Raw genomic sequence first — 56352 nt, 5'->3', positions numbered from 1 at the left:
GGCGACCTGCAGCTCAGAGCCTGTGCCGATGATCACGATCTCGGGGTTGGAGTCACCGAAGAGCACGTAACCACCGCGCTTGACGCCCTCCGCGGAGGTGCCTTCCAGCGTCGGCAGGTTCTGCCGGCTCAGCGCGAACCCGACCGGGCCGAGCTGCTCGATGACGGCCTTCCACGCGTACGCGGTCTCGTTGGCGTCACCGGGGCGGACCACGGTGAAGTCCGGGATCGCGCGCAGGGCGGCGAGGTGCTCGATCGGCTGGTGCGTCGGACCGTCCTCGCCCAGGCCGATGGAGTCGTGCGTCCACACGTACGTGACGGCGGCCTGCATGATCGCCGCGAGGCGCACGGCGGGACGCATGTAGTCGGAGAACACGAGGAACGTGCCACCGAACGGGCGGGTCGGGCCGTGCAGCGCGATGCCGTTGAGGATCATGCCCATCGCGTTCTCGCGGACACCGAAGTGCAGCACGCGGCCGTACGGGTCGGCGCTCCACATGCCCGTGGAGATCGACTCCGGGCCGAACGACTTGGCGCCCTTGATCGTCGTCAGGTTCGACTCGGCCAGGTCGGCCGAACCGCCCCACAGCTCGGGCAGGTGCTTGGCCAGCGCGTTGATGACCTCACCGGAGGCCTTGCGGGTCGGCACGCCCTTGGCGTCCACCGGGTAGACCGGCAGGTCGGCGTCCCAGCCCTCGGGCAGCTCGCGGGCGATCAGGCGGTCCAGCAGAGCCTTGTTCTCGGGGTTGGCCGAAGCCCACGCGTCGAACGCCTTCTGCCACTCGGCCTTGGCGTGCTCGCCGCGCTTCACGACCTCGCGGGCGTGCGCCAGCACCTCGTCGGCGACCTCGAAGGTCTGCTCGGGGTCGAAGCCGAGGATCTGCTTGGTGGCCTTGACCTCGTCGACGCCCAGCGCGGCACCGTGCGCGGCGCCGGTGTTCTGCTTGTTCGGCGCCGGGTAGCCGATGATCGTGCGCAGCAGGATGAACGACGGCCTGTCGGTGACGGCCTTGGCCTTCTCGACGGCCTCGAGGATGCCCTTGACGTTCTCGCCGGACTCCACGACCTGGACGTGCCAGCCGTAGGCCTCGTAGCGCTTCGCGGTGTCCTCGGACAGCGCGATCGTCGTGTCGTCCTCGATGGAGATCTTGTTGTCGTCGTAGAAGACGACCAGGTTGCCCAGCTGCTGGGTACCCGCGAGCGACGACGCCTCGGAGGTGACGCCCTCCTCGATGTCACCGTCGGAGGCGATCACGTAGACGTGGTGGTCGAACGGGCTCTCGCCCGGCGCGGCCGACGGGTCGAACAGGCCGCGCTCGCGGCGGGCGGCCATGGCCATGCCCACGGCGGCGGCGAGGCCCGAGCCCAGCGGACCGGTGGTGATCTCGACACCCCTGGTGTGGCCGTGCTCCGGGTGACCCGGCGTCTTCGAGCCCCACTTGCGCAGGTGCTTGAGGTCGTCGAGCTCCAGGCCGTACCCCGACAGGAACAGCTGGACGTACAGCGTCAGGCTCGAGTGCCCGGCGGAGAGCACGAACCGGTCGCGGCCGATCCAGTCCGCGTCCGCGGGGTCGTGCCGCATGACGCGCTGGAACAACGTGTACGCGAGCGGTGCGAGACTCATCGCCGTGCCGGGATGGCCGTTGCCGACGTTCTGCACGGCGTCCGCCGCGAGCACGCGCGCGGTGTCCACGGCGCGCTTGTCGAGGTCGGTCCAGTCGTCAGGCAGATCGGCCTTGGTGAGCCGGGCGATGTCGTCGGTGACGGTCACGGACTTACAGCTCCAAACTTGTCGCTAGGGCGGGTGCCCAGCTCGTTCGGAATCGATCCCGAAGAGCCTCACCCGCGTCTCTCCCACGTCCTCCGGCCAGCCTAGTCCTGAGAGATTCAGATGTTGCTCTGAAAGGTCCCAGGCACGTGTGTGCCGAGGCACACCAGCACCCGAACGGGCTGTGAATTCTTTACGCGGTTACCATCAGTCGCTGGATTTCACACCTGTCTCAACACGAGGAGCGTTCCCGCGATGAGTGCCGTCCTCGAGGCCCCCAGGTCGCCTCGCCAGGTTGTTGGCGCTTACGTGGCGCTCACCAAACCGCGGGTCATCGAGCTCCTGCTGATCACCACGATCCCCGCGATGCTCCTCGCCCAGCACGGCCTGCCGCCCCTGTGGCTCATCGCCTGCACCCTCACCGGCGGCACCCTCGCCGCGGGGTCGGCAAATGCCCTCAACTGCTTCGTCGACGCCGACATCGACTCGGTCATGAAGCGGACGGCGGCCCGCCCCCTCGCGCACAACGCCATTCCGCCGCGCAACGCCCTGATCTTCGGCATCGTGCTCGGAATCGTCTCGTTCGCGTTCCTGTGGATCTTCGTGAACCTGATGTCGGCCGCGTTCGCGGTGGCGACCATTCTCTTCTACATCTTCGTCTACACGCTGGTGCTCAAGCGCCGCACCTCCCAGAACATCATCTGGGGCGGCATGGCGGGCTGCATGCCGGTGATCATCGGCTGGTCGGCGGTGACGGGCACCGTCGAGTGGCCGGCGCTGGTCATGTTCGGCGTCATCTTCTTCTGGACCCCGCCGCACACCTGGGCGCTCGCGATGAAGTTCAAGGAGGACTACGCCCGAGCAGGTGTGCCCATGCTGCCCGTGGTGGCGACAGCTCAGCAGGTGACGCGGCAGATCGTGATCTACAGCTGGATCACCGTCGTCTGCACGCTCGCCCTCGCTCCCGTCACCTCCTGGATCTACGTGGCGATCGCGGCGCTGTCCGGCGTGTGGTTCGCCGTCTTCGCCCACAAGCTGCACAACGTTGTGCGCCGTGGCGGATCCACGAACACCATGAAGTTCTTCCACATGTCGAACCTCTACCTGATGCTGGTGTTCTGCGGTCTCGCCGTGGACGCCGTGGTCGGGTTGCCGGTGCTTGGCTGGCCGTTCTAGCTGCACTTCCAGTCGTACGGCTGTGGCGCCCGTTGAGTTCACCGTCACCGGTGGTGAAGGTTCACCACTGGACTTCGTCGCGGCACTGACACCCGCGTCCTCCCTGGTCGTGATCACCGATCCGGGCGGGTGGGCGCAGGTCAGCCAGGGGCTGGCCGTCGGAGCGACCACCTCGACAGTCGTCGAGACCGAGGTGCGGGTGCTGCGGTTCGCGGTGCTCGACCTCCGGCACTTCCCGTCGGCCTCGTCGCTGCCCTCGCTCGCGGACGTGCCGGGCGACGTGGTGGCGCTGCACGACACGCGCTCCTGGGACTCCGCTCCGGTGGTCGCGTCGTTGCGCGGACTCGGCCGGCCGGTCGTGCTCTTCACCGCCGTGCACACGTGGGTGTCCGGTGTGGACGCTTCGTCCGTGTTGATCGGGTGGAGCGCGCCGCACGTCGTGCTCGCGGTGCCGCGCGGATGCGGCGAGGGGCGTCTCGAGGACGTCCTCTGGCAGTTCCGGGAGCTGGAGCGGCGGGGTGCGATGACCTACACCTCCCTGCCCGCGCCGCCGGTGGTCGCGGACCGCGCCGTCACCGTGATGGTCGCGCTGCCCGGAGCGACCGAGGGCATCGCGGGAGCGTTGCGGCCAGGCGCGGACTACGAGGTGTGGGCGCGCGTCGGGGCGCACGACACCGTTCTGCCGGGGGACCTGGGGCTGCGGGCCGTGCTGAGCATGCCGGGGCGTCCGGTGCGGTCCGAGTCGTTCGTGCTGCCCGCCGAGGGGCCCAGTTCGTGGGTGAGCTTCGAGGTCACCACGCCGTACGCCTCCGTGCCGTGGACCGGTGAACTGGTCATCTACCACGGGGTCGTGCCGGTGCACGTTCAACAGGTCGTGCTGCCGGTCGGGGCGGGCGAGTCCCGGACGGTGCCGCGGCTGAAGCTCACCCGCACGTTCGCCGATCTCGCGCCTTCCTCGTCGCGGGCGGCGTCTGTGCTCGTGCTCGGTGACCGGGCTCTGGTGTCGGCGGGCGGGGTGCCGTCGTGGGTCAGCCTGGGCGGCTGCTCGCTGCCGCTGCCGGCGTTGTCCGGGCTGGATCCCTGGTACGGCAAGGACTTCCCGGCCTACTGCGCGGATCTCGCGTTTCTCGCCCGGCAGGGATCGGCGGTGTACGCGCGGCTGTTCGGTGATCTCGGGCTCGCCGACGCCATTCGGCAGGCGGCGCGGGTGACCGGTCGTCCGGCCGGGCTGATGATCGCGTCCCCGGACGCCGGGTCGGTGCCGTGGCCGATGATCTACGACCTGCCGTTCGCGGACGGGCCGCACCGGTTGTGCGCGTCGGTCGGGCAGTTCGGTCCGTTCGGTGCCGGGGGAGAGGTGCCCGCGCACTGCCCGGTGGCCGATCACAGCGGGAACGTGTTGTGCCCCTTCGGTTTCTGGGGACTGTCCAGCGTGCTGGAGCATCCGGTCGGGCCGCTGGTGGCGCGTGTCTCGCCGCGCCCGTGGCCGTTCGAGGTGTCGATGGCGGTCGACGCGGGGATGGATCGGGGCTTGACCGAGCGGCACGTCACGGAGCTGATGTCGCAGATCTCGCCGGAGTCCGTGTCGTCGGCCTACGTCACCCCTGCCGAACTGGGGCGCGTGCTGGCCGGTGAGTCGATGGACGTCGTGCACCTGCATTTCCGCGAGGGGTTCCTCGATGCCGAGGAGATCGCACGGTGGGACCGCGAGGGTGTGTGGCCGCGTCCGCACTGGCCCGTGCGCAAGCCGTTGGTCGTGGGGACGTCGCCGATGGGGAGCCTGGTGCCCTCGTTCGTCGAGCACGGCGCGTCGGGTGTCATCAGTCCCGAGGTCGCCGTGCCGCAGGACATGGCCGGCTGGGTGACGGGAATGGTGCTGTCACGGCTGGCATCCGGCTTGAGCGCCGGGGAGGCGTTGCGGCAGGTTCGCTGGGAGATGCTCAGTCGTGGCAACGTGATGGGCCTCGCGTACGCGCTGTACGGAAGTGCGGATCTCCGGGTTCGCTGAACCGGCGGCGTCGGCTGGTCGTTTACCTGGGCATGCTGAACTCGCAGGCCCAGATCCGTCAGGCCGTCGCGGAACTGGTCGAGGCCTTCGGTGACCGGCTGCCGGACGAGGTGATCTTCGAGGTGGTCGCGGCCACGCACGCCGAACTACGCCGCACCGCGACCGTGCACGCTCATCTCGCCGTGCTCACCGCACGACGCGCGGCCCGTGAACTCGCGTTCACCGCCATCGGAGTCACGATGCCTCAGCAGCAGACCGCGGGCCTCACGCCTGCTCGCTGACACGCAGGTAGACGGTCTCGGCGCGGCTCACGGCCGTGCGCGCAAGACGTGACAACTCACTGAGGTGCGCGAACGCGGCGTGGAAGTCCATGTCGACAAGAGGCGCCCACGACAGTGCGACGTCGTGCATGCGTGCCGGATCGGCTTTGACGAGCTGCGCCACGAGCGCATCAGGAAGCGCGACAACGTCGTCATCGGGCAGAGGCGCCCACACCTCGTTGAACACCTCATGCCACACGACAACGGCTTCGCGCGGGTCGTAGCCGCCGGCCGCGACCGACTCCGTGCCGTTTTCGACGAAGAACGTGCTCAGGACGCCACCTTGGTCAGCAGGTCCTCGACGCACGGGTCGTCGAGGGACTCAACGATGCACTTCCACAACAGGAGGTTCGTCTCGGCCCACTTCGTGTAGGTCGCGGCGGCCTCCGAGTCGTAAAAGTAGTAGCCCTCGTCGGCTTTGCCCACCTGCTCGCCCACGATCTTGTGCGCGAGCTCGCGCAACGTGATGCCGTTCTCCTGGAGGTACTTGTGCGCCAGGACGACCGGCGTGACCGGCAGTGCCTTGAACAGCGTGTCCGCGTCGGACAGCGCCTGCGCCTCCAGCGAGATGTCCCGGGAGCGGGTGCGCATCTCGGCCTCGACGACGATCCGCTCGATCCACTCGATGTCGCCCAGGGAGACGCCGGCGACGAACAGGACCTTGCGGCGCAACGCCTCGCCGTCCGTGGGCAGCGAGTTGCGGCGGACCATGTAGTTGAGGTCGTGCACCAGCGCGGCGACCTCGACGATGTCCGCCGCGGCGCCGTTGCGTCCGGCGAAGTGCACGGACTTGTCCCGGACGAAGCTCACGTGGTGCCAGCCGTGGAACTGCAGCTTCGCGGCCAGGTCCTCGCACAGCCGCCTCACGCGCTGCTCCACGTCCGCGATGACAGACCTCGGAATCAATGTGCGCGTACGCATCATCAGCCCTCCTGACAGGTGGGCTGATGGTAAGCGGGTCGCGGCGGCCTGGGTCAGGCTTCAGAGGTGGTTCGTCAGATCCTCCAGTCGGTCCTCCACCGGCACGTGCCGGTGGCTGATTCCGGTGTCCGGGTCGTAGCTGAGGCTCCACGGGTTCACGGCACGTGACTTGACCAGGAACGTCATGGTCCCGTCCGCCGCTCGCGGGATGCGGTGGAACTCGTGCGCGAGCATCGTGCCGGTGGTGCCCTCGGCGCACTGGGTGCGGTTCGTGAGCTCCGTGCCCACGACCGTGCGGCCACCGACGCCGAGCCGGGCGTCAAAACGTTCGTGCAGGTAGGCGCCGCTCAGGATGGTGGTGCAGAAGTGGTAGCGGTGGTTGTGCACCGAGTCGGCGTAGCCGGTCCGCCAGTCGCTCAGCGGTTTGTACTCGTGCAGCCAGAACGTGAACGGTTCGTCCGCTTCGTCGCGCAGGCACCACGCGTAATGCGTCGTCGTTTCGCGTGAATGCGCGATCACCCAGGTCGCCTCCTGGGGTGTGAGGCCGTCGATGTGCGCGCGAACCTCTTTGCGCAACCCGGGACGGGCCGCCCATTCGCGAAACCACGTGCCGACATCGGCCCAGTGGTCCACGACGGGGAATTCGGCGCGCTGCACCCGAGTGGCGAGCTCCTCGAGCGCGGACACCCCGGTGAACTCGGCTAGCAAGATCGATCAGCTCCTCAACTGAGCGGATGCGGAGAATTCGCGACGGAATGCGTGGAACTTGCCTTCGAGTTCCGTGAAACCGTCGGTGGTGAGCGTCTCGCCGGTGATCTTCTCGAACAGCGCCAGGAAGTCGTTCCTGGAAGTCGCTGGCGTGATGGCGAAGTGGTAGCCGGCCCTGGAATTGCTGATGCGCAGGAACTCCGCGCGTTCCATCGCGTAAAGGAACGAACTCTCGGTGAACCTGAGCGTGCGCGGATACGGCCTGAGCACTCCCGCGGTGTTGCTGTAGAGCGTGAGCCACGCCGAGTCGTCGAACAACTCGAGCCGATCGAGCGGCGGATCCGAAACGATGGTGACATCGATCCTGGAACACCGGCTGCGGGCCGCGTAGAGCCCGACGAGCCCGATGCCGATCTGCTCCTTGAGCCGTTTCTGGATCTCGTCGTAGTTCCCGTCCGCGCCTTCGTTGCGCAACAGGTACCGCGCGCGCCCGCTGATGGCGTTGTCGTCACGCGGGTCGGCCAGCACGGCCCTGAGCTCGCACTCCGTCTGGCTGAGCAGCACCCTGCCCGCAGCGTACCGGCCCGCGAACCCGCGGAAGCAGTACAGCCGCGTCCGCTCCAGGTCCTGCATCATGAGCTGGTTGAACACCGGGTCCGGCGTGGCCGTCGGCTCGAACACGTGACTGGGGAAGAACTCGCGATCGAGCGCCCGATACTCCTGGGTGAGTTCCCGGAGTGCCTTGCGGCTCTCCTCGATCACCGGAGCGAGAAGCGCCTTCTGCGCCGCTTTCGAGGTGATCAACGTCTGCGTGAAGCTCACGACCGCCGAAATGAGAGTGCCGGTACCCAGCGCTGTCAGCAGGTTTCTCGCTGTCCCGGAATCCATTTGACTGGAAATGGCCAGCGACGCACCCGACGTCACGACGAGTATGAGGAGGAGCAACCCGGTCCGAGTCCAGAACAACTCCTGGATCAGGTTGCTGCGGATGCCTCCGGCCTCCGCGGACACGAGTCTCCACCTCCCGGATCACCAGATTGGCCGCTACCCGAACGGACGAATGCGGTCGGTGTCCGATCAAGTGCGAGGAGTTACTGTACGCGTCGGTCAAAAGATAAGGAAGCTGCTATTCGTGCGACATTCAGGACCGGAATAACCGCCCTTGAGCCCAGTGGCCGACCCGTATCCGTGCACTTCGGTGACACCCTGTCGCGACTCACCCCTCGCGTGTCGGATGAGGGTGACCCACCCACCCGAACGCACCCACGGCGAGTGTTTTAGCCCTCCCGGCCGTTGCTGTTGCTGCTCCGGCAGGCAGAGTCCCGGGGCGGCCTTCGGGACGAGGTCGCGCGGCCTGCTACACGCCGCTCACACCCGTCCGAATACGCTCACCCACCATGCGTAACGTCCTGCTCATCGCTTCCCTGGCGCTCGTGGCGGCCACCGGCCTCGCCGGCTGCGGCAGCTCGGCCCAGCCCTCGGCCGGCGCGCCCACGACCCCCTGCAAGGCCGACGACTTCAAGGTCACCGGCGACTTCGGTTCGGCGCCCAAGGTCGAGATCCCCGCCTGCAAGCCCACCGACGAACTCGTCATCAAGGACCTGGTGCAGGGCACCGGCGCCGAGGTGAAGGCGGGCACGACGGCCTCGGTCAACTACCAGCTCACGACGTTCTCCGACAAGAAGATCCTCGACAGCTCCTTCGAGCGCGGCGAGCCGTTCGACGTCGAGAACGTCGGCCAGGCGCCGGTCATCGACGGCTGGAACGAGGGCATCGTCGGGCTCAAGGAGAAGGGCCGCCGGCTGCTGATCGTGCCGCCCGCCAAGGGCTACGGCCAGGGCGGTCAGGGCATCAAGGCGAACGAGACGCTCGTCTTCGTCATCGACGGCGTGAAGGTCACCCCCGCCGCCTGACACGCGCAGCGAAACGGCCCCCCGGAACATCCGAGGGGCCGTTTTCGTCAGGTCACGGCAGGAGCAGCAGCTTGCCGGTCGTCTTGCGCGACTGCAGGTCGGTGTGCGCCTGCGCCGCCTCCTCCAGCTTGTACCGGCCGCCGATCCGGACGTTCAGCTCACCGGACGCGATCGCCCCGAACAGGTCCGCGGCCCGCCAGTCGAGTTCCGCGCGGTCGAGCAGGTAGGCCCCGGTCGACGGACGCGTCAGGTACACGGACCCGGCCGCGTTGAGCCGCTGCGGGTCCACCGGCGGCACCGGCCCGGACGACGCCCCGAACAGCGCCAGCATCCCGCGCGGCTTCAGCGACGCCAGCGACTGGTCGAACGTGTCGGCGCCGACCCCGTCGTAGACGACGTCGACCTTCTCGATCTGCGAGGCGAAGTCGCCGTACCGCAGCACCTGGTCGGCCCCGGCCTCGCGTGCCAGCGCCTCCTTCTCGTCGGTCGACACCGTCGCGACGACGGTGGCGCCCTTCGACTTCGCCCACTGCGTCAGCAGCAGCCCGACGCCACCGGCCGCCGCGTGCACCAGCACCCGGTCGCCTTCCTTCACCACGTACGTCGAGTGGATCAGGTAGTGCGCGGTGATGCCCTGCAGCAGAGCGCCCGCGGCCAGTTCGACGTCCAGCCCGTCCGGCACCCGGACCGCGGACGCCGCGGGCACCACGACCTCCTCGGCGTAGCTGCCCAGCACGCCCATCCACGCGACCTTGTCGCCGGCGGCGAAGTCCGGGGAGTTCGAGACGACGACCTCGCCGGCGCCCTCCAGTCCCAGGGCGGTGGGCAACGGCACCGAGTACTGGCCGCTGCGCTGGTACGTGTCGATGTAGTTGACGCCCGCCGCGGCCACCTTCACCAGCAGCTCGCCATCACCGGCAACGGGCGAGGGCACGTCGGCGTACTCCAGCACCTCCGGGCCACCGGCCGAACGCACCACCACTGCCTTGGGCATCTGTCCTCCTTGATCGACTCACCCTGCTCAACCCGGGCCGTGACCCCGATGTTCCCCCTCCCAGCTGGTGGGAGCAAAAGGAGCGCGACCCTGGTAAGACCGATCCATGCGAAAAACAACCCTGCTGCTGATCGCATGTCTGCTCCTCATGGGAGCGCTTCCATCCCATGCCGCCTCCGCCAAGAAGGGCGTGAACGCGGCCGACGACCCCGGTCCGGCCGGCGCCGCCATGACCGCGCTGGACGCCCGCTGGTACTACACCTGGGCCTCGGACCGGCGAGGGATCCAGAGCAACGCCGAGTTCGTCCCGATGATCTGGGGCGCCGCCGGCGTGACCGACGCCGAGCTGACCAAGGCGAAGGCCAACGGCCGGCAACTGCTGGGGTTCAACGAACCTGACATGGCGGGCCAGGCGAACACGACCGTCGAACGCGCCCTGGACCTGTGGCCACGCCTGCAGAACACCGGACTGAGGCTCGGCGCACCCGGCGTCGCGTTCGGCGGTGACGTCGCGGGCGGCTGGCTCGACCGGTTCATGGCGGGGGCCAAGGCGCGCAACCTGCGCGTCGACTTCATCCCGCTGCACTGGTACGGCCAGGACTTCTCCTCCGCGGCCACCGGACATCTGGAGTCGTACCTGCGCAACGTCCACAACCGCTACAAGAAGCCGATCTGGCTCACGGAGTACGCGCTGATCGACTGGCGCTCCGGCCGCGCGGTCTACCCGAGTCAGCAACAGCAGACCGCGTTCATCACCGCGTCGACCAGGATGCTCGACGGACTGTCCTTCGTGGAGCGTTACTCGTGGTTCACCCTGTCCACGAAGACAAGTCCGACCGGACTCTCCACCGGTACGGCGCTGACGGCGGCCGGCCAGGCCTACCGCCCCGCCTAGCGGCGCACGTGCCGGTGTCCCTCGGCGGGGAACGCCGGCGGTGCGGCCGGGAGCAGGTCCTGCAGGACGTAGCCGCACTTGACCGCCACCCGGCAGGACGGGTGGTTGCCGCCCGCGTGCACCAGTTCCAGCCGGGTGAGCGCGACCACGTCCTGGGCGTCCAACGCCCAGTGCGACAAGGTGTCCACCGCGCGGGCGGCGATTCCCAGCCCCCGAGCGCGGGCGGCGGTCCAGTAGCCGACCTCGGCTGTGCCGGCCGAGGTCGGCTTCACCACCACGTGGCCCAGTGGGGAACGGTCGTCGGCGTCGGCGACCACGGCGAAGCTGAGCCGGGACGCCCTCGCCCAGCCGGCTTCCTGCGCGTCCAGCCACTGCCGGGCCTCGGCCTCACCTGTCAGGGAGGTGGCCAGCCAGCGGCGCAGCAGTGGATCGCGGTGCGCCGCCAGCAGCGCCGGGAGATCGTCCGGCTGCCACGGCCGCAACCGCAGAGCGGGCGCCGGCCCGGCGGGCGGTACGGAGAGGACGACCGTCACGGCGGGGCTAGTCCTCGCCCAGGGCGACCCGGCGCGCGAGCCCCAGCGGCAGCGCGCCGGACCCCGCGATCCGGTCGTGGAAGTCGCGCAGCGATCCCAGCCCCGCGGCCAGGTACTCGTCACGGATCAGGTCGATCTCCAACGCCCCGGTCAGGTACGACGGCGCCTGCGTCGGACGCGTGCAGTACCGCTTGACCTCGCCCACCGCGGTGCCCGGCGTCAGCGCCGTGCGCGCCACCATGAACGCTTCGGCCTCGGCCGGTGTCATGTCGCCGCAGTGCAGGGCCGTGTCGACGATCATCCGCGCCGCCCGGAACAGCCGCGCCTCGACGTGCCCCATCAACGCGCCCTGGGACGTGTAGTGGCCGACCGAGCGCAGCAGCTTCTCCGAGTACAGCGCCCAGCCCTCGGAGAAGTACGGCGTTCGGAACACCTTGCGCAACGGGTGCGCCGGGCCCTGCGCCGCCAGCCACGTCAGATGCCAGTGGTGGCCGGGATAGGCCTCGTGCACCGAGATCGTCGGCAACTGCGACCGCGCGTTGGTGCGCAGGCGGTGCGTGACCTGCTCGTCCGAGGCGCCGTCCGGCGTGAACGGCACGAAGAAGTAGCCGGCTCGCCGCGACGTCAGCGCGGGCGGGCCGAGGTAGCTCGCCACCGCCATGACCGCGCGGTGGAACGGCGGCCCCGGCACCACGTGGCACTCCTCGCCCTCGGGCAGCGTCACGAGCGAGTGCTCGACCAGCGCCGCCCGCGCCCGTGCCGTCTCGGCCTCGTACTCGGCGCGCATCGCCTCCAGCGTCGGCGGGTGGTCGTCCTGCAGCGAGCTCATCACCGAACGCCAGTCCGGCGAGCCCGCGAGCTCGATCAGTTCGGCTTCCAGCTCCGCGTAGGCGTCCTGCCCGCGCTGGTGCAGCTCCGGTGCGCCGTAGCCGAGCATCTCCTTGTCCTGCAACAAGGTCGAGTAGAGCTTCTCGCCCATCCGCCAGTCGCCGGTCGCCCGCACGGCCAGGTCTTCGAGGAACGCCGCGTGCCGGTCGAACGCGTCCGCGGCGGGCTCGGCGGCCTCGGCCAGCGCCGCGCGGAACTCCGGCGCCGCCTCCAGCGGCAACGAGTCCAGCAGGAACGACCGGCCCGTCCGCACCTGGTCCAACGCCCGCCGCACGACCAGCGGCGATGCCAGGGACGCGTCGAGGTTCGCCTCGGCGGCGGCGAGCACCGCGGGCACCTCGCGCAGCTTCGCGACCGTGGAGGCGACGATGTCGGCCTCGGGCAGCAGGCGGTGCAGGAACGGCGCCAGCAGCCCGAAGAACACCACCCCGGCGTACTCGTGCGGATCGCGCCGCCAGCCCGGCCACATCTCGTGCGCCGACGCTCCGCGCAGCACCGACAGCGCCAGATCGCGGTCCACCGACCTCGGCAACGGCTCCAGCCGCGCCAGCCACTCCTCGATCTCTCTGGCCCGCTGCTCGAACGCGGCAGCGGAGAAATCCCCGAAGGTGGAGTAGTGCTCCAGCGAGCCGGCCTGGGCCGCGTGCGCGGGGTGGTGGTCGAAGTACCACGTGAGGAACGACGTGAGCGTGTCGGTGGTCACCCGACTGAAGCTACCCGCTGGTTTTACAGTGTGGGGGTGTCTGATCAAACCACTCAGAAGCGCATCGCCGAGTTCGTGCAGGCCCACGGCAAGCCGGGCACCGCGGTCAGGGCCGTCGTGGAACCGATCGGCCGGGCCGGCGCGCGGATCGTGCTGGTCGGCGCGGACGGCGCCATGGGCGACGTGATGACCAAGGACGTCGAGTCCGCCACCAAGGCCGTCGAGGCCGCCGACAACGTCGAGCAGTCCGAATGGGACCGCGAGACCACCGCCGCCACCAAGATCGGCTCCGCGCACCGCCGCAAGATGGCCAAGATGCGGTCATGAAGGTCGTGCTCGCCTCGTGCGACGGTCTGCCCGAGGGCGACGGCGACGAGGAAGCGCTGGTCGCCGCCCTTGTCCGGGACGGTGTCGACGTGTCGTGGCAGCCCTGGGGCGGCGAGGTCGACGCCGACCTGGTGGTCCTGCGCGCGACCTGGGACTACCCGGACCGCCTGGACGCCTTCCTGACGTGGTGCGCCGGCGTGCCCGAGCTGGCGAACCCGGCCTCGGTCGTGCGCTGGAACATCGACAAGTCCTACATGGCCGAACTGGCCGCACACGGTGTCGCCGTCGTGCCCACCGCCGTGGTGCGGCCGGGGGAGACCCCGGTGTTCCCGGACGGCGAGTTCGTGGTGAAGCCGGCGGTCGGCGCGGGTTCGCGCGGCGCCGGTCGGTTCACCGACCACGCGGCGGCTCACGCTCACCTCGAAGCCATCGGTGTCAAAGCCCTGGTGCAGCCCTACCAGTCCAGTGTGGACGCGAACGGCGAGACGGCGCTGGTGTTCTTCGCCGGCGAGTACTCCCACTCGTTCCACAAAGGACCGATGCTGGCCCAGGGCCTCGGTGAGGCGGAGTCCGGCCTCTACGTCGAGGAGAGGCTGAGCAGCATCGAGCCTTCTGACGGTCAGGTCGCGCTCGCGAACCAGGTCCTCGACGTGGCCGCCGAGTTGCTCTCGTTGCGGCGCACGGACTTCCTCTACGCCCGCGTGGACGTCGTCGAAGGCCCCGGCGGCGAACCGCTGCTGCTCGAACTGGAGCTGACCGAACCGTCGCTGGGCTTCAAGCTCACGACCGCCGAAGCTGCCTCCCGTTTCAGCAAGGTGATCCAGGAAGCCGCGTCCTAGTTCGCGCTACGGTCGGAACATGACCACCGCGAACGTCAACGGCATCACCATCGGCTACGACGACGAAGGCACCGGCGACGACGTGCTGGTGCTGGTGCACGGCCATCCCTTCGACCGCTCGATGTGGCGCCCGCAGGTCGAGCACTTCAGCGCCGCGGGCTGGCGGGTGATCGCCGCCGACCTGCGCGGTTACGGCGAGACCACCGTCGTTCCCGGCGTCACGCCGCTGGACGTCTTCGCGTCCGACGTCGCGGGGCTGCTCGACCACCTCGGCGTCGAGAGGTTCGTGCTCGGTGGCCTGTCGATGGGCGGGCAGATCGTCATGGAGTGCGCGCGGACGTTCCCCGAACGCCTGCGCGGCCTGATCCTCGCCGACACGTTCGCGCAGGCGGAGACCGAGGACGGCCGCAGGAACCGCAACGCCATGGCCGACCGGCTGCTGCGCGAGGGCATGTCGGGCTACACCACCGAGGTGCAGTGGAAGATGGTGTCACCGCACAACCCGGCCGTCGGCGAGTTCGTCGCACAGCTCATGCACAACGCACCGCCCGAGGGCGCCGCAGCGGCGTTGCGAGGCCGCGCGGAGCGGCCCGACTACACCGAGACCCTCACGACGATCACCGTGCCGACGCTGGTGATCGTCGGCAGCGACGACGAGTACACCCCGGTCAGCGATGCCGAGTACATGAGCGAGCGCGTTCCGGGTTCGACGCTGGTCGTGGTCGACGGCGCCGCGCACATGCCGAATCTGGAACGCCCCGAGGTGTTCAACAAGGCGGTGGAGGAGTTGCTAGCGCAGGCCTGACCCGATGCCGGTCAGCCCGCGCACCTCCATCTCCGCCTGCTTGGCCGCGTCCGCGCGCTCGCCGCCGAGGATCGTGCCCAGGAACCCGGCCAGGAACGACAGCGGGATCGACACGATGCCCGGGTTCGACAACGGGAAGATCGCGAAGTCGGCGTCGGGGAACACCGACGACTTCGAGCCGGAGATGGCGGGGGAGAACGCGATCAGCAGCACGCACGACGTGAGGCCGCCGTAGATGCTCCACAGCGTGCCGCGCGTGTTGAACCGCTTCCAGAACAACGAGTACAGCAGCGTCGGCAGGTTCGCGGAGGCGGCCAGCGCGAACGCCAGCGCGACCAGGAAGGCGACGTTCTGGCCGTTCGCCGCGATGCCGCCGACGATCGCGAGCACGCCGACGCAGACCGCGGTGATGCGCGCGATCTTGACCTCCTCGCGCGGGTCGGCCTCGCCGTGCTTGATCACGTTCGCGTAGACGTCGTGCGCGAACGAGGCGGAGGCCGTCAGCGTCAGGCCGGCGACCACGGCGAGGATCGTGGCGAACGCCACGGCGCACACGATGCCGAGGAGCACGGTGCCACCGACCTGGAACGCCAGCAGGGGCGCCGCCGAGTTCTCGCCGCCGGGGGCGCCGGTGATCTTGTCCGTGCCCACCAGTGCCATCGCGCCGAAGCCGATGACCAGCGTGCACGAGTAGAAGATCGCCATCATCCACGTGGCCCACACGACGGACTTACGCGCCTCGCGGGCGTTCGGCACCGTGTAGAAGCGCATCAGCACGTGGGGGAGCGACGCGGTGCCGAGCACGAGCGCCAGCGCAAGAGAGATGAAGTCGATTTTCGACAGGTCCGAGGCGCCGTACTTCACGCCCGGCGACAGCACGGCCTCGCCCAGCGGCGAGCGCTGCGTCGCGCGGTCGAGCATCGAGGAGAAGTCGAAGCCGAACTTGCCGATCAGGAAGATGGTCAGCAGCGACACGGACAGAAGCAGCAGCACGGCCTTGATGATCTGCACCCACGTGGTGCCCTTCATGCCGCCGACCAGCACGTACAGCACCATGACGATGCCGACGACCGCGATGATGATGGCCTGGCCTACCTTGCTGTGCACGTCCAGGAGCAGCGCCATCAGGCCGCCGGCGCCCGCCATCTGCGCGATCATGTAGAACAGCGAGATCACCAGGGTCGAGTTCGCCGCGGCAGCGCGCACGGGGCGCTGGCGCATGCGGAACGCCATGACGTCGCCCATGGTGAAGCGGCCGGTGTTGCGCAGCCGTTCCGAGATGAGCATCAGGCCGATCAGCCAGGCGACCACCCACCCGATCGAGTACATGAAGCCGTCGTAACCGTTCACGGCGATAGCGCCGGAGATGCCCAGGAACGACGCCGCGGACAGGAAGTCACCCGAGAGTGCGATGCCGTTCTGCGTGCCCGTGAAACTGCTGCCCGCCGCGTAGTAGTCCGACGCGCTGACGTTTCGCGTCGACGCCCGATACACGATGTAGAGCGTCAGCAGCACGAAGATGCCGAAGACGGACAGGTTGATCGCGGTGTTCGCCCCGGTCACGCGAGCTCCTCGTCGGTTTCGACGAGCGCGCGCACCTTGTCGACCTGAGGGTCGAGCTTCCGCTTGGAGTAACGCGCATACGCCATTGTGATGATGATGGTGGTGACGATCTGGAGGAATCCCATCGTCAAGCCGACGTTCACGGTTCCGAACAGCGGAGTGCTCATGAAGTCGGCGGCGTAAGCTGAAAGCAATACGAACGTGACATACCAAGCGAGGAACATCAGCGTCGCCGGGAGAATGAAACGCTTGACCCGGCGCTTCAGAACGAGGAAATCCTCACTCGTTTGGAGGGCACCGAAATCAGGCTCACCGTCACCATCTATGAGCAATGAGTGAGCAGGCTCTTCAAAAGTCGCGAAACCGGGGGTGGCCGGGCGTGACACGGAGGGCAGCGCCTTCGTCATCAACCGCTCGCATTCGTTACGGGGAGTGCCCGGCGAGGCTCTGCGCGGAAGGCGCGTCCGGTCCGGGGGTGGGAGGCGCAAGCGTAACCACGCGTGGCGGCGAGTCAATCCCTGGAACGTGCATGACCACCCCAAAAGGTCTGTCGTCACAGTGGGTGATCGATCGTGCACGCCGCAGGTCGTTGTCGCGTCACGCTCTCTGGCCTACTATCCGCTAACACCCGATACGGCTGATCGAGATATCGAGCTGCGGGGGTCTCAAGCTCGCGGGGATTCACCAGGCCAGGAGGTAGCCGATAGTGGGGCACTTCGAGCGCGCCTTGGGGACCATTTCGTGAATGTCGAGTGGAGAAAGATCAGCGACTGGCGCAACTGGCGGCTGCCGGTCAAGCTCGGCGTCGTGCTGCTGGTGCCGGTGGCCGTCGCGGTCGGCGCGGGCGCACTGCAGATCTCCGGGTACGTGGACCGGTCCGAGAACTACGTGCAGATGCAGGGCCTGGTCCGGCTCAGGGCGGATCTCGCGCCGCTGATCTCCAGCGTCCAGCAGGAACGCACGCTCGCCGCGCAGAGCGCGACCAGCGGTTCCGGTGTCGGCGCCTACCAGAACCAGATCAGGTCCACGGACAACGCGGTCTCGACCGTGCGTCGCCGCATCGACCGCACCGACGGCGTGAGCGACGTCTCACGGCAGCGCTTCGCCGAGGCCGCCGGTCAGCTGGAGACGTTGAAGAACCTGCGGGAGAAGGTCGCCCAGGGCGGCGACGGCGGCGACCCGTCCGGCGGCACCTACGGCTACACCGCGATCGTGAAGTCCTTGCTGGACTTCGAACAGGCGCTCATCGGCCAGTTCAACGACAACGCCATCTCGGGCACCGCGGTGGCACTGCACAACATGGTCATCGCGCAGGAGCAGGTCTCGCTCCAGCACGCGTTCGTCTTGGCCGGGATCGGCCGGGGCAAGCTCCTCGGTCCGGAGGTCCGCGCGCTGGAGCAGTCCGACATCCGGTTGCAGGACCGCCTGAACGACTTCCAGGCCATCGGCACCACCGAACAGCGCCGCGCCTACGACCAGACCGTCACCGGTGCCGCGGTGGCGAGCCGCAACGCACTCGTCGAACGTGCGCTCACCCAGCCCGACGGCACCCCGCCGCCTGCCACGCGTCCCGGCCAGCCCAAGCCGCCGCAGGAGTTCGGCATCGCCGTCGACGACTGGAACAAGGCGTCCAGCACCACCGCGCGGCTGATGGAACAGGTCGGCCGCGAACTGCAGGACGAGCTCGCGAACACCGCCGCCTCGCTGCAGGACGACACGTCCAACAAGGCCGGCGCCGCCGCCGTCATCCTGCTCGCGATGCTGCTGATCGCCGGCACGCTCGGCTTCGTCATCGGCCGTTACCTGCTGCGCTCGCTGTCCGAGCTGCGGCGCTCTGCCCTCGACGTGGCGCACCACCACCTCCCCGAGGTCGTCGCCGCGATCCGCGCCGACCGCGCGCCGGACACCACGATCGAACCGGTGCCCGTGCACTCCATGGAGGAGTTCGGCCAGCTGGCTCGCGCGTTCGACGCGGTGCACGAGCAGGCCATCCGCTCCGCCGTCGAGCAGTCGTCGCTGCGGTCGGGCATGAAGAACATCTTCGTCAACCTGTCGCGCCGCTCGCAGGGCCTCGTCGAACGCCAGCTCAAGCTCATGGAGGAGCTGGAGCGGCACGAGGAGAACCCCGAGCAGCTCGCCAACCTCTTCAAGCTCGACCACCTCGCGACGCGCATGCGCCGCAACAACGAGAACCTGATGGTGCTGTCCGGCACGGACATGGCACGCCGGTTCAGTCAGCCTGTGCCGCTCGCGGACGTGCTGCGCGCCGCCGCGTCGGAGATCGAGCACTACCAGCGCGTCGTGGTGAAGTCGACGCCGTCGGTCGAGATCGTCGGCTACGCGGCCAGCGACCTCGTGCGCCTGATCGCGGAGCTGCTGGACAACGCCACCGCGTTCTCCGCGCCCGCCACCCAGGTCATGATCGGCTCGCGGATCGACCAGCAGGGCGCCGTGCTCGTCGAGGTCGCCGACCAGGGCATCGGCATGGGCCCCGCCGAGCTCACCGAGGCCAACGAGCGGCTGTCGTCCGGCACCGAGGACGACGTGCCCGTGTCCCGCCAGATGGGCCTGTTCGTCGTCGGCAGGCTCGCGGGCCGCCACGGCATCACCGTCCGCCTGCGCGGCGCGGGAGAGGGCCGTGAGGGCCTGCGCGCGTTCGTGCTCGTGCCCGCGGAGCTCGTGCGCTCCCACGAGGAGGCCCCGGCGCCGTCGCAGCCGCGGCACGCCGCCCTGCCGCAGCCGAAGCCCGCGCTGGCCAGGCAGCCGCACGTCGTCGTGAAGACGCCGAACCTGGCGCCGCCACCCGCGCCCGCCCCGGCCATCGACCAGCAGCGCGAGTCCGCCGAGTGGTCGTCGTTCCGCGGCGCCGCGATCGACGAGTCGTTGCCCCAGCGCACTCCGCGCCCCGCTTCGGCCGAGTACAACGGCGTGCCGGCCGTGTCACCGGTGTCACCAAATGAGACGACGTCTTCCTGGTTCAGGGGTACCGGAGTCTCGGGCGAATCGGTCAACGGTGATCATTCGCCGGCGACGACCCCACCTGTATCGTCACCGTCGGTAGTGGCGTCGTGGTTCGGGAAGAAGCCCGGCGGGACGGTCTGGGAGCAGGCGGGAGACCCCGCCACGGACGCCGGGGAGACCGACGCCGGGTTGCCGAAACGGGCGCCGCGTAAGAACCTGCTCCCCGACCTCGCGGAACGTCCCGAGAACGGCACACGCCCTGCCGCAGGCCCGAAGCGCGATCCGGAACGAGCACGGGGCTTTCTCGCCAGCTACCAGACGGGCCTGCGTCAGGCGCCGCTCGGCGGCAACGGGAACGGAAGCGGCCAGGGGAACGGCCAGTACAACGGGGAGAAGGCATGAGCACGCCTCAGTCGCGCCAGGTCGACCAGTTCGGCTGGTTGATCACGAACTTCACGGATCGAGTGGCCGGTGTCGCCCACGCGATCGTGATCTCGGTGGACGGCCTGCTGCTCACCAAGTCGACGGGTCTGCCACCGGACCGCGCCGAGCAGCTCGCCGCGATCTCCTCCGGTGTCACAGCACTGACGATGAGCGCTTCACGTTGCTTCGAAGGTGGCGGAGTGTTGCGCACCGTGATCGAGATGGACTACGGGATCATGCTTCTCATGTCCATTCGAGACGGATCTTGTTTGGCGGTTCTCGCCGCCCCCGACAGCGACGTCGGTCAAGTGGCCTACGAGATGACCGTGGTCGTCGAGCAGGTGGGCCAGATCCTCACCCCCGAACTGCGAGCACAGCTGCACAGCGTGAGGTGAACCATGAGCTCGTCCCCTGACGCGCACCGACGACGAAGGCGGGCCGAAACAGCCGCCGAGCAGACGTTCGCCGACCTGATGAACGGGTTTTCCCTGGACTCGGGCCGAAAGCGGCCGCGCACGCCGGACCCGGTGCCCGCGCGGGAAGCGACTCCCGTTGTACCGCAGGAAGACTTCGAGCCCTCCATTCAGGATGCTCAGGACTCGTCGATCGTTCGTGCATATGCCTGGACGGGTGGGCGCACTCGGTCCAACATCGACCTCGAGATCGAGACACTTGTCTCCGCCAATGATCAGAGTCGGCATTCGGCAGGTATCTTGCAGGCTGAGCACCAACGCGTTGTCGAGCTGTGCCACTCACCGCGATCCGTCGCGGAAGTGGCCGCACTGATGCGACTCCCTCTGGGAGTCGTGAAGGTGCTGCTCGGCGACATGGCGGAACGAGGTCTGGTGGACGTGCACCAGACCGCTTCCGCAGGCGGTGACACGCCGGACCTCGGGTTGATGGAGAGAGTGCTTAGTGGACTACGTCGGCTCTAGATTTCCCGAATTCGGCCCTCCTGGGCCGCCCGGTCGGGAGCTGACCTCGGCCAAGATTGTCGTCGCCGGTGGCTTCGGCGTGGGCAAGAGCACTTTCATCAGGTCCATCGTGGAGAACGATCTCCTGACGATGAACGCACTGCCGCCGGAACGCGCGGGCGCCGTGACGGAACTGGTGCGCATCCAGTTCGGGCGCGTGTGGCTCGACCCCGGCCTGGCGCTGCACCTCTTCGTGGCCCCGCAGTGGCAGGACCCACGCGCGGGCTGGGGAGACGTGGTGCGCGGCGCCGTGGGTGCCGTGGTGCTCTTCGACGTCATGCGTCCCGCGGACTCCGTGGACGCGATGCGGTACTTCGAAGACCACAACATTCCGTACGTGCTCGCGCTGAACAACGTGCACGCGTCCGTTCGAGCGGACGTGAAGGCCATCATTCGCGGCATGGGCATCTCGCCCGACGTGCCGGTCGTGAACTGCGACCCGCGCGTCCGGCTCTCGGTGCGCGAGACGCTGATCTCGCTGACCGAGCACGCGAAGCTGGACCGGTGGCGCCGGCGGGCAGGGCCCGACGAGACGACTCCGCTCGCGCCCGTCTGCTGACTTGGAGCTTCTCCAAGCGATAGCTCTTTCTGGTTGTTCGGTCACCAGCAACTGGCGTTGGAAGGCTTCCGCCTTCTAGCGTCAGTTCTCGTGCAACACTGAACTGTGGGTCGACCAGAGACAGAAGGCCAGTTGAGGGGTGAGGCAATGACCACCGCGCGGCGTCGGGACGGCTACACCCTGGACGACTGGGAGAGTCTTGACCCCCAAGAGGGCCGTCGTATCGAGCTGGTCGACGGGCGGTTCGTCGTGACTCCCGCACCGGCCGCCGAGCACCAGAGGGTCGGGGACAGGCTCGCCCGGATTCTCGACGACGCCGTTGCCTCGGAGGGCATGGAGGCGTTGACCGCCATCGGTGTCAGGGTCAGCGAGCACTTCGGCTACATCCCGGACGTGGTCGTGACGACCGAACGGGTCGAGACCGTGTCCGTCGACGTCGCGAACGTCGCGCTGGTGGTCGAGATCGTCAGCCCGTCCACGAAGAAGAGCGACCGCCTGGAGAAGCCCGCCGCTCTTGCCGCCGCCGGCGTGCCCGCGTACTGGCGGGTGGAGCTCGACATCGCGGACGGTCCGGTCATCTACTGCCACCGGCTGAATGGTGGCGTGTACTCGGACGTCGTGACGCTGACGCCGGGCAATCGGGAACCGGTGCACGTGGTCGGCACTGTCTCTGTCACCTTCGACCCCGCAGATCTGCACAAGCCTCGTCGCTGAACGGATCGCTTTTCGTATGCCCCGACAGAGAGCATGTCGTGCGAGCTTGATCATTCTGTGTCAAAGCTTCGGGCGTGGTCCAGCGCCTGGGCGAGGTGCCAGGAGGGTGACGTGTTCGGCCCTCAACCAGGCCGATGCGGTCCCGGCGTTGGGCAACTGGGCGGGGTGGATGCCGGGCGAGGGGCGGTCCGGGTTGCAGAAGCTGAAACCGGCAAAAGACCCGCAGGCGTATCAGCACACCGCAGAGAGCGCTGGCAGGACGTCAGTCGGGCGGCATGACGACATGGTCGCTATCGGTGCCGGGACGGAAGAACCGCCAGTCCTCGGCGTCAGTGTTCTCACGCGGCGCTTCGATCCGCAGACCGTCCGAGAGAAACACCGTTAGGTCACCTCTCTCGCTGATCTCGACCGACATCACGACGATCTCCTCGTCGGCCAGGAAGGTGACCAGCCCGGCGGCCCAGACGTCGAACCTGTTGGCGCCCTGCACGTCCCAGTCGAAGTTGCCGTCACCGCTCCACCCGCGCGGCGGCAGGTAGACGTCGCCTGAACCGGTGACGCGCTTCTCCCCGGCGAACACCTGCCATGAGCACTGCAGGTGCAGCGAGTACTCGGCGACCTCGCGGGTTCCACCCCGGTGGTCGTTCACCTCGACGTCCGGTCCGAACCCCAGCCAGACCAGGTCGCAGGCACGACCGGCGTAGCGCCACCGCTCACCGACCAGAACCGCCAGTGCCTGCCGCGCCGTCTCCATCACCCGATCATTGTCGGCACGAACCGTCAGCCGGGAAAACGCAATTTCAAACGGGTGTACGAGCGCGGGGTGCGACCGCGCGCGTCCCGGCTGTCCGCCACCCGTTCCGTCCCCTTCTTCAACACCTCACGGGCCGCACCGGCGTTTCCGCCGGCCATCAGCGACGCCGCCATCGGAGCGTTGTCGCAGCCGGGCCGGTCGGGCGTTCAGGTGGCCGAGTGCCGTGAACACCGGCGTGGTCGGGATGCCGAGGGTGCGGCAGACCTCGTCGCAATGGCGGAAGCAGCCGCCGACGAGCGGGGTCAGGTCGAGCGCGCCCGCGAAGCCGAAGCCGGGCCAGCGGGAGACTCCGCCACTCCGTTCCACGCGGCGACGAGCACGTCGGGTTTCAGTGAAGGCCTTACGGCCCCAGGCTCCCCAAAGGGCCGCCGGTGAGTCCAAGTTCGTCCCTGAGTCCTGACGACGGCTTTGGCTTCCAGTCGATTCTGGGTGAGGCCGAGGCGCTCTGGGCGAGTGCCGCGCCGTCCGAACTCGACCAGCGTTGACAAGATCGCTACGATGATTTCAGTGTCGACCGAAAGGGATCACCGAGATGAGCGTCGGACGCGAGACCCGCCTGTCCGCCTGGATCGAGCGGTTCGCGGCCCACTTCGCCGAGGAGGGCATCCCGCTGATCGGTGGCCGCATTCTCGGCTACCTGCTGGTGTGCCAGCCGGTGGAGCGCACCGCCGCCGAGCTCTCGCAGGAGCTGGAGGCGAGCAGCGGGTCGATCAGCACGAACCTCAAGTACCTGGTCAACGTCGGGCTGGTGACCAAGCGGACCCGGCGTGGACGGCAGGCGGCGGAGTACCGGATCAACGAGAAGGCCTGGACTGACTTCATCCAGCGCAAGCTCAACGCCATCGCCAGCGTCCAGACGCTGACCGAGGACGGCATGCGGTTGCTCAGCGGTGATCCCGAACGGTCGATGCGGCTCAGGACCGTCGACCACATCTACGGTTGGCTCTCAGAGGAACTGCCCGCTTTGTGGGAGCGCAGGCCCGCCTCGCCGAAGTAGCGTGGTGCCATGTGGCACCCGTTTCGCGACGACATCGAGTACTACGAGGAGCGGGCCAGGGGATTGCTGGCCTCCGCGTGGGACGGCGTGCCCGGTGCGCTGGAGGTCTTCGACGACGTGCCGCTGACGGACGAGGGCGCGCACAGCGTTCTCGCCCAGGCCCACGGGTGTGAGGACTGGAAGGCGCTCAAGGCCAACATTCGCAAGCCGCGGCCGTTCGCCCGTGCCTACCAGGCCATCGAGATGCAGAACCCCGGTGAGCTCAAGGCGATCATCACGCGCGACCCGTGGCTCGTGAAGGCCAGCGGTACCAACGGCAACGACCTGCTCGGGCTGGCGACGGCCAAGTGCGACGAACGCCTGGTCGAGGTGCTGCTGGGCGACGGTGCGGACATAGACCACCAGAACGTCCACGGCTGGACGGCGTTGCATCAGGCGGCCTACGCGAACCTGCCGAACCTGGCCGAACTGCTGCTGGCCAAGGGCGCTCGCACCGATCTGGACGCACGGGGTGAGGGCGGCACGCCGCTCACGGTCGCGTTGTTCTGGGGAAACAAAGAAACCGCCGAGCTCCTGGCACGGCACGGAGTTCACCCGCCGAACCTGCGCACCGCGGCCGGCCTGGGTGACCTGGATCTGGCCACCGAACCGGAGGCGAAGCGCGGCTATTACCGGCCCCACAGCGGTTTTCCGCGCTGGTGGCCGACGAACGACCCGCAGGAAGTGCTCGACGAGGCGTTGTCGTGGGCCGCCCGCAACGACCGCACCGAGATCCTGGGCGACCTGCTCAAGCGCGGGGCCAGGATCGACGCGGACGTCTACCGCGGCACGGCGCTCGCGTGGGCGGCCTGGTGCGGGCTGGAGAACGCCACCCGCACGTTGCTCGACCTGGGCGCGAATCCCAACCAGCGCACGGGTTTCGGCGGGCCGATGCACGGTGAGGGCGTGACGGCGCTGCACCTGGCGGCCGAACGCGGCCACCTCGAGGTCATCCGCATCCTGCTCGACGCGGGCGCCGACAGGACCATCACCGACGTGAACTTCGAGGCCACACCGGCGAACTGGGCCGGCCACAACGACCAGGGTGAAGCTCAGGCCTTGCTGAGTGCCTGATCGTCAGACGGCAACTCGACCTCGTGCGTGCGCTCGCGCGACGACGTCCACAAAGCAGCCGTGGCAACGACGACAGCACCGGCGCCGAGCACGTGGATTGACACCAGCACCTCGGGCACGCCCGTCCAGTACTGGACCATGCCCAGCGCGCCCTGGGCGAGCACGACGCCGACCAACGTCCAGTAGGAGCGGGTGCGGGTGAAGAACCCGACCGCGATCAGCAGGCCGAGGAACAGGAACAGCAGGTCCGCGTGGATCTGCGCGAGCGTCGCCACCTCGACGCCGAGGCGCGGAGTCGACGAGTCACCGGCGTGCGGGCCCGCGGCCGTCACCCAGGTGCCCGCCAGCAGCAACGCGCCCAGCACCACGGCCATGACGACCTGAAGCTTCATCAACGGCGCCGGCACCTTCAGCCGGGCAGGGCCGTCGCCCTCGGACAGCGAGCTCACGAGCAGCACGGCCATCCACACCAGGCCCATCGAGATCATGAAGTGGATCGACACGGTGTACCAGGCAAGGCCCGTCAGCACGGTGATGCCGCCGACGACCGCCTGCACGGCCACACCGACGAGCTGGACGAGCGAGAGCACGAGAACCCGCTTGCGTCGCGGCAGGTGGAACCACGCGGCGAGCACGCACAGGCCCGCGATGACGCCGACGACACCGGTCAGCGTGCGGTTGCCGAACTCGACCCACTGGTGCAGGGCCGCGACCTCGGGGTGTTCCACCGGGACGACGCTGCCCTCGACGCACTGCGGCCAGGTCGGGCAGCCGAGGCCCGAGCCGGTCACGCGGACGATCGACCCGGTGACCGCGATTCCGGCCTGCGCGATGACGACGGCAATCGCGAACGCGCGCTGCCAGGACACGAGGAAGGCGGTCAGCTTCGACACGCCCTGATGGTATGTCTGGTCAGGTAAGACGAGTCGTCCGGGTCGCCAGTGCGCCCGCGACAACGCCCCAGGCCACGAGTACTGCGACGGGGCCCACACCAGGGGCGGTGCCGTGCACCACAGAGGTTTCCAGCGCCTGGGCCAGCGCGGCGGACGGCAGCAGGTGCACGAACCCGACCGGCACCGACAGGGCCACGCCACCGACCATCAGCAGCACGAACCAGATGATGTTCGCCAGCGCCAGCACGATCTCGGCCCGCAGCGCGCCACCCAGCAGCACGCCCAGTGCACCGAACGTCAGCGTGCCCAGGACGATCAGCAGCACGACCCACGGCAGCCCGGCCAGCGGGAAGCGCCAGCCCAGGACCAACGCCGTGACCCCGAGCAGCACCATCTGCAAAGCCACCACGACCAGCGCGCCGCAGACGCGTCCGGCGACGAGCAGCCACCGGGGCAGCGCCGAGGCCGAAAGCCGCTTCAGCACGCCATAACGCCGGTCGAACCCGAGTGCGATGGCCTGCCCGGTGAAGGCGGAGGAGATGATCGCCAGCGCGAAGATCCGAGCCGTCGCCGAACCCACGCGCGGCTCGGGCATCGGGATCACCGACATCAACGACAACGCCACCAGCAACGCCAGCGGGATGATCACGGTGAGCAGGATCTGCTCGCCGTTGCGCAACGTCAGCATCGCCTCGGTGCGCGCGTGCACGAAGAGCATGCGCGGCAACGAACCGCGGCCGGGCGCGGGCTTGAACGTGCCGGGAGCGAAGGTGGTCACGAGCGCAGCTCCCTGCCGGTCAGCTCCAGGAAAACGTCTTCGAGGCTGCGCTTGGCCACGGTCAGCTCTTCGGCCAGCACGCCCTGCTGCGCGCACCACGACGTCACGGTGGACACGACCTGTGGGTCGATCATGCCTTCGACGACGTACGCGCCCTTCGTCGCCTCGCGCACCTTCAAGCCCTCTGGCAGTGCGGCGGACAGCAACGTGAGGTCGAGACCGGGTCGCGCGCGGAACCGCAGCTGCTGGTCGTCCGGCCGGTTCGCGGTCAGCTCGGCGGGCGAGCCCTGCGCGACCACACGGCCCTCGTCGATGATCACGACGTTGTCGGCGAGCGCCTCGGCCTCGTCCATGAGGTGCGTCGTCAGCAGCACGGCCACGCCGTCGTCGCGAAGAGCCCCCACGAGATCCCACACCAGACGGCGCGCCTGCGGGTCCATGCCCGCGGTCGGCTCGTCCAGGAACACGAGCTCAGGGCGTCCGATCAACGCGCACGCGAGCGACAACCGCTGCTGCTGACCGCCGGACAGCCTCTTGTACGGGGTGCGGGCCGCGCCACCGAGCCCGAGGATCTCGATCAGCCACGACGGATCGAGCGGATTGGCCGCACACGCCGCCACGAGGTTCAGCATCTCCTCGGCGCGAATGCCGGGATAACCGCCACCGCCCTGGGGCATCACGCCGATCCGCGGCCGCAGCGCCTCGGAGCCCGCCGCCATCCCGAGCACGCGCACCGAACCGTCGTCGGCCGAGCGGAAGCCCTCGCAGATCTCGACGGTCGTCGTCTTGCCCGCGCCGTTGGGCCCGAGCAGGGCGAGAACGGTGCCGGGCTGCTGAACGAGGTCGAGGCCGTCGACGGCGGTCTTCGAGCCGTATCTCTTGACCAGCCCCGACACTTCCACCGCAGGCTGGGGATTCGGGCTCACGAGCACGCAGCCTAGGCGGTCCGGGCGATCCGCACGCAGCTGGGTCATTCGGCCTATTTCTGAAGCAGAGCTGAAATAGGTAGGGCTAGCCCTACCCCGGTGACTCAGGGACACCTCAGGGTCTCCTCGGGGGAGTTCCCCATTGGTTGATCACCGCGTTCACAAGAGACTTTTCTCGTGATCCAAGCGGGGGAGAAAAGACGGGGCCTGGTGGTCGGGGGACTGGTGTTCTCACTGGTGCCGATTTTCTACCTGCATGTCGTGTCGGCGGGTCAGCTCAACCCGGTCACGGACGTGATCAGCGACTACGTGTTCGTGAACAACGGCACGGGCTGGCTCGCGGCGACGTCTCTTAGTCTCGCGGCCGTCTCGGCGTTGCTCGCCGTCAACCTGCGGGGTGTAGGCAGGTCAGCGCAGTGGCTGATCGGGATCTGGTCGGCGGGCCTGACCGTGTCGACGATCTTCCCGACCGATCCGACGGGAGCACCGACCTCGTTGTCCGGCTACGTCCACCGGTACGCGGGAGCGGTCATGTTCCTGGCTCTGCCCGCGGCCGGTGTGCTCATCGCCCGCAAATTTCCGGCTCTGCTCGGTGTCGCAATAACGGCGAGCGTGTCGAGCGCGGCGTTTCTGGTCAGCCACGTTTCCTTCGCCGGTTTCGAGGCGCGCGGACTTACGGAACGCGTTTTGTTCGCATCCCTTTATGGACTCCTTTTCGCCATCGCGGCACTACAGGTGAGGCGCACCTCATGACCATGCTCGCCATCACGCTCGCCGTGTTCGGTGCCGTGTGCTTCGCCCTGGCGGCCCGCCTGCAGCACGACGCGATCGCCCAGACCGGCGCGCGGGCCAGCGTCCTGAAGCAACCGCGATGGCTCGCCGGCTTCGCGCTGCTCGTCGGCGGTGCCGGGGTGCACGCGGCCGCGCTCGGCATGGCGCCGCTGACCGTGGTGCAGCCGATCGGTGTCCTCGCGATCGGCATGACCGCGTTGATGGACCGCCGTTTCCGCGAGTTGCCGGCGATCCTGCTCACGACCGTGGGCGTGGGTGCGTTCGTGTTGCTCGCCTCGGGCAGTGCGACGGCGACCAAGGTGGTGCCGGACGTCGAACTCACCGCCGGACTCGTGGCGCTCGGCCTGATCGCGGTGCCGGGCGTGGTCGCAGCCCTTACGTCGAACGCGCGCATTCGTGCCGTGGCGTTCGCATCGGCCGGTGGCGTCGCGTACGGGTACGTGTCCGTGCTGATGCGCGCCGTCTCACAGTCGGTGCAGCAAGGCGGTTTCGGGCTCTCGCACCTCGCGTCCGTGCTCGGCATCGCGCTCTCGCTCGCCGTCGGCGGCTGGCTGGTCCAGCACGCCTACGCGGGCGGACCTCCTCATCTCGCCGTCGCCTGCCTGACCGTGGTGGACCCGCTGGTCGCGGTCGGCCTCGGCGCCTTCCTGCTCGGCGAGGCCGCGCATTTGTCTCCTTTGACCGGTGTCGCGCTGTTCGCCTGCGCTCTCGCCGCCGTTTGCGGCGTGTTCGCACTTGCTCGTCAACCTCGTGAAAACATCCGAACGGAGCTTCTCGTGAACACCTCCAGCGCGCTTCGCGTCGTCATCGCCGCGGACACGTTCCCGCCGGACGTCAACGGTGCCGCGCGGTTCGCGCAGCGCCTGGCGGTCGGTCTCGCGGAGAACGGCCACGACGTCCACGTCATCGCCCCGGACTCGCCCAGGGCCACCGAGATCCCCGGTGTCACGGTCCACCGGCTGCGTTCGCACCGGCTCCCGTTCTACCCGGACTTCCGCTTCTGCCTGCCGTGGCAGGCCTCGAAGGAGGCCGACGAGCTGGTCAAGGCGCTCAAGCCGGACGTCGTGCACGTCCAGGCGCACTTCGTGGTGGGCCGGTTCGTCCTGAACTCCGCTGTCGCCCAGGGGATTCCGACGCTCGCCACGAACCACTTCATGCCGGAGAACCTGTTCAGCCACGCCCACCTGCCGAAGTTCCTGCAGGGCATGGCACGCAGGTTCGCCTACCGCGACCTGGCCCGCGTCTTCGGCCGCGCCGACGTGGTGACCGCGCCGACCCCGCGTGCCGTGCAGTTGTTGCACGAGAGCGGTTTCCCCGAACGCGCGGTGCCCGTCTCGTGCGGCATCGACATCGCTCGATACCAGCGCACGGTCACTCACAACGACCGGCCGACCGCGTTGTTCGTCGGGCGGCTGGACGAGGAGAAGCGCGTCGACGAGTTCCTGCGCGCCCTGGCCCGCGTGCCCGGAGCGTTCGGCGAGATCGTCGGGGACGGCACCTGCAAGGCGGAGTGGGAGCTGCTGGCCCGCGACCTGGGCATCACCGACCGGGTCCGGTTCCACGGCTTCGTGTCCGAGGACGACCTGCTCGACGCCTACGCCCGCGCCGACCTGTTCGTCATGCCCGGCGTCGCGGAACTGCAGAGCCTCGCGACGATGGAGGCGATGGCCGCGGGCAAGCCGGTGATCGCCGCGAACGCCATGGCGCTGCCGCACCTCGTGCACTCCGGCCGCAACGGCTGGCTGTTCGAGCCCGGCGACGTGAACCAGCTGGCCCAGCGCCTGCACACGCTCGTGCACGACGCGCCGATGCGGGCCCGGATGGGCGCCGCCAGCAGCGAGATCATCTCGCACCACGCGCTGGCGACGACCCTGGAGCGCTTCGAGGCGTTGTACGCGCGGGCGATGGGTCAGACGGTTCCGGTCATCGCGCTGGCGGCCTGAGGTTCGGGGGCGCGGCCCGCCAGGACTTGTCAGGCGGGCCGCGGTTCAGACGGGGGACGTGGCCTGGCGGGGGAGTCGTCGGGCCGCCGGGCCGGGGTCAGCGTTCGTCCGCGGGGAAGTCCGCGGAGGCGCTGACCTCGGCCCACTTCCGCGTCTCCTCGGTGCGCCGAGCCTCCGCCGCCAGCACCGTCTCGACGGCGGCGGCGCCCAGCACCAGGCGGCGCGGCGGCTCGTCCGAGGCGACGACGTCGAGGATCACCTGCGCGCCACGGGCGGGGTCGCCCGGCTGCACGCCGTCGGTCTCGTCGCGGAAGCGGTTGATCGCGCCCACGGTCTCCTCGTAGTCGGCGCCGACCTCGTGGCGGACCATCGAGGAACCCTGCCAGTCGGTGCGGAACGCGCCCGGTTCGACGATCACGACCCGCACGCCGAACGGCGCCACCTCGTTCGCCAGCACCTCGGAGAAGCCCTCCACCGCGAACTTCGCGGTCTGGTAGGCGCCCATGCCCGGCGTGCCGCCCGCGCGGCCGCCGACCGACGAGAACTGCACGAAGGTGCCGGAACGCTGTTGCCGCAACACCGGCAGCGCCGCGCGGGTCACGTTCACGACGCCGAACAGGTTCGCCTCGATCTGGGCGCGGAAGTCGGCCTCGCTCGTCTCCTCGATGGGGGCGCTGTTGGCGTAGCCGGCGTTGTTCACGACCACGTCGAGCGAGCCGAACGCCTCGACGGTCTGCTCGACGGCCCGGCGGGCCGCGTCCGGGTCGGTGACGTCCAGCGCGACCGCGCGCACCCGGTCGCCGAACCGTTCCACCAGGTCTTCGAGCTGCTCCGGTCGCCGCGCCGTCGCGACGACGCGGTCACCCGCCACCGCCGCGGCCTCGGCGAGCTTGCGCCCGAAACCCCGGGACGCTCCGGTGATGAGCCACGTCTTCGACATCGTCCGCTCCTTCATAAGTGTCACTCTCTATGACATTTAAGACGCTGAAGGCAGCCCGGAAATGCCCGGAGCGGGCATGGTCTCGGTCACAGGTCAGGCGCCCACGCCGTGCAGGAACGTCTCGATCACGAGCGCGGCGGCCGGACCGGGCTGGAGCGCGGGCATCTCCTGCGCGACCGTGTGCAGCTGGGTCTGCAGCATCCGCAACGCCCAGCCGCCGGGCAGGCCGGACGCGATCACGCCGGCCTCCTCGGCACGGCGCAGGAAACCGTCCATCCGCTCGTCCAGTTCCTCGCGGCGCCGCTGGATCGCCGGATCGGTCACCGCGCGGATGTCGACGGGCCAGTCGCGGCTGAGCCGGATGCCGCCCTCGGCGAACGCCAGCAGCGCGTCGCGCACCGGGCGTTCGCCGGAGAAGGACTCGTCGATCAACGCTTCCAGCCGGTCCAGCCGCGCGCGGTAGACCGCCAGCAGCAGCTCCTCGCGGGAGTCGAAGCGCCGGTAGACGGTCCGCTTGTCCACGCCGGCCGCGGCGGCGACGTCGCTGATCCGCGCGAGGGGATCAGCCGAGAACACCCTCGCGGCCGCCCGCAGCACCGCTTCGGCGTTGCGTGTCGCGTCGGCCCTCATCCGCGCGCCCTGAGCTTCTCCTCGATCCGTTGCGCGACGAGCAGTCCGGCCTGGGAGAGGGTGAGTTCGGCGGGGTGTTCGCCCTCGCCCTTCACCAGGAACCGGTACAGCGAGGCGTGCCCCTCCAGCCGTTCGCGCAACGTCGCCGCGACGTCGCCGCCGTCCGGGTAGATCGCCGGAATCGCCTCGGCCACCAGTTGCTCGCGGATCCGGCGGCGCTCGAGCCGCGGCACGTACCAGGACGTGATCAGCAGCAGCGTCAGGCCGAACGCCAGCGCGGTGCCGATCACCGCCTGCCAGCCCCACCCGCGCGGCCCGATGACCAGCAGCACGTCGGCGATCGCCAGGTACACCACGCCGTAGACCACGGCCCAGCCCGCGGTCGCCGCGGCGGGAGGCTCGGCGCGTTCCGTGCCCCACACGCCCTCGACCCGGCGCCAGCGCTGCAACGACTTGCCGCTCGACAGCGCCATGTAGACGCCGAACGCTCCACAGAGGACCGAAGCCGGGATCACCAGCCACGGCTTGGTGTGCAGCTCGAACCGCCACACCGACCAGACCATGCCCGCGACCACCAGCACGACCGCCGCCTGCTTCCAGCGGCGCTTGATGATCTGCCACGGCCGGAAGTCGGCCAGCACCGCGAGCGGCGTGCGGATCGGCGCGGGCAACGACCCGAGCACCAGCAGGGCCACGACGACGGCCGCGACACCGGCCACCGTGATCGTGCCGGTGGTGATCTCCGTGCCGTCCTCGGGCATCCGTTCGACGGCTATGGCCGCCAACGGGATCACGGGCGAGAGCAACACCAGCCCGTGCAGCATCGTGCCGCTGCGCAGGGCGGCGTACCCGAAGGCGGCGAGCAGGCTGGCCGCGCCGATCGCCGCGCCCGGACCCGCCGCCCACGCGGGCAGCATGCCGAACAACGCCATCACGACCAGCGCGCCACCGATCGCGAGCCCGAGCAGGCCCAAGAACTGTGCGAGGTTCCCGCCGCGGGTCAGGCCGGTGATCGTCCAGTAGGGCAGCAGCGCGGCCCCGCGGACCACCCGCGTCACGGGGCGGACGGCGGCGAGCCCTGACCGTTCGGAGTCGGCGACCGTGACGGCGACAGCCGCGGCGTTCGCGGCCGTGCGGATCATCTGGTCCGACGCCGCCTCCTGCGTGAGAGGCTCACGGCCGATGCCCGCGCGGTCGAAGGCGTTGAGCGCCGACATGCCGAGCGTGACCGTGTGCTCCTGCGGATATTCCAGGCGCCGCAACAGGTCCGCGTGCTCTTCGAGGAACAGCTCGCCACGCGAACGCCTGTCCGCGCCGTCGCCGCGGTCGGCGATGATCGCGGCCCGCAGCCGGGGCAGCTCCTCGCAGATGATCCGCCAGTGCAGGCCCCACGCGGCCAGCTCGGCGAGCTTCATCGACGACGGCGACAGCTCGTTGTCGGTCTCGTAGATGCCGCAGAGTTCCTTCTTCGCCTCCTCGGCGCACACGGCGACCTGCATCGGCAGCTCCAGGCCGAACATCGCCGTGACGACCTGGTCGACCACGGCCCCCGCTCGTTCCTCCGAGGTGCGCTGGTCGCCTTCAGGCCGTCCGAGGAGATCCATCCGCCGCAACCGGCGCGGGTCGAACAGCACGCGGCACAGCATCGTGGCGCCGTCGAGACGTCCCCAGATCCAGTCGTTGACCCGCCACGACCGCTTGAGGAACCCGGAGAACCGCGACAGCGACGCCCCACCGGCCTTGTCGTCGGCCGTGATGGACTGCTGCGCGAACGCGTTGCGCGTCTGCAGCGACACCTGCACCAGTTCGACCGCCGTGTCCAGCCCGGTCGAGCTGTCGTCGGACAGGCACGTGCCGGCGATCTCCAGTGCCAGCAGGCGGCTGAGCCACCGTTCGCCGTCGTCGAGCCCGGCCTCCGCCGGGGTGGCCGCGGGGTCGAGCAGGGCGTGCCAGCAGACCAGGCCGCCGAGCTTCAGCCGGCGCTCGTCGAGCTCCCCGAGCACCTTCCGTGCGGCGCCCACGATCCGGCCGATCTCGGCGACCTGCGCCTTGACCTCCAAGCCGAGATGCCCGTCGATCAGGTGCTCGTGGTAGCTCGCGAGCCTGCCGGTCCAGTAGGTCTCGCCGAGCGAGTCGGACGGCTTCCAGTCGAACAGCTCGGTGCGCAGCCGGCGCAGCTCCGCGCGAACCTGGTGGAGTTCGCGGCGGACTTTGGTGATCTCCTCGGCCTGGCTCTCGTCCACCACCCACACGAGCCGCTTGAGCAGGTCGAGTGCCGACGCCCCCAGGCGTTCGGCCATCGTGATGCCCCACTCCCAGCCCGCGTCCTCGCGGCACACGACGCCGGGCAGCTTCACACCCGGCACGTACGGCAGCACGCCGTGCAGCTTCTTCCACTTGCGCTGCGCGGTCTCCGCGGCCCTGCGCGCCCGTTCGAACGACCAGTTCGCCGGATTCCCCTTGGGCAGCGCGAACTGCTGCGCCGTCACCTGGCGGGCGGCCAGCCGGATCTCGATGTCCTCGTAGTGCCCGAAGAGCTTGTCCGCCAGCGAGTACACCTCGCCGACCACGTCGTCGCCGCCTGCGTGCAGCCGTTCCAGCAACGACATCCGGCCGCCCCTGCTGCTCGCGGCGCGCCGGTTGTGCTCCTCGATCTTCTCGACGTAGGTCCTGTTGGCCTGGCTGGACATCGCGCCCAGCAGCTTGCCGCCGGACGCGATCGTCGTCATGCTCTTGCCGATCATGTCGGCCACCGGCTCGGAGCCCAGCGGCTCGGCGTGCGGGAAGACCAGCAGCATCACCCGCCGCACCGGCCCGTCCGCCGGCATCCGGTCGATGGCTTCGAGGGCCTCCTTGGTCGGCGTGTTCACGAGAACACCGCCGTCGACCGCGAACCTGCTGCGGTCTCCGCCGTTGGCCCAGCTGGCGACGTCCGCCATGTCCGGGCGGTCCGGCGTGGCCTGGCCGCCGACGGGGATGAAGCTCGGTTCGAACGCGAGCGGGAAGCTGGCACTGCTGCGCGCGGCCAGCGCGAGCTGCAGCACGCGGTCGTTCAGCGTGGCGGGAGTGAAGTCGTCGCGGGTGTCCTCGGAGACCCAGGCGTACGGGTCGCGGCGGAACGAGAACGAGCCCTGGTGCACCGACTGGGTCAGCGGCTGGCCCAGGTCGTCGTAGGTGAGCGCCGGAACGCCGCCCAGCAGCGTGGTGGTGATCCGCAGGTCGATCGGGCGTTCGTCCGGCTCGGTCGGCTCGAAGTCCGTGGTGAGCCGCGCCAGCGCCTCCTGCAGCCGGGGGAGGAAGAACTCGTCGCCCTTGAGCAGCGACGCCGGCTGGCCGCGGAACGGCGTGCGCAGCAGCTGTTCCATCCGGCCCTGCTCCGCCCAGAGATCGCGGAGCCTCGTCAGGTCGGCCCGCTTGTTGACCTGCGACAACGCCAGCGCGGCCCCGTTGATGCCGCCTGCCGACGTGCCCGCGATGACGTCCGCCCTGGCCGTGCAGCCGACCAGGTCGAGCAGCGGCTGGTAGACCGATCCCGGCCTGGTCAGACGATCGAGCTCCAGCACGACGCCGCCCATCCAGACGGCGAGGCTCACGCCCCCGTTGAGCACGACGGCGAACCGGACCTCTTCGCGCGACATGGGTTGTTCTGACATCGCACGTCACCCCCTCCGGCGACGATCTTCCTCTGCTGGTCAGTCGTCCGCCGGGAGTTCGGGGTTACCGGTCAGACCTGCCCGCCACCGGCCGGGTCCGCCTTCAGGAACGGCCCGACCCGCTTGCGCGCGATCAGCACGCAGATCGCGAACGTGATCACCGCGCCCGCGATCGCCTGCGGCACGGTGTAGGCGCGCCCGTCGAACGCGGACCCGGTCGGCGGCAGGATGATCGCGATGATCGCCGAGGTCACCATGGCGAACATCCGGAACTTCGGCCCGACCACGGCGGTGGCCAGCGGGATCGCCGCCCACAGCACGTACCAGGGCTGCAGCACCGGCCCGAGGACCAGGATCGCGCCGAGAGCCGCGCCCAGGCCGTTCATCGCCTTGATCCGCCCCTTGAAGCTGCGCCACAGCAGCACGACCGTGATCACCACGGACACGCCCTGCCCGAGCATCCTGGTCAGCGAGATCATCGCCTCGGTGTGGTTGCCGAGGCCGAGCATGATCCCGGTGCCGGCGCCCAGGAAGCCCAGCGCGGTGGGCGGCGACATCCACGACTTGACGGTCGACGCGACGTTCAGCGTCTCGACCCAGCCGAACCCGAACCCGGTGCCGAGGCAGATCACCACCACCCCCACCCCGGCGATGACGGCCATGATCCCGGCCACCAGCGCCAGGTGCTTGAGCTGCCCGCCGAGCTTGCGCGCCACCATCACGCCCAGGAAGCCCAGCGCGGCCATCGCGGGGATCTTCACCATCGCCCCGCACACGATGACCCCGGCGCCCAGCGCGATCCACGACCACTTCAACGGTTCCAGCCCGCGCATCGCGAGCTCCAGGCCGACCAGCATCAGGCCGAGCGCCAGGCCGTCGTTGTGCACGCCGATGACGATGTGGAACAGCACCAGCGGGTTCAGCGCGCCCAGCCACAGCGCGCCGACCGGCGGCACCCCGAACCGGGCCGCGAGCCGGGGCAGCGCCCACACGATCATCCCCAGGCCGACCAGCACCAGCAGCCGGTGCACGAACACGCCGGACACCACGTGGTCGCCGGTCAGCATCGCGGTCAACCGGCCGAACGCCAGGAACAGCGGCCCGTACGGCGCCGGCGTCTCCCGCCAGATGTTCGGCACACCGCGCGTCAGCACGTGGTCGACGCCCAGCGCGTTGGCCGGTCCCAGCTCGTACGGGTCGAGCCCGCGCGCCGCGATCTCGCTCTGCGCCAGGTACGAGTACACGTCGCGGGAGAACATCGGTACGCAGAAGACCAGTGGAACGGTCCACATCAGCAGCGTGCGGTCCATCTGACCGCGCGAGATCAGCCGCGGCCTGCCGGGCTTCACGAACCGGCCCAGCGCCAGCCAGGCCGACACGATCATGAAGATGCCGGTCCAGACGACCCCCATCGCGACACTGGGCATCCTCGAGAAGAGCCCGAGAACGGGCACGCCGTAGAGCGGCGAGTAGATCGGCGCGGCCCCGCCGCCCAGGGATCCGACGGTCAGCAGCAACGCGCCGATGGTGCCCCAGCGACGGACGATGTCCAGCTGGCGACGCTCGCGACCGTTGAGAAGGTCGCTCTCCGGAGTGACAGCTCCGCCGTTCGTGGACATGTGGGCAGGGTATCGAGCCACGTTCAGCCGTGAGTCAGGTCACCCTGTGACCGCGATCTTTGCGACCTCCGGCTAAATACGCAACACTGGTGTTGTGAAAAACGCCGAGACCCACCTTGACGCCGTGCCGCAGCACGACGGCAGGACTCGGCGTGCGGTCGCCAGGCTCCTTTTGGAGCAGGGCCCGGTCACCGCGGCGGGTATCGCCGAGGAGCTGGGCATCAGTCCCACGGCCGTGCGTCGTCACATCGACGCGCTGCTCGCGGACGGTGAGGCCACGACGAGGGACGCACCGCGGCAGACCCAACGTGGCCGTGGACGCCCCGCGAAGCTGTTCCTCCTGACAGACGCCGGACGCGCCCGGTTCGGCCACGCCTACGACGACCTCGCGGTCGCCGCCCTCAGGTTTCTCGCCCAGACGGGTGGGGAAGAGGCAGTGCGCGCCTTTGCGCAAAGTCGTGTCGACGCACTCGTGGACGGTCACCGCTCGACGATCGTGGCCCAGGCCACGCCCGCCGAACGGGCCAAGGCCCTTGCGACCGCGTTGACCAGGGAGGGTTACGCTGCGGCGGCGCGAAATGTGGGTACGGGCGAGCAGTTGTGCCAGCACCACTGCCCGGTCGCCCACGTTGCCGCCGAGTTCCCCCAGCTGTGCGAGACCGAGACGGAGACGTTCGCGAACCTCCTCGGTACCCACGTGCAGCGCCTCGCGACGATCGCCCGCGGCCACGCCGTGTGCACGACGCACATCCCGAACGTTCCACGGATCCCAGATGATGGAGGGGAGCCCGCATGACTGCCGCTGCCGAGCAGCGCACGCCCACCACGGTGCAGTCTCCGCTCACGCAGGAAGAGACGATTGCGTCTCTCGGCAACTACGAGTTCGGCTGGGCCGACTCGGACACTGCCGGCGCGAGCGCACGCCGAGGCCTCAGCGAGGATGTCGTCCGCGACATCTCGGCGAAGAAGAGCGAGCCCGAGTGGATGCTCGAGTACCGGTTGAAGGCGCTGAAGCTCTTCGACCTCAAGCCGATGCCGAGCTGGGGCGCTGACCTCTCTGGGATCGACTTCGACTCGATCAAGTACTTCGTGCGTTCGACCGAGAAGCAGGCCACCTCGTGGGAGGACCTGCCAGAGGACATCAAGAACACCTACGACCGCCTGGGCATCCCGGAGGCCGAGAAGCAGCGCCTCGTCGCCGGTGTCGCCGCCCAGTACGAGTCCGAGGTCGTCTACCACCAGATCCGCGAGGACCTGGAGCAGCAGGGTGTCCTCTTCCTCGACACCGACACCGCTCTGAAGGAGCAGCCGGAGCTCTTCAAGGAGTACTTCGGCTCCGTCATCCCCGCGGGTGACAACAAGTTCTCGGCGCTCAACGCCGCGACGTGGTCCGGCGGCTCGTTCATCTACGTGCCGAAGGGCGTGCACGTGGACATCCCGCTGCAGGCCTACTTCCGGATCAACACCGAGAACATGGGTCAGTTCGAGCGCACGCTGATCATCGTCGACGAGGGTGCCTACGTGCACTACGTCGAGGGTTGCACCGCGCCGATCTACTCCTCGGACTCGCTGCACTCGGCCGTCGTCGAGATCATCGTGAAGAAGGGCGGCCGCTGCCGCTACACGACGATCCAGAACTGGTCGAACAACGTCTACAACCTGGTCACCAAGCGCGCCAAGGCCGAAGAGGGCGCGACCATGGAGTGGGTCGACGGCAACATCGGCTCCAAGGTGACCATGAAGTACCCGGCCGTCTTCCTGATGGGCGAGCACGCCAAGGGCGAGGTCCTCTCGATCGCGTTCGCGGGCGAGGGCCAGCACCAGGACGCCGGCGCCAAGATGGTCCACATGGCACCGCACACCTCTTCGACGATCATCTCGAAGTCGGTGGCGCGGGGCGGTGGCCGCACGTCGTACCGCGGCCTGGTCCAGGTCAACAAGCGGGCGCACCACTCGAAGTCCACGGTGAAGTGCGACGCGCTGCTGGTCGACACCATCAGCCGCTCGGACACCTACCCGTACGTCGACGTCCGCGAGGACGACGTGCAGATGGGTCACGAGGCCACGGTCTCGAAGGTCTCCGAGGACCAGCTGTTCTACCTGATGTCGCGCGGCCTGAACGAGGACGAGGCCATGGCGATGATCGTGCGCGGGTTCGTCGAGCCCATCGCGCGCGAGCTCCCCATGGAGTACGCCCTCGAGCTGAACCGCCTGATCGAACTGCAGATGGAAGGGGCCGTCGGCTGACATGGCCGCCCTGTCTACGAAACCTCACTCCCACGGAGCTGTCGTTCCGGTCGCCTCGCGCGCAGCGCACTTCACGTCTTACGACGTCGACGCGTTCGAGGTCCCGGGCGGCCGTGAGGAGATCTGGCGCTTCACGCCTCTCAAGCGTCTTGCCGGTCTGCACTCCGGCGCTGCGGCAACGGGTTCCGCTGCCGTCGAGGTGAACGCCGCCGAAGGTGTCACCGTCGAGACCGTGGGTCGTGACGACTCACGGCTCGGCACCGCCGGCACTCCCGGTGACCGCGTCGCGGCGCAGGCGTACTCGTCGTTCGAGAACGCCACGATCGTGACGCTGCCCGGTGACGTGAAGTCCGAGCCGACCACCGTCACGGTGACCGGCGCGGGCGTCGGCGCGGTCGCCTACGGCCACCTCCAGGTCAAGGCGTCGCAGTTCGCCGAAGGCACCGTGATCCTGGACTTCCGCGGTTCCGGCGCGTACGCGGACAACGTCGAGTTCCTCGTCGCGGACGGCGCTCACCTCACGGTGATCACCATCCACGACTGGGCCGACGACGCCGTGCACGTCTCGCAGCACCACGTGAAGCTCGGTCGCGACGCGACCATCAAGCACACCGTGGTCACGCTCGGCGGCGACGTCGTGCGCGTGACGCCGGTCGTGCAGTACGCGGGTCGCGGTGGCGACGCGGAGCTGTTCGGTCTGTACTTCGCGGACGCGGGCCAGCACCAGGAGCACCGGCCGTTCATCGACCACGCGCAGGCGAAGTGCCGCAGCAACGTCGTCTACAAGGGCGCGTTGCAGGGCGACGGAGCGCACACCGTGTGGATCGGCGACGTGCTGATCCGCGCGGCGGCCGAGGGCACCGAGACGTTCGAGCTGAACCGGAACCTGATCCTGACCGACGGCGCGCGTGCCGACTCGGTGCCGAACCTGGAGATCGAGACCGGCGAGATCGAGGGCGCGGGCCACGCCAGCGCCACCGGCCGGTTCGACGACGAGCAGCTGTTCTACCTGCAGGCGCGCGGCATCCCGGAGGACCAGGCGCGACGTCTCGTCGTGCGCGGCTTCTTCCAGGAGCTGATCGCGAAGATCGCCGTCCCCGAGGTGCGCGAGCGCCTCGAGGCCGCCATCGAGGCAGAGCTCGAGGCGGTCGGCACGTGATCAAGGTGTGTGCGCTGTCCTCGTTGGACGACCGCAAGCCGTTCGCCGCCAGCGTCGACGACGTCGATGTCGTGCTGGTGCGCGACGGCGAGCGGGTGCACGCACTCGCGGATCTGTGCTCGCACGCCGCGGTGTCGCTGAGCGAGGGTGAGGTCTCCCGCAAGGGGATCGAGTGCTGGTTGCACGGGTCGTGCTTCGACCTGGCGACCGGCCAGCCCTCCTCGCCGCCCGCCAGCGAACCGGTCGACGTCTACGCCGTCGACATCCGTGACGGAGACGTCTTCGTCGATGTCACCGTCACCACGAACTGACTGACTTCTAGCCCAGCGCTAGTTTTCTAAGGCAACCAGGAGAACGGCAAGTCATGGCCACCCTTGAGATCAAGGACCTGCACGTCTCGGTCGTCAGCGAGGACGCTCCCAAGGAGATCCTCAAGGGCGTCGACCTGACGATCAAGGCCGGCGAGACGCACGCCATCATGGGCCCCAACGGCTCCGGCAAGTCCACGCTGTCCTACGCGATCGCCGGTCACCCGAAGTACACGGTCACCTCGGGCACCGTCACGCTCGACGGTGAGGACGTCCTCGAGATGTCCGTCGACGAGCGCGCCCGCGCGGGCCTCTTCCTCGCCATGCAGTACCCGGTCGAGGTCCCCGGCGTCTCGATGTCGAACTTCCTGCGCACCGCCGCCACCGCCGTCCGCGGTGAGGCCCCGAACCTCCGCCACTGGGTGAAGGAGGTCAAGGGCGCGATGGCCGACCTCGACATCGACCCGGCGTTCGCCGAGCGTTCGGTGAACGAGGGCTTCTCCGGCGGTGAGAAGAAGCGCCACGAGATCCTCCAGCTGGGCCTGCTCCAGCCGAAGATCGCGATCCTCGACGAGACCGACTCCGGCCTCGACGTCGACGCCCTGCGCGTCGTGTCCGAGGGCGTCAACCGGTACAAGGCCTCCGGTGAGGTCGGCGTCATGCTGATCACGCACTACACCCGGATCCTCAAGTACATCCAGCCGGACTTCGTGCACGTCTTCGCGAACGGCCGCATCGTCGAGTCCGGTGGCCGCGAGCTGGCCGACGTGCTCGAGTCCGAGGGTTACGTGAAGTACACGGGTTCCAAGGAAGCCGCAGCCCTTTCCTAGCGTTGAAGGTGTTGAGAGGAGGCGCTGTGACCACCACCGCAGCACCACTGGACGTAGCCGCTCTCCGAGCGGACTTCCCGATCCTGTCTCGCACCGTTCGTGACGGGAAGCGCCTGGTCTACCTGGACTCCGGCGCCACCTCGCAACGCCCGACGCAGGTTCTGGACGCGGAACGCGCGTTCCTGGAACAGCACAACGCCGCTGTCCACAGGGGCGCCCACCAGCTGGCCGAGGAAGCGACCGACGAGTACGAGGGTGCGCGCCAGCGCATCGCGGACTTCGTCGGCGCCTCGTTCGACGAGCTGGTGTTCACCAAGAACGCCACCGAGGGCTTCAACCTCGTGGCGTACGCGATGGGCAACGCCGCGACCTCGGGTCCCGAGGCCGCGCGCTTCGTCGTGGGCCCCGGCGACGAGATCGTCGTGACCGAGATGGAGCACCACGCGAACCTCGTTCCGTGGCAGCAGCTCGCTTCCCGGACCGGCGCGACGCTGAAGTGGTTCGAGCTGACCCAGGACGGTCGTCTCGACCTGTCCGATGTGGACAGCGTGATCACGCCGCGCACCAAGGTCGTGGCGTTCACGCACCAGTCGAACGTGACCGGCGTGATCAACCCGGTCTCGGTGCTCGTCGCGGCCGCGCGGAAGGTCGGCGCGCTGACCGTGCTGGACGCGTGCCAGTCCGTTCCGCACAGCCCGGTCGACTTCCGCAAGCTGGGCGTCGACTTCGCGTCGTTCTCCGGTCACAAGATGCTCGGCCCGTCCGGCATCGGTGTCCTCTATGGACGTCGTGAACTGCTGGAGGCGTTGCCTCCCTTCATCACCGGCGGCTCGATGATCGAGCTCGTCAAGATGGAGGGCTCGACGTTCGCACCGCCGCCGCAGCGCTTCGAGGCCGGTTCGCCGATGACGTCCCAGGCCGTCGGCCTGGGCGCCGCGGTGGACTACCTGAGCGTCGTCGGCATGGAGCGGATCAACGCTCACGAGCACGCGCTCACCGTTGCCGCGCTGGAAGGTCTTTCGGGCATCAAGGGTGTCCGCCTGATCGGCCCGCGGGACGCGGTCGACCGGGGCGGCGCCGTGCCGTTCGAGATCGAGGGCGTCCACCCGCACGACGCCGGCCAGGTGCTCGACAGCCTGGGCATCGCCGTCCGCGTGGGCCACCACTGCGCGTGGCCGCTGCACCGCTGCCTGAACGCCCAGTCGTCGGTGCGCGCGACGTTCTACCTGTACAACACGCTGGACGAGGTCGACGCACTGGTCGACGGCGTCCGCGAGGCGCAGAAGTTCTTCGGGGTGGCCTGATGCAGCTCCAGCAGATGTACCAGGAGATCATCCTGGACCACTACAAGAACCCGCACGGCCGTGGCCTGCGCGACCCGTTCGACGCGGAGTCGTTCCAGGTCAACCCGACCTGCGGCGACGAGGTGACGCTCCGGGTCCGCGTCGTCGACGACGTGGTCGAGGACGTCTCCTACGACGGCCAGGGCTGCTCGATCAGCCAGGCCTCGACGTCGGTGTTGACGGACCTCGTCGTGGGTAAGCCCGTGGGTGAGGCGTTCAAGAAGCTGGACGCGTTCGTCGAACTCATGCAGGGCCGCGGCAAGGTGGAGCCGGACGAGGACGTCCTCGAAGACGGCATCGCCTTCGCCGGAGTCGCGAAGTACCCGGCACGCGTGAAGTGCGCGTTGCTGGGCTGGATGGCCTTCAAAGACGCAGTAGCACGAAGCCAGGGAGCAGCATGAGCACCGAAGAAGTCGTCCGGGGAGCCGAAGGCATGCCGGTCTTCGAGCCCAAAGCTGATGTCGCCGCGCTCGACGACCTCGAAGAGGCGATGCGCGACGTCGTGGACCCGGAACTCGGCATCAACGTCGTGGACCTAGGCCTCGTCTACGACATCCACGTCGACGAGAAGAACGTCGCCACGATCGACATGACGCTCACGTCGGCGGCCTGCCCGCTGACCGACGTCATCGAGGACCAGACCCGTGCCGCCCTCACCGGCGGCGGCAGTGGTGGCCTCGTGGCTGACTTCCGCATCAACTGGGTGTGGATGCCGCCGTGGGGCCCGGAGAAGATCACCGACGACGGCCGCGAGCAGCTGCGCGCGCTGGGCTTCACCGTCTGATCGGTTCGCTTGCGACGGCGCGCACCCCGCGGGGTGCGCGCCGTTTTGCTTTGTCCAAGCGGTTACGCCGAAAGCGCTAGTGACGATCCTGGGTACACCTGGAATGGTTGACGACGTCAGTTGGCCTGGGGGGCTTCCGGTTTCACGCCTTCATTTCCGAAGGCTTATTCTCGCGTGCCCTCCGTGCCGTCACCGCACCTGGGGGAGACGAATCGTGCAGGTAGGGACCCGTGCAGCTGTCTATTTGATGACAATTCTTGCGTTTGTCGGAGTGTTGACCGCACCCGCGAACGCGGACACCGAGAAGCCACCTCCAGGAATCAGCGCCGAAGCGTGGCGAACCCGGCCCCACTTCCCGATCTTCAGCGCCGCGGCCGGTCCCAAGGTCTGCTTCGCCGGGTACGTGCAGGACTACGGCTGGCAAGCCGCGGACTGCAACGACGACGGGGACTGGGCCGAGGCGGGCACCGTGGGTGCGAGCCTGCGACTCGAAGCCATCCTGATCATCGCTTACAACACCGGCGGCAGGACGTGTGCCCAGGCGCACAGCAAGGACATCGGGTGGGGAGCCTTCCCCTGCGAGGACGACGGGCGGGAGTTCGCGGTCGGCACGACCGAACAGAGCCGCCAGATGGAAGCGTTCAGGTTCCGCCACACCACTCGGTCGAGCTGCAACAACGCGCACGGCCAGAACTACGGGTGGCAGATCTACGGCTGCGTCGGTGCTGACCAGTACAGGATGGCGGGTACCACCGGCCAGTCGCTGCGCCTCGAGGCCGCGACGGCCACCATCCTGTGATGCGTTGACCATGACGCGGAGGGGCCGCTCGAAAGGGCGGTTCCTCCGCTGAGGGATCCACCATCTGGAACACCGCGAGAAGCTTGAATAAATGCGTTGCGAGCACGTCCAGCGCTCACATAGCTTGATCCCATCACGAACGACAGAGATCAACCGGAGGAAGACATGCTTGCCAACGCACAGCTCGCGGGATGGCGAATTCTCGCCCTCATCGCCGGCGGTCTGCTGGCGGTGGCGTGGGGCTCCACGCCATGACCTGATCCCCAGGTCATGACCTCGGAGCCGCCCACGGGAAACCCTGGGCGGTTTTCTTTTTTCTTGCGCCAATGCCGATGAGCTTTGGAAGCGGAACGGATTCCAAACCCGTTTCCCGAGGGTTCGACTCCTTCCATCGGTGCTGCTCGAAAACAATGCGGTCGTGGTGAACTCGGCGGACACGTCGGTCTTCCAAACCGAAGAAGAGGGTTCGATGCCCTCCGACCGCTCGCTTCACGTGGATCCAGCGGCGCGACCCAGCCCGTTGGCGGGGAATTCACGCTCAGCAGGGCGCCTCGCGGCGCCGCCCCCACGCCCCCGTACAACCAGTACGAGGGCGTGGGGGCGACACCCCGAGACACCCGTCTGACCGCGAATTACCCCGGCAACGTTCTGGGCCACGCCGCTGCCCAACTGGTAGAGGCACATGGTTGAGGGCCATGACAGTCAGGGTTCGACTCCCTGGATCCGCACGCCCCGGTAGCCCAACGGAAGAGGCAACGCGCTCAGAACGCGTCCAGTGCAGGTTCGAATCCTGCCCGCGGCACTGCACAACTGAATCGGGGGACGCGCCGGCGCGCAGGTGATCCTTGCAAGATCGCCCTGGAGGGTTCGACACCCTCGTCTTCCACTTGCGTCCCGTAGCTCAGTCCGGTGAGAGCGTCCGTCTGATACGCGGTTGGTCCCAGGTTCAAATCCTGGCGGGACGACCACCGTCCGGTAGCTCAGGGGAGAGCATCTGCCTTACAAGCAGAGGGTCCCAGGTTCGAAACCTGGCCGGACGACCACAAGATCGCGCACAACCGGTGAAGTAAATTGGACCCACGACCAACGGGGAGTGGGTGGGAGTGGCACGTCTTCACGTCGGCTGCGCGATGTGGAACCACAAGGCGTGGCCCGGACGGTTCCTGCCACAGCCCTCGCCGCCGAAGGAGCGTCTGCGGGCATACGCGGGCTGGTGCAACGCGGTCGAGGGCAACACCACCTTCTACGCGACTCCTGCCAGGGCCACCGTGGAAACGTGGGCGCGGCAGACCGATCCCGGTTTCCGGTTCGTGGTGAAACTGCCGAAGGTCGTCACGCACGAGCGCAGGTTCGCCGGGGTCGAGGTGGAGATGCGGGCGTTCCTGGACGCGATCGAACCCCTCGGCGAACGTGCCGTGCTGTGGACGCAGTTGCCCGCGTCGTTCGGCCCGCTCGACGTCGACGCTCTCGGCCGGTTCCTGCGCAGGCTGCCCGCCGATCTCCGGCGCACGGTGGAGGTGCGTCACCTCGATTTCTTCACCGATGCTCGTTCGGCCTCGCTGCTCGAGGGAACGCTCGACGACGCGCGCGCCGAGTGGATGACGTTCGACACCGAGGTCCTCTTCCAGAGTCCGCCGACCAGCGAGGGCGAAGCGGAGGCGTGGGCCAGGAAGCCGAGGATGCCGAGGCGGACGCGTGCGCTGACCGATCGGCCGGTCGTCCGCTACCTGGGCCGGGACTCCGTCGAGGAGACGGTGCGGGGATGGCAGCCGTGGGCCGAGGTGGTCGCGAACTGGCTCCGCGAGGGCCTCTCGCCAACGTTCTTCGTGCACACCCCGGGCAACGACGACGCACCCGCTCTGGCCCGTCGCTTCCACGACGACGTGCGCGCGCTGGTTCCCGGACTCGATCCACTGCCCGAGCCGGAACCGGTCGAGCCCGCGACCCTGTTCTGATCCGTACAAAGGAACTGTGGATCACAGCAGCAGAGCGATCTCCGCGGCGGGCGCTCTCTTCTTCGACGACGCCGGTCGCCTTCTGCTCGTCGAACCGACCTACAAGCCGCACTGGGAGATCCCGGGCGGGGTGATCGAGCACGGCGAGACTCCGAGCGAGGCCTGTCGCCGCGAGGTAGCGGAAGAACTGGGCCTGGTCAGGGAACCCGGCAGGCTTCTCGTGGTCGACTGGGCACCCCAGGGCGACCAGGACCGCGTCCTGTTCGTGTTCGAGGGCGGCCTGCTCACCGCCGACGACCACATCCGCCTCCAGGCGGAGGAGCTCGGGCAGTACGAGTTCGTGACCCCGGACGAGGCAGGCAGGCGCCTGATCCCGAGACTCGCGCGCCGCGTCGCCGAAGCGCTGCGAGCCAGGGAATCAGGCGAGACCCGCTACCTGGAGCACGGCGTGGGCAGGTCGGACGGCTAGGCGTAGACCCGTTCGACGAACGACGCCAGCTCGTGCTCGGGCAGGTGCCGGGCGAGGTCCGCCTCCGACACCATGCCGACGAGCCGGTGGTCGTCGATCACCGGCACCCGCCGGATCTGGTTGTCCTCCATGGTCCGCAGCACCTGCGCCAGCGAGTCCGAGGCGTTGACCCAGTGGACGTGGCACCCGAACTCGCCGACCTTCGTCGCCGCCAGGTCGAGGCCGCCGGCCACGGCCCTGATCACGATGTCGCGGTCGGTGATGATCCCGTGCAGCCGGTCGTCCTTGCCGCAGATGGGCAGGGATCCGACGTCGAGGTCCCGCATCATGCGGGCGGCCTCGACGAGGTTCGCGTCCTCGTCCACGCACTGCACTCCGGGGTGCATGATCTCGCGCGCTGTCGTCACGACCTCCTCCTTCCGGCCTTGTGTCACGAGCATCCGCCCACCCACATCACTCCGCAGATCAGTCCGCTGAACGGACTAAACCCTTGCCTGCCCAACGGCCCAGAGTGCTACTCTGAGTGTTCCTAGGGTGACGCAGTTGCTATCTCCGGGGGCCGCGATGAGGCTGTTGGCGCGACTGACCGACGATCCCTGGGGCGGCCTTTCACCGTCCGTGTACGAGACGGGCAGACTCGTCGCGCTCGCGCCGTGGCTGCGGGGGCACGAGGCCCGGATCCGGTACCTCCTCGACACCCAGCACGCCGACGGCACGTGGGGCGGTCCCGGCGAATACGCGCTGGTCCCGACCCTGAGTGCGGTCGACGCGCTGAAGAAGCACCCGGCGGCGCGCAGAGGTCTCGAAGCGTTGCGCAAGCTGCTCAGCCGCCCGGTGAAGTTGCCCGACACGGTCGCCGTCGAGCTCATCGTGCCCGCGCTCGCCGAACGGCTCGGCCTGCGCACGCCGCTCGACCCGCGCTCGTTGCACGCGCTCAGGAACCGCCCGCTGCCGGACAAGCTCTGGCACACCCTGGAGATCTTCGGCCCACGTCCCGAGGTTGTCGCGGTCGACGGCATCGTCGCCGCCAGCCCGGCCGCGACCGCGGTCCAGTTGCGGGGCCCGGTGCCGGGGGATGGCCTCGACTACTTGGAGGCCGTCCAAGAACGGCACGGAGGTCCCGTCCCCGCCGGAGTCCCGGTGCCGCTGTTCGAACGCTCCTGGATCATCGTCGCCCTCAAATCCGCGGGCCTGGACGTCCCCGATCCGATGGTCGAGCAGCTCCACGCCGCGTTCGGCACACAGGGCGCGGCAGGCGGACCGGGACTCCCGGCCGACGCCGACGACACGGCCACCGCGCTGCACGCCCTCGCGCTGTGCGACAGCCCCGGTCCGGCGGACACCCTCGACCACTACCGGGAAGCCCGCCACTTCGCCTGCTTCCCGGACGAGCGCACCCCGTCGACCAGCACGAACGCCCACGCGCTCCAGGCGATCGGCCACGACCGGGAACTGGAGGAGTGGTTGCGGGACATGCAGGAACCGGAGGGCAACTGGCGCGACAAGTGGCACGCCTCGCCCTACTACGCCACCGCGTGCGTCACGAACGCCCTGCAAGGCAACGAAAAGGCCGTCGACTGGGTCCTCGGCACCCAGCACGCCGACGGTTCGTGGGGCCGCTGGGAAGGCACCTACGAGGAGACCGCCTACGCCATCCGAACCCTGTCGCACTCACGGCGAGACGTCAGCGGAGCGGTGAGCCGCGGTGCGAAGTTCCTGCACGAGTGGGGAGACCGCGAGCACCCGCCGTTGTGGCACGACAAAGACCTTTACACCCCAACGAGAATCGTGCGGGCGGAAGGCCTGGCCGCACTCCACCTCGCCTGCGCGGTGCGCCGATGAACCGGACGGAGCTGAGGTTCACGCTGCGGTTGATCCCGTTCCTCGACTCGGTGGAGAGCGTCGAGGACGGCCTGGTCAGGCTCCGGGACCGGCGCTGGCTCGTCTGGCATCCGGACGTCATGGCCGCGCTCTTCCGCAACGACCGCGCGTTGCGGCACCCGCCGAGCCGCACGCTGAGCCCGTTGCTGGGCAACCGATCCGTGCTGTGGCTCGACGGCGCCGAGCACACCGCGTACCGCCGCACGCTCGCCCCGATGCTGCGCGGCGCCCGGTATCAGGAGCTGATCGAGGAGATGGCCGCCCGCTCGATCGCCGAACTGCCGAGCGGCCCGACCGGTGTGTCCGCGTGGACCAGGAAACTCACTTTGAGGATCATGGGCCGCGTCGTCTTCGGCCGGGACGACGACGAGCTGCTGACCGCGTTCACCCGCTGGCTGGACCGGCGCCTCGGCAGCCGCGCCCGCACTCTCGCGCACCGCTACCTGACCCCCGGCGCCACGAGGTCCGACCCGGACCTCGACGCGATGCTGTCGCACCGCGCCCGAACCGCCGAACCTCCGGCGCTGGCCGCGTTCCTGCCACGCGAAGACCTACGTGATCAGGTCGTCTCACTCCTGTTCGCGGGCCACGAGACCACCGCGAGCGCCATCGCCTGGACGTTGTACTGGATCAGCCGGACACCGGGTCTCGCCGGCGAACTCGACGACGACCTGCTCGACGCCACGATCAGGGAATCGCTCCGGTTGTCCCCGCCCGCCGCGCTCGCCGGCAACCGGATGAGCGACGAGGGCATGGTGATCACCCCGAGCATCTACCTGGCGCACCGCCGGGCCGCGTCGTACGAGAACCCGCACGTCTTCGACCCTGCTCGCAAGCCACCGCCGCCCGGCGCGTTCTTCCCGTTCGGCGGGGGAGTGCGGCACTGCCCCGGCAAGGACCTGGCGCTGCTGGAGATCCGCCTGATCGTCCGGGCGTTGCTGGCGCACAGGCAGGTCCAGCTCAGTTCCCCGACCAGCACACCCCAGCTGCGGGGCGCCGCGATGGCGCCGCCGCCGGACCTCGCGATGGTGGTCACTTGCCGGCGTTGACCCACCTCCACCGCCTGGAACACCCCTTCGGCACGCACTACGCGTGCGCCGCCGCCTGGGGTGCCTGCTACGCGACGAGATTCGACCTCGCCGTGGTGATCGCGGTGCTCGCCAACTTCGTCGCGATCGTCTCCGGCAACCCGCTCAACGCCTACGCCGACGTCCGCAACGACATCCACACCGCGGACAAACGCCATCTGGCCCAGGCGGTGCGGGAGATCGGCGCGCGGAAGGTCCTCGCGCTGGCGATCTTCGAGATGATCTTCGCGCTCGCACTGGCGGTCGCCGTGTCGTGGAAGGTCGCCGCCGGCGTCGGGCTGATCCTGGTGCTGTACCTGGCGTACAACCTCGAGCCGATCAGGTTGAAGCGGCGTGGATATTCCGGTCCGGTGGTGCTGGCGATCGCCGCAGGGCTGCTGCCGAGCGTGACGGCCTATTCGGCGGCCGGGGGACAGGCGGATCCGGCGGTGTGGCTCGTGTTCTCCGGTGTCGCGGCGCTGGCGACGGGGCGGGCGCTGTGGTGGGCCGTCCCCGACCGCGCCGGCGACGCCCGTGTCGGGTCACGCACCCCGGCCGTCCTGTACGGCACTCGTCACGCCGTCAACGCGACCACCCAGCTGACCGTGGGCGGGTTGCTGCTGGTCGGCGGTGGGCTGTGGTTCCGGTTCGGGCCGTTCTGGGCTGCGGTCGGTGTCGTCGCGTGCTCGGCGTTCCTGCTCGCGCGAGACCTGCCGACAGCGCGTCAGCAACTGCGTTACGGCATGTCGATGGCCGTCACGTCGACGATCGTGCTGGCCGCGATCCCCTTGCTGGCCTAAGCCTTGCGCGCGAGGCCGCCGGATCCGTGGAAGTTCTCCGGGTTGCGGTCCTGTATCTCGCCGGGATCCGGTTCCCACAAGGGGATCGGCACCACGCCCGGCGCCAGGACCTCCATGCCGTCGAAGAACCGCACGACCTGCTCCGGATAGCGGAACGTGAAGGCGGGCAACGGCTGATCCCCGTACATGGCACCGAAAAGTCCCACCGCGGCCAGCATGAACGGATCGCGGCACGTGTGCGAGAGCCCGAGGTAGCTGCCGGGCGCCAGCGCGTTCAGGTACTTGGCCAGCACCTTGTACGGCTCGGCGTCGTCCGGGACGAAGTGCAGCACGTCCAGCACGAGCACCGCGATCGGCTCTGACAGGTCGAGCGTCGAGCGGATCTCCTGCGACTCCAGCACCTTCTCCGGATCGCACAGGTCCGCGCACAGGTACGACACGCGCGGCTCGTCCGCGACGATCTCCCGGCCCTCGGCCGCCACCGCCGGGTCGACGTCCACGTACACCACGCGCGCGTCGGGCGCGACGAGGTGCACGTTGCCGGCCGTGGGCAGGCCGGAGCCGAGGTCGATGAACTGCCGCACGCCGAGCGCCGTCAGTCGCCTGACGACCCTGCCCAGGAACGAGCGGTGCGTGCGGCACAGGTAGGGCAGGTGCGGTGCCGCGGACACGAGGTGCGCCGCCAGTTCCTGGTCGGCCTCGGTGTTGCGGGTGCCGCCGAGCCAGTAGTCCCTGACCCGCGCGGTGTTGGGACGCTCCGGGCCGTTCACTCCCGGCGCCCAGATGGGGGTGGCCACGGAGATTAACTACCGGTTCGAGGCTTGGAGGTGACCCAAGTCAACCCGAGATTTACCCAATCGAGTGAACGTCAGACCGGCGCGGTCTGCGCGACCAGGAATCTCACCACGTCGTCCCGCCGCCCACGGCGCGCGAACGCCCTTCGCTGCCTCACCGCGCCCGTGCCGTCGAGCAGCAACCGGTCGATCCCGGTGGTCACCATCTCGTAGTCACCGGAGAACTCCAGCGCCGGCCGGATCCACCGCACCAGCGACGCGACGATCGACGACGCCGGCGTGGGCGCGCCGGTGACCGGGTCGATGCCGAAGCCCTCCAGGCCGTCGCGCGCGGCACGCCACATCGCGACCTTCAGCAGATGCGGCGGCGGCGTCACGGGCGGAGCACCGGAACTCAGTGCGGTGGCGGCGATCCCGCGCACCAGAGCGGCCATCAGCACCGCCTCCTCGACCGTCGGCGCGACGTCGGAGACCCGCAGTTCAAGCGTGGGGTGACGGGCGGAGAGCCTGATGTCCCAGTAGAGCATCCCGGCGTCCATCGCCGCGCCGCTCGCGACGATCTCCTCCCGTGCCGTGAAGTACTCGGCCGCGGAACCGAAGTGCGGCGGCGCACCCGAAGTAGGCCAACGGTTCCAGACCACGTACCGCCAGCTCGCGTACCCCGTGTCGCCGTCGAGCCAGTACGGCGAGTTCGCGCCCAGCGCGAGGATGGTCGGCAGCCACGGCCGCAGGTGGTTGCTCACGAAGATCTTCGACTCGTCGTCGGGCAGCCCGATGTGCACGTGACAGCCGCAGATCGCGAGGTCGTTGGTGAGCGCCCCCATCTCCTGCGCCATCCGGTGGTAGCGCGGGGAGTTCGTGAGCGGCGTCGGCATCGTGAGGCCCAGCACGGGCGTTCCAGTGGCGGCCAGCCTCGCGTCGTGGTGCGCGGCCCGTTCGATCAACGCCCGGCGTGCCACCGCGAGTTCGTCGCGCAGGACGCTCATGTCCGTGCAGATGCCGCTGGCCGATTCCACCTGATACTGCGCGATTTCCGGCTGCAGATCGACGTCGAACCGGTCGGCACCGGCAAGCACTTCCTTGGCACGATTGGCCAAATGGCCCGTGGAAGCCTCCACGAGAACGAATTCTTCTTCCACACCAACGGTGAGGAGGCCGTCCGAGCTCGTGCGTTGCGCGGGTACCGCTTGAGTTCTGCTGCCGACGTGCACGCCGAACCTCCAGTGCGCTGAGTAGCAATACCGATGCTATGAGTGATCAGCGCGCCGCACAGGAGGCGTTTGGTTGTACTTGTCAACTCACCGCGCGTTGCGCGACACCACGCAGCACGTCACGTCGTTCCGTGCCCGGCCGGCCCATGACCCAGCTGGACCCCGCAAGCGACTTCGCGTGCTCCTTCACCGGTGCCAGCAACCGCGACACCTCTCGATACGACCCCACTGATCCCGGGGCACAGATAAGAGTCGCAAGAGAGAGGGTGACGTGTCGTCCTTCTGCCGTGTACTGCTTGTCGAGCAATCGAGCACTCAGCGGCACCGTTTCGTCGAGCCCGGCCAGCAGGAGGAAGTCGTCGCCGCCGACGTGCCCGACCTGCACGCCGTGGAACGCGTGCGCGAGGTCCGCCAGGGCGTGCCCGATCTCGCGGATCAGGTCGTCCCCGGCCGCGAACCCGACCGTGTCGTTGACCAGCTTGAAGCCGTCGACGTCCAACCAGGAGATCGCGAAGATCTCACCGGCCTCGATGCGCTCGTCGACGTTCTTCGCGATCGCGTCACTGCCGGGAAGGCGCGTCAGCGGGCTCAACGCGGCCGCCTGCTCCACCTTGAGTTCCGCGACACCGCGCACAACGTCCGCCACGCGCACAACGCCCATGCACCGCTCGTTGTGGTCCACGACGATGAGGTCGTCGTTGGTGCGCTCACGGTTCGCACCCGCCACCACGTCCAACAGGTCAAGTGCGGACGACTCGGTTCCTATGACGTGCGGCTTGTCCGCGAGCCGTGCGGCCTCCCTCTTGGCGTGCAGGGCGTGGCCGTACGGACCGGTCACCGCGAGCAGGAACCGGTTGCGGTCCACCGACCACTTGGGGCGACCCTCGTCGTCGATCAGAACGACACCCGTGACCGACGGCTGCGACGCCAGGACCTCACGCACCTCTTCACTGGTCGCGTGCTCGTGCAGCGTCGTCGCCGGGTGCAGGAACGCCGTGATCCGGGGACCCGTGGTGCTGCGCCGGATCTCGCCGGTCTCCGTGACCGACTCGGGCGCGATGCGGGCGTTCACCGCCGGTCGCCGCTGCGGGGGCGCGAGGAGCTTGCCCTGCGCGTACCCCACCCCCAGCTTGCGCAGGTAGGTCAGCTCCGCCTCGGTCTCCACGCCCTCGGCCACGACCTGACCGCCCGTGTACTCGCCCAGGTGCACCAGCGACTTCACCAGCGCGCCCCGCGCGGCGTCGCCGGGCAGCGTGCGGACGATCTCGCGGTCGAGCTTGACGTAGTCCGGCGAGGCACTCGTCAGCAGGCCCAGCGGCACGTCGCCCTCGCCCACGCAGTCGAGCGCGATGCGGAAACCGTTGTTCCGCAGCGTTTGCATGCCACGGGCGAGGCGCGCGCGATTGGCGCGTGAGTACGGTTCGCCGATCTCGATGACGATGCTGTCCGGCGACCGTCCCGCGTCCCGCAGAGCACCGTAGAGAGGGCTCATCACCTCGGGCTTGTCCGCGATCGTGATCGCGAGCAGGTTGACGTGCAACGGCAGCATCAGGTCGAAGTCGGCCGCGGACCGGATGGCGCGGCAGGCGAGTCCGACGTCGGCGTTGGTCAGCAGGCCCGCCCGGAAGGCGGCCTGGAGCAGATCCTGCACGCTGCCGTCGTGCGGCCGGGCCAGAGCCTCGATCGCGACGACGCCCCCGGTGTTCAGGTTGAACAGCGGCTGGAAGGCGAACCTGACGTCATCCAGCAAGGCGGGCACACCCCCGATCGTGCCGGTGCGAACGACCGGCACCAAGCGGGTTCACCAGCTGTTCACGAGCTTGGCGACGATTTGCCACACCGGGGCTGCGTTCGGTGACACGGCGTTCACGCTGGGAATTCAGCGCGGGAGTTTCCACCTGAGATGGCTTGGAGCCGTGCGGAACAACGCGAGCATGGCGGCTGCAGTTCCTTTGACGTCCTCACGGCCGGACAGGTACGCACGCTGATGCTCCGGTTCGAGCCGGAAGAACACCTCGAAGAAGTCCAGCGTCTCGTCCGGGCCGAGGCGGAGAAGCGCTTCAAGGCCCCTCAGGCGCATCGCGTGCACGATGCGCGCCTTCGTCGGCCAGATGACGTGCTTGGGGTCCTCGTTCGCCTTGATCGCCGCGGCGACCAGCGGCGCGAGTCGCAGTGAGGTGGCGACGCTGTAGCCGGTGGCGGGGTGGGTGAAGCCGGCCGCGGCGCCGAACGCGTTGCCCGCCGCCCTCGGTGCGTCCAAGGGGAAGCGCACGCGTTCCTCTTCTTCACCTGGGGCGAGGCGAGCGTGCAGGCGTTCGCGGAGTTCCGGCAACGGCTTGGCGGGCCTGCCCGCCAAGCAGGTCTCCTCCACCAACAGCCGATTACCGCCCAGTGGGACCGTGTAGAGGAACGTGTCGCCGTTGCCGCGCCAGTCCATCAGCGTGGTCTCGGTGCTGTCCGACTCGATGACCGTGCCTACTGCCGTTTGTTCGGCACGGCCCTTGCGCGCGCCTGTCGCGTTGAACGTGTAGCGCGCCGGCTCCGGCCGTTGGAGTACTTCGATCGTGTCGGGCAGTTCGTGGAGTTCGGCGTTGTCCAGGATCACGTAGGTGCGCTGAATCTGGTGCTCCTCGCGCGCGTACGCGCGGACAACGGTGCTCACCGACCTGGTCGGTGTCTTGGGCGGGAGCTCGTCGGCCCACGCGCCGTACGTCGCCGTCCAAGGACGGTGCGGACGGCGGTCGACTATCGCCGTGTGAAGACCTTCGTGCTCGCAAGCGCGTGCGAGCGCACGGCCTGCCGGACCTCCGCCAATCACCACCACGTCGAACGTCACGAGGTCCATGATTGACCTTGTGGCCAAGACCTACCGCCAGCACCTCGTCCGTCGCGTCGGCAACGTCGTCATCAGTCGTGCTGTCTCTCTCGGCATCGCGCCCTCCTACTACGTGCTGCTGACCATCCGCGGCCGGCGCAGTGGTGCGGAGCGGACGATTCCCATTCGCCTGATGCAGTACGACGACCAGGAGTGGCTCGTCGCGCCGTACGGCGTTCGCGACTGGGTGCACAACGCACGGGCGGCTGGTTCCGCAGTCCTGCGAAGGGGACGTAGGTCACGTCAAGTCGTTTTGAACGAGGTTTCCGCAGCCGTCGCGGCGCCCGTGCTGGCCGCGTACGTGCGGAAGGAGCCGGTGACTAGGCCTTTCTTCGAAGCGCGGGTCGGTGACCCCGTCTCGGCGTTCGAGGCCGAGGCCGACCGCCATCCGGTCTTCGTGGTGACGAACGCGCAGGTCAGTGGCGGTGCGGGCGCTTAGGTGACCCCCCGATTTGGAGATCGAAAGTGCCCCGTGTAATGTTCTCCAAGTCAGAGCGACACGGGCCGGGAAACAAGCCGGAACGGGCCTGACAAAAAAGCCGGAAGACAAAGAGCCTCTAAGAGGCCGATTTGACACTGGCTCGCAAGACCAAATAAGCTTCAGCAACACAAGCCCCGGAAGTAAGTCAGCGAAAAGCTGATGTGACTGCGGTGTGCGCGTGTTCTTTGAGAACTCAACAGCGTGCCGAAACACAGCCAGTAATATATGAATTACCTCCTCGTCGAGGTAGTTCCTTTGAG

56 protein-coding genes and 4 tRNA genes (1 of these 60 only partly in view) are annotated in these 56352 nt (G+C 68.8%); 36 read left to right on the top strand and 24 right to left on the bottom strand.

The window, feature by feature from the left end; translation table 11 throughout:
- A protein-coding gene (tkt, locus tag ACIRG5_RS34645; protein WP_402912773.1) for a transketolase crosses the window boundary here: on the bottom strand, positions 1–1770 show its 5' portion. Its footprint begins 315 nt before the window's first position; the window shows 1770 of its 2085 coding nt (coding positions 1–1770); its start codon is at positions 1768–1770; its stop codon lies off the left edge, out of view.
- 252 nt (positions 1771–2022) lie between these two features.
- Here tkt and ACIRG5_RS34640 point away from each other — a divergent pair, with 252 nt between their 5' ends.
- From ACIRG5_RS34640 to ACIRG5_RS34630, 3 genes are read left to right on the top strand one after another with little or no spacing between them, the layout of a single operon-like run.
- Positions 2023–2943, top strand: coding sequence for a heme o synthase (locus ACIRG5_RS34640; RefSeq protein ID WP_402912771.1), 921 nt, complete (start codon positions 2023–2025; stop codon positions 2941–2943).
- A gap of 22 nt (positions 2944–2965) precedes the next feature.
- A complete protein-coding gene (locus ACIRG5_RS34635; RefSeq protein WP_402912768.1) occupies positions 2966–4951 on the top strand; it encodes a hypothetical protein in 1986 nt (661 codons plus the stop codon).
- Positions 4952–4983: 32 nt separating this feature from the next.
- Positions 4984–5232: a three-helix bundle dimerization domain-containing protein gene (locus tag ACIRG5_RS34630; protein WP_402912766.1), complete on the top strand. Its 249-nt coding sequence runs from the start codon at positions 4984–4986 to the stop codon at positions 5230–5232.
- Here the strand turns inward: ACIRG5_RS34630 and ACIRG5_RS34625 are convergent.
- From ACIRG5_RS34625 to ACIRG5_RS34610, 4 genes are read right to left on the bottom strand one after another with little or no spacing between them, the layout of a single operon-like run.
- On the bottom strand, positions 5216–5578 hold the full coding sequence (locus ACIRG5_RS34625; RefSeq protein WP_402912764.1) for a hypothetical protein: 363 nt from the start codon (positions 5576–5578) through the stop codon (positions 5216–5218). The two genes, ACIRG5_RS34630 and ACIRG5_RS34625, sit on opposite strands and share 17 nt — an antisense overlap.
- Positions 5542–6192, bottom strand: coding sequence for an HD family phosphohydrolase (locus ACIRG5_RS34620; protein ID WP_402913326.1), 651 nt, complete (start codon positions 6190–6192; stop codon positions 5542–5544). Before ACIRG5_RS34620 ends, ACIRG5_RS34625 begins: the two co-directional genes overlap by 37 nt.
- A 60-nt stretch (positions 6193–6252) precedes the next feature.
- Positions 6253–6900, bottom strand: coding sequence for a hypothetical protein (locus tag ACIRG5_RS34615; protein ID WP_402912762.1), 648 nt, complete (start codon positions 6898–6900; stop codon positions 6253–6255).
- 6 nt (positions 6901–6906) lie between these two features.
- Positions 6907–7911: a hypothetical protein gene (locus tag ACIRG5_RS34610; RefSeq protein WP_402912759.1), complete on the bottom strand. Its 1005-nt coding sequence runs from the start codon at positions 7909–7911 to the stop codon at positions 6907–6909.
- Positions 7912–8297: 386 nt separating this feature from the next.
- On the opposite strand from ACIRG5_RS34610, the gene ACIRG5_RS34605 reads away from it, so the two are divergent.
- Positions 8298–8813: an FKBP-type peptidyl-prolyl cis-trans isomerase gene (locus ACIRG5_RS34605; RefSeq protein ID WP_402912756.1), complete on the top strand. Its 516-nt coding sequence runs from the start codon at positions 8298–8300 to the stop codon at positions 8811–8813.
- Positions 8814–8865: 52 nt separating this feature from the next.
- Here the strand turns inward: ACIRG5_RS34605 and ACIRG5_RS34600 are convergent, their stop codons facing one another.
- Complete coding sequence (locus tag ACIRG5_RS34600; protein ID WP_402912753.1) at positions 8866–9807, bottom strand: quinone oxidoreductase family protein; 942 nt, start codon at positions 9805–9807, stop codon at positions 8866–8868.
- A 106-nt stretch (positions 9808–9913) separates the two neighbouring features.
- On the opposite strand from ACIRG5_RS34600, the gene ACIRG5_RS34595 reads away from it, so the two are divergent.
- Complete coding sequence (locus tag ACIRG5_RS34595; protein WP_402912752.1) at positions 9914–10702, top strand: glycoside hydrolase family protein; 789 nt, start codon at positions 9914–9916, stop codon at positions 10700–10702.
- On the opposite strand, the gene ACIRG5_RS34590 is transcribed toward ACIRG5_RS34595, so the two are convergent.
- On the bottom strand, positions 10699–11235 hold the full coding sequence (locus ACIRG5_RS34590; RefSeq protein WP_402912749.1) for a GNAT family N-acetyltransferase: 537 nt from the start codon (positions 11233–11235) through the stop codon (positions 10699–10701). The two genes, ACIRG5_RS34595 and ACIRG5_RS34590, sit on opposite strands and share 4 nt — an antisense overlap.
- Positions 11236–11242: 7 nt before the next feature.
- Positions 11243–12826 carry a DUF885 domain-containing protein gene (locus ACIRG5_RS34585; protein ID WP_402912746.1) on the bottom strand — a complete coding sequence of 528 codons (1584 nt, stop codon included), beginning with the start codon at positions 12824–12826 and terminating at the stop codon, positions 11243–11245.
- Between the two features lie 36 nt (positions 12827–12862).
- Between ACIRG5_RS34585 and ACIRG5_RS34580 the strand changes: the two genes are divergently transcribed.
- From ACIRG5_RS34580 to ACIRG5_RS34570, 3 genes are read left to right on the top strand one after another with little or no spacing between them, the layout of a single operon-like run.
- Positions 12863–13153 carry a hypothetical protein gene (locus ACIRG5_RS34580; RefSeq protein WP_401033806.1) on the top strand — a complete coding sequence of 97 codons (291 nt, stop codon included), beginning with the start codon at positions 12863–12865 and terminating at the stop codon, positions 13151–13153.
- Positions 13150–13992, top strand: coding sequence for a RimK family alpha-L-glutamate ligase (locus tag ACIRG5_RS34575; RefSeq protein WP_402912743.1), 843 nt, complete (start codon positions 13150–13152; stop codon positions 13990–13992). The genes ACIRG5_RS34580 and ACIRG5_RS34575 overlap by 4 nt, the downstream gene beginning before the upstream one ends.
- 19 nt (positions 13993–14011) lie before the next feature.
- Positions 14012–14797: an alpha/beta fold hydrolase gene (locus ACIRG5_RS34570; RefSeq protein WP_402912741.1), complete on the top strand. Its 786-nt coding sequence runs from the start codon at positions 14012–14014 to the stop codon at positions 14795–14797.
- Here the strand turns inward: ACIRG5_RS34570 and ACIRG5_RS34565 are convergent.
- Both ACIRG5_RS34565 and ACIRG5_RS34560 read right to left on the bottom strand, forming a co-directional pair.
- The gene (locus ACIRG5_RS34565) at positions 14783–16360 is read right to left on the bottom strand and encodes a cation acetate symporter (RefSeq protein ID WP_402912738.1); all 1578 of its coding nucleotides are present in this window, start codon (positions 16358–16360) and stop codon (positions 14783–14785) included. The genes ACIRG5_RS34570 and ACIRG5_RS34565 overlap by 15 nt on opposite strands.
- The gene (locus tag ACIRG5_RS34560) at positions 16357–16767 is read right to left on the bottom strand and encodes a DUF485 domain-containing protein (RefSeq protein ID WP_402912735.1); all 411 of its coding nucleotides are present in this window, start codon (positions 16765–16767) and stop codon (positions 16357–16359) included. The genes ACIRG5_RS34565 and ACIRG5_RS34560 overlap by 4 nt, the downstream gene beginning before the upstream one ends.
- A 334-nt stretch (positions 16768–17101) precedes the next feature.
- On the opposite strand from ACIRG5_RS34560, the gene ACIRG5_RS34555 reads away from it, so the two are divergent.
- The 5 genes from ACIRG5_RS34555 to ACIRG5_RS34535 all read left to right on the top strand — a co-directional run bounded on the left by ACIRG5_RS34555 (position 17102) and on the right by ACIRG5_RS34535 (position 21991).
- A complete protein-coding gene (locus ACIRG5_RS34555; RefSeq protein ID WP_402912733.1) occupies positions 17102–19723 on the top strand; it encodes a nitrate- and nitrite sensing domain-containing protein in 2622 nt (873 codons plus the stop codon).
- On the top strand, positions 19720–20139 hold the full coding sequence (locus tag ACIRG5_RS34550; RefSeq protein ID WP_319971141.1) for a roadblock/LC7 domain-containing protein: 420 nt from the start codon (positions 19720–19722) through the stop codon (positions 20137–20139). Before ACIRG5_RS34555 ends, ACIRG5_RS34550 begins: the two co-directional genes overlap by 4 nt.
- Positions 20140–20142: 3 nt before the next feature.
- Complete coding sequence (locus tag ACIRG5_RS34545; RefSeq protein ID WP_402912729.1) at positions 20143–20679, top strand: DUF742 domain-containing protein; 537 nt, start codon at positions 20143–20145, stop codon at positions 20677–20679.
- A gap of 79 nt (positions 20680–20758) precedes the next feature.
- Positions 20759–21277 carry an ATP-binding protein gene (locus tag ACIRG5_RS34540; RefSeq protein ID WP_319979221.1) on the top strand — a complete coding sequence of 173 codons (519 nt, stop codon included), beginning with the start codon at positions 20759–20761 and terminating at the stop codon, positions 21275–21277.
- A gap of 147 nt (positions 21278–21424) precedes the next feature.
- Positions 21425–21991 carry a Uma2 family endonuclease gene (locus ACIRG5_RS34535; RefSeq protein WP_402912725.1) on the top strand — a complete coding sequence of 189 codons (567 nt, stop codon included), beginning with the start codon at positions 21425–21427 and terminating at the stop codon, positions 21989–21991.
- 262 nt (positions 21992–22253) lie between these two features.
- Here the strand turns inward: ACIRG5_RS34535 and ACIRG5_RS34530 are convergent, their stop codons facing one another.
- Both ACIRG5_RS34530 and ACIRG5_RS34525 read right to left on the bottom strand, forming a co-directional pair.
- Positions 22254–22748, bottom strand: coding sequence for a hypothetical protein (locus ACIRG5_RS34530; RefSeq protein WP_402912722.1), 495 nt, complete (start codon positions 22746–22748; stop codon positions 22254–22256).
- Positions 22749–22871: 123 nt separating this feature from the next.
- Positions 22872–23111 (bottom strand): hypothetical protein, encoded by a 240-nt coding sequence (locus ACIRG5_RS34525; RefSeq protein WP_402912720.1) that lies wholly within the window; start codon positions 23109–23111, stop codon positions 22872–22874.
- 226 nt (positions 23112–23337) lie between these two features.
- Here ACIRG5_RS34525 and ACIRG5_RS34520 point away from each other — a divergent pair, with 226 nt between their 5' ends.
- Both ACIRG5_RS34520 and ACIRG5_RS34515 read left to right on the top strand, forming a co-directional pair.
- A complete protein-coding gene (locus tag ACIRG5_RS34520) occupies positions 23338–23802 on the top strand; it encodes a transcriptional regulator (RefSeq protein ID WP_319979224.1) in 465 nt (154 codons plus the stop codon).
- Positions 23803–23811: 9 nt separating this feature from the next.
- A complete protein-coding gene (locus ACIRG5_RS34515) occupies positions 23812–24915 on the top strand; it encodes an ankyrin repeat domain-containing protein (RefSeq protein ID WP_402912717.1) in 1104 nt (367 codons plus the stop codon).
- Here ACIRG5_RS34515 and ACIRG5_RS34510 read toward each other — a convergent pair.
- Genes ACIRG5_RS34510 through ACIRG5_RS34500 form a run of 3 tightly spaced genes read right to left on the bottom strand, consistent with a single transcriptional unit; the run spans position 24894 to position 27488 of the window.
- Complete coding sequence (locus ACIRG5_RS34510; RefSeq protein WP_402912714.1) at positions 24894–25808, bottom strand: heme A synthase; 915 nt, start codon at positions 25806–25808, stop codon at positions 24894–24896. The two genes, ACIRG5_RS34515 and ACIRG5_RS34510, sit on opposite strands and share 22 nt — an antisense overlap.
- Before the next feature lie 19 nt (positions 25809–25827).
- Entirely contained in the window at positions 25828–26586 is a 759-nt protein-coding gene (locus tag ACIRG5_RS34505; RefSeq protein WP_402912712.1) for an ABC transporter permease, read from the bottom strand.
- Positions 26583–27488 (bottom strand): ABC transporter ATP-binding protein, encoded by a 906-nt coding sequence (locus tag ACIRG5_RS34500; protein ID WP_402913324.1) that lies wholly within the window; start codon positions 27486–27488, stop codon positions 26583–26585. The genes ACIRG5_RS34505 and ACIRG5_RS34500 overlap by 4 nt, the downstream gene beginning before the upstream one ends.
- Positions 27489–27689: 201 nt before the next feature.
- On the opposite strand from ACIRG5_RS34500, the gene ACIRG5_RS34495 reads away from it, so the two are divergent.
- Positions 27690–28265, top strand: a complete 576-nt coding sequence (locus tag ACIRG5_RS34495; RefSeq protein ID WP_402912710.1) for a DUF998 domain-containing protein — start codon at positions 27690–27692, stop codon at positions 28263–28265.
- On the top strand, positions 28262–30247 hold the full coding sequence (locus ACIRG5_RS34490; protein WP_402912709.1) for a glycosyltransferase: 1986 nt from the start codon (positions 28262–28264) through the stop codon (positions 30245–30247). The genes ACIRG5_RS34495 and ACIRG5_RS34490 overlap by 4 nt, the downstream gene beginning before the upstream one ends.
- Positions 30248–30344: 97 nt before the next feature.
- Here the strand turns inward: ACIRG5_RS34490 and ACIRG5_RS34485 are convergent, their stop codons facing one another.
- The 4 genes from ACIRG5_RS34485 to mptB all read right to left on the bottom strand — a co-directional run bounded on the left by ACIRG5_RS34485 (position 30345) and on the right by mptB (position 37089).
- On the bottom strand, positions 30345–31187 hold the full coding sequence (locus tag ACIRG5_RS34485) for an oxidoreductase (protein WP_402912707.1): 843 nt from the start codon (positions 31185–31187) through the stop codon (positions 30345–30347).
- Positions 31188–31280: 93 nt separating this feature from the next.
- Positions 31281–31817 (bottom strand): TetR/AcrR family transcriptional regulator, encoded by a 537-nt coding sequence (locus ACIRG5_RS34480; RefSeq protein WP_402912704.1) that lies wholly within the window; start codon positions 31815–31817, stop codon positions 31281–31283.
- Positions 31814–35470 carry a patatin-like protein gene (locus tag ACIRG5_RS34475; RefSeq protein ID WP_402912701.1) on the bottom strand — a complete coding sequence of 1219 codons (3657 nt, stop codon included), beginning with the start codon at positions 35468–35470 and terminating at the stop codon, positions 31814–31816. The genes ACIRG5_RS34480 and ACIRG5_RS34475 overlap by 4 nt, the downstream gene beginning before the upstream one ends.
- 71 nt (positions 35471–35541) lie before the next feature.
- A complete protein-coding gene (gene mptB / locus ACIRG5_RS34470; RefSeq protein WP_402912699.1) occupies positions 35542–37089 on the bottom strand; it encodes a polyprenol phosphomannose-dependent alpha 1,6 mannosyltransferase MptB in 1548 nt (515 codons plus the stop codon).
- A 94-nt stretch (positions 37090–37183) separates the two neighbouring features.
- Between mptB and ACIRG5_RS34465 the strand changes: the two genes are divergently transcribed.
- The 15 genes from ACIRG5_RS34465 to ACIRG5_RS34395 all read left to right on the top strand — a co-directional run bounded on the left by ACIRG5_RS34465 (position 37184) and on the right by ACIRG5_RS34395 (position 46983).
- The gene (locus tag ACIRG5_RS34465) at positions 37184–37885 is read left to right on the top strand and encodes a helix-turn-helix transcriptional regulator (protein WP_402912696.1); all 702 of its coding nucleotides are present in this window, start codon (positions 37184–37186) and stop codon (positions 37883–37885) included.
- The gene (gene sufB / locus ACIRG5_RS34460; RefSeq protein WP_402912694.1) at positions 37882–39336 is read left to right on the top strand and encodes a Fe-S cluster assembly protein SufB; all 1455 of its coding nucleotides are present in this window, start codon (positions 37882–37884) and stop codon (positions 39334–39336) included. Before ACIRG5_RS34465 ends, sufB begins: the two co-directional genes overlap by 4 nt.
- Before the next feature lies 1 nt (position 39337).
- Positions 39338–40495: a Fe-S cluster assembly protein SufD gene (gene sufD / locus ACIRG5_RS34455; protein WP_402912691.1), complete on the top strand. Its 1158-nt coding sequence runs from the start codon at positions 39338–39340 to the stop codon at positions 40493–40495.
- Positions 40492–40806 (top strand): non-heme iron oxygenase ferredoxin subunit, encoded by a 315-nt coding sequence (locus tag ACIRG5_RS34450; RefSeq protein ID WP_330274114.1) that lies wholly within the window; start codon positions 40492–40494, stop codon positions 40804–40806. Before sufD ends, ACIRG5_RS34450 begins: the two co-directional genes overlap by 4 nt.
- 53 nt (positions 40807–40859) lie before the next feature.
- Positions 40860–41633: a Fe-S cluster assembly ATPase SufC gene (gene sufC, locus ACIRG5_RS34445; protein WP_402912688.1), complete on the top strand. Its 774-nt coding sequence runs from the start codon at positions 40860–40862 to the stop codon at positions 41631–41633.
- Positions 41634–41659: 26 nt separating this feature from the next.
- Positions 41660–42937: a cysteine desulfurase gene (locus tag ACIRG5_RS34440; RefSeq protein ID WP_402912686.1), complete on the top strand. Its 1278-nt coding sequence runs from the start codon at positions 41660–41662 to the stop codon at positions 42935–42937.
- Positions 42937–43377: a Fe-S cluster assembly sulfur transfer protein SufU gene (gene sufU / locus ACIRG5_RS34435; protein ID WP_402912683.1), complete on the top strand. Its 441-nt coding sequence runs from the start codon at positions 42937–42939 to the stop codon at positions 43375–43377. Before ACIRG5_RS34440 ends, sufU begins: the two co-directional genes overlap by 1 nt.
- Complete coding sequence (locus ACIRG5_RS34430; protein WP_093601376.1) at positions 43374–43760, top strand: metal-sulfur cluster assembly factor; 387 nt, start codon at positions 43374–43376, stop codon at positions 43758–43760. The genes sufU and ACIRG5_RS34430 overlap by 4 nt, the downstream gene beginning before the upstream one ends.
- Before the next feature lie 271 nt (positions 43761–44031).
- A complete protein-coding gene (locus ACIRG5_RS34425; RefSeq protein ID WP_402912680.1) occupies positions 44032–44559 on the top strand; it encodes a hypothetical protein in 528 nt (175 codons plus the stop codon).
- 412 nt (positions 44560–44971) lie between these two features.
- A tRNA-Gly gene (locus tag ACIRG5_RS34420) sits at positions 44972–45044 on the top strand.
- A 244-nt stretch (positions 45045–45288) separates the two neighbouring features.
- Positions 45289–45361: transfer RNA gene (locus ACIRG5_RS34415), tRNA-Leu, on the top strand.
- Positions 45362–45449: 88 nt separating this feature from the next.
- Positions 45450–45527: transfer RNA gene (locus ACIRG5_RS34410), tRNA-Ile, on the top strand.
- 1 nt (position 45528) lies between these two features.
- Positions 45529–45602: transfer RNA gene (locus ACIRG5_RS34405), tRNA-Val, on the top strand.
- A gap of 87 nt (positions 45603–45689) precedes the next feature.
- Positions 45690–46514, top strand: coding sequence for a DUF72 domain-containing protein (locus tag ACIRG5_RS34400; RefSeq protein WP_402913321.1), 825 nt, complete (start codon positions 45690–45692; stop codon positions 46512–46514).
- 16 nt (positions 46515–46530) lie between these two features.
- Complete coding sequence (locus tag ACIRG5_RS34395) at positions 46531–46983, top strand: NUDIX domain-containing protein (RefSeq protein WP_402912677.1); 453 nt, start codon at positions 46531–46533, stop codon at positions 46981–46983.
- On the opposite strand, the gene ACIRG5_RS34390 is transcribed toward ACIRG5_RS34395, so the two are convergent.
- Positions 46980–47390, bottom strand: coding sequence for a CBS domain-containing protein (locus ACIRG5_RS34390; protein ID WP_330274120.1), 411 nt, complete (start codon positions 47388–47390; stop codon positions 46980–46982). The genes ACIRG5_RS34395 and ACIRG5_RS34390 overlap by 4 nt on opposite strands.
- A 157-nt stretch (positions 47391–47547) precedes the next feature.
- On the opposite strand from ACIRG5_RS34390, the gene ACIRG5_RS34385 reads away from it, so the two are divergent.
- From ACIRG5_RS34385 to ACIRG5_RS34375, 3 genes are read left to right on the top strand one after another with little or no spacing between them, the layout of a single operon-like run.
- Positions 47548–48825 carry a prenyltransferase/squalene oxidase repeat-containing protein gene (locus ACIRG5_RS34385; RefSeq protein ID WP_402912674.1) on the top strand — a complete coding sequence of 426 codons (1278 nt, stop codon included), beginning with the start codon at positions 47548–47550 and terminating at the stop codon, positions 48823–48825.
- Positions 48822–49913 (top strand): cytochrome P450, encoded by a 1092-nt coding sequence (locus ACIRG5_RS34380; protein WP_402912671.1) that lies wholly within the window; start codon positions 48822–48824, stop codon positions 49911–49913. The genes ACIRG5_RS34385 and ACIRG5_RS34380 overlap by 4 nt, the downstream gene beginning before the upstream one ends.
- The gene (locus ACIRG5_RS34375; RefSeq protein WP_402912668.1) at positions 49901–50731 is read left to right on the top strand and encodes a UbiA prenyltransferase family protein; all 831 of its coding nucleotides are present in this window, start codon (positions 49901–49903) and stop codon (positions 50729–50731) included. Before ACIRG5_RS34380 ends, ACIRG5_RS34375 begins: the two co-directional genes overlap by 13 nt.
- Here ACIRG5_RS34375 and ACIRG5_RS34370 read toward each other — a convergent pair.
- From ACIRG5_RS34370 to ACIRG5_RS34355, 4 genes are all read right to left on the bottom strand, one after another.
- Entirely contained in the window at positions 50728–51528 is an 801-nt protein-coding gene (locus ACIRG5_RS34370; RefSeq protein ID WP_402912665.1) for an SAM-dependent methyltransferase, read from the bottom strand. The genes ACIRG5_RS34375 and ACIRG5_RS34370 overlap by 4 nt on opposite strands.
- A 71-nt stretch (positions 51529–51599) precedes the next feature.
- Entirely contained in the window at positions 51600–52736 is a 1137-nt protein-coding gene (locus ACIRG5_RS34365) for a glutamate--cysteine ligase (protein WP_402912663.1), read from the bottom strand.
- Positions 52737–52818: 82 nt separating this feature from the next.
- Positions 52819–54495, bottom strand: a complete 1677-nt coding sequence (locus ACIRG5_RS34360; RefSeq protein ID WP_402912660.1) for a GGDEF domain-containing protein — start codon at positions 54493–54495, stop codon at positions 52819–52821.
- Positions 54496–54615: 120 nt separating this feature from the next.
- Positions 54616–55581 (bottom strand): lycopene cyclase family protein, encoded by a 966-nt coding sequence (locus ACIRG5_RS34355; protein WP_402912657.1) that lies wholly within the window; start codon positions 55579–55581, stop codon positions 54616–54618.
- Here ACIRG5_RS34355 and ACIRG5_RS34350 point away from each other — a divergent pair.
- Positions 55580–56050, top strand: a complete 471-nt coding sequence (locus ACIRG5_RS34350) for a nitroreductase family deazaflavin-dependent oxidoreductase (protein WP_402912654.1) — start codon at positions 55580–55582, stop codon at positions 56048–56050. The genes ACIRG5_RS34355 and ACIRG5_RS34350 overlap by 2 nt on opposite strands.
- Positions 56051–56352: the final 302 nt, after the last annotated feature.

This window comes from Lentzea sp. NPDC102401 (genome assembly GCF_044765805.1).
Classification (GTDB): domain Bacteria; phylum Actinomycetota; class Actinomycetes; order Mycobacteriales; family Pseudonocardiaceae; genus Lentzea; species Lentzea sokolovensis.
Note: the sequence above shows the minus strand (reverse complement) of the source record. Positions and strands in the feature narration are given on the sequence as shown.

Excerpts from the sequence above, each read along its gene's own strand:
- ACIRG5_RS34575 (WP_402912743.1), top strand. The coding sequence starts at position 13,150 with ATGAAGGTCGTGCTCGCCTCGTGCGACGGTCTGCCCGAGGGCGACGGC.
- ACIRG5_RS34595 (WP_402912752.1), top strand. The coding sequence starts at position 9,914 with ATGCGAAAAACAACCCTGCTGCTGATCGCATGTCTGCTCCTCATGGGA.
- ACIRG5_RS34640 (WP_402912771.1), top strand. The coding sequence starts at position 2,023 with ATGAGTGCCGTCCTCGAGGCCCCCAGGTCGCCTCGCCAGGTTGTTGGC.
- ACIRG5_RS34430 (WP_093601376.1), top strand. The coding sequence starts at position 43,374 with ATGAGCACCGAAGAAGTCGTCCGGGGAGCCGAAGGCATGCCGGTCTTC.
- ACIRG5_RS34605 (WP_402912756.1), top strand. The coding sequence starts at position 8,298 with ATGCGTAACGTCCTGCTCATCGCTTCCCTGGCGCTCGTGGCGGCCACC.
- ACIRG5_RS34480 (WP_402912704.1), bottom strand. The coding sequence starts at position 31,817 with ATGAGGGCCGACGCGACACGCAACGCCGAAGCGGTGCTGCGGGCGGCC.
- ACIRG5_RS34380 (WP_402912671.1), top strand. The coding sequence starts at position 48,822 with ATGAACCGGACGGAGCTGAGGTTCACGCTGCGGTTGATCCCGTTCCTC.
- ACIRG5_RS34570 (WP_402912741.1), top strand. The coding sequence starts at position 14,012 with ATGACCACCGCGAACGTCAACGGCATCACCATCGGCTACGACGACGAA.
- ACIRG5_RS34550 (WP_319971141.1), top strand. The coding sequence starts at position 19,720 with ATGAGCACGCCTCAGTCGCGCCAGGTCGACCAGTTCGGCTGGTTGATC.
- ACIRG5_RS34620 (WP_402913326.1), bottom strand. The coding sequence starts at position 6,192 with ATGCGTACGCGCACATTGATTCCGAGGTCTGTCATCGCGGACGTGGAG.
- ACIRG5_RS34400 (WP_402913321.1), top strand. The coding sequence starts at position 45,690 with ATGTGGAACCACAAGGCGTGGCCCGGACGGTTCCTGCCACAGCCCTCG.
- ACIRG5_RS34515 (WP_402912717.1), top strand. The coding sequence starts at position 23,812 with ATGTGGCACCCGTTTCGCGACGACATCGAGTACTACGAGGAGCGGGCC.
- ACIRG5_RS34385 (WP_402912674.1), top strand. The coding sequence starts at position 47,548 with ATGAGGCTGTTGGCGCGACTGACCGACGATCCCTGGGGCGGCCTTTCA.
- ACIRG5_RS34520 (WP_319979224.1), top strand. The coding sequence starts at position 23,338 with ATGAGCGTCGGACGCGAGACCCGCCTGTCCGCCTGGATCGAGCGGTTC.
- sufD (WP_402912691.1), top strand. The coding sequence starts at position 39,338 with ATGGCCGCCCTGTCTACGAAACCTCACTCCCACGGAGCTGTCGTTCCG.
- ACIRG5_RS34475 (WP_402912701.1), bottom strand. The coding sequence starts at position 35,470 with ATGTCAGAACAACCCATGTCGCGCGAAGAGGTCCGGTTCGCCGTCGTG.
- ACIRG5_RS34560 (WP_402912735.1), bottom strand. The coding sequence starts at position 16,767 with ATGACGAAGGCGCTGCCCTCCGTGTCACGCCCGGCCACCCCCGGTTTC.
- sufU (WP_402912683.1), top strand. The coding sequence starts at position 42,937 with ATGCAGCTCCAGCAGATGTACCAGGAGATCATCCTGGACCACTACAAG.
- ACIRG5_RS34490 (WP_402912709.1), top strand. The coding sequence starts at position 28,262 with ATGACCATGCTCGCCATCACGCTCGCCGTGTTCGGTGCCGTGTGCTTC.
- sufC (WP_402912688.1), top strand. The coding sequence starts at position 40,860 with ATGGCCACCCTTGAGATCAAGGACCTGCACGTCTCGGTCGTCAGCGAG.
- sufB (WP_402912694.1), top strand. The coding sequence starts at position 37,882 with ATGACTGCCGCTGCCGAGCAGCGCACGCCCACCACGGTGCAGTCTCCG.
- ACIRG5_RS34545 (WP_402912729.1), top strand. The coding sequence starts at position 20,143 with ATGAGCTCGTCCCCTGACGCGCACCGACGACGAAGGCGGGCCGAAACA.
- ACIRG5_RS34355 (WP_402912657.1), bottom strand. The coding sequence starts at position 55,581 with ATGGACCTCGTGACGTTCGACGTGGTGGTGATTGGCGGAGGTCCGGCA.
- ACIRG5_RS34535 (WP_402912725.1), top strand. The coding sequence starts at position 21,425 with ATGACCACCGCGCGGCGTCGGGACGGCTACACCCTGGACGACTGGGAG.
- mptB (WP_402912699.1), bottom strand. The coding sequence starts at position 37,089 with ATGTCCACGAACGGCGGAGCTGTCACTCCGGAGAGCGACCTTCTCAAC.
- ACIRG5_RS34630 (WP_402912766.1), top strand. The coding sequence starts at position 4,984 with ATGCTGAACTCGCAGGCCCAGATCCGTCAGGCCGTCGCGGAACTGGTC.
- ACIRG5_RS34600 (WP_402912753.1), bottom strand. The coding sequence starts at position 9,807 with ATGCCCAAGGCAGTGGTGGTGCGTTCGGCCGGTGGCCCGGAGGTGCTG.
- ACIRG5_RS34350 (WP_402912654.1), top strand. The coding sequence starts at position 55,580 with ATGATTGACCTTGTGGCCAAGACCTACCGCCAGCACCTCGTCCGTCGC.
- ACIRG5_RS34485 (WP_402912707.1), bottom strand. The coding sequence starts at position 31,187 with ATGTCGAAGACGTGGCTCATCACCGGAGCGTCCCGGGGTTTCGGGCGC.